The following is a 42,040-nucleotide window of genomic DNA, read 5'->3' on the forward strand; positions in this document are numbered from 1 at the left end:
AGGTTCGTAGTGAGGACTTCAGTCCTATGAGGTTCGTAGTGAGGACTTCAGTCCTATAAAATAGGTTCGTAGTGAGGACTTCAGTCCTATGAGGTTCGTAGTGAGGACTTCAGTCCTATAAAATAGGTTCGTAGTGAGGACTTCAGTCCTATAAAATAGGTTCGTAGTGAGGACTTCAGTCCTATAAAATAGATTCGTAGTGAGGACTTCAGTCGTTTCTCGGTAGACTTTAAGTCAATCAGGACTAAAGTCCTTACTACGAACCTCATAGGACTAAAGTCCTTACTACGAACCTCATAGGACTAAAGTCCTTACTACGAACTTTTTTTATATGTCTCCCCCACTTTTAAAGCGAGAATTGGGTGTTTTCGGTGCAACTCTCATGGGTTTGGGCTCGATTGTGGGTACGGGAGTATTTGTAAGTATCGGGATTGCGACGGAAATTGCGGGGCCGGGAGTGATTTTGGCTGTGGCTGTTGCTGCTTTAGTTGCTATTTGCAACGGCCTTAACAGCGCTCAGTTGGCGGCGAATCATCCTGTAAGCGGCGGTACTTATGAATATGGTTACAAATATCTCAATCCTTGGCTGGGTTTTACAGCCGGCTGGATGTTTCTTGTAGCTAAAACTGCTTCTGCTGCTACTGCTGCTTTGGGTTTTGCGGGGTATTTTTTAAGTGCAGTGGGTGTAGCCGATCGCACTTATCTCATCCTAACGGCATTAATCGCCCTCGCGACCCTAACTTTAATTGTCTTGACCGGCATCAGGCGATCGCAAATTGCCAATACAGTCATAGTATCGGTTACACTCTTATCTCTGACTGTGTTTATTGCTGCGGGTTTGCCAGAGGTAAGGTGGGAAATCCCCAGTTTACAGAATGATAGCTCGATCGGCTCCATCCTCCACGCCACCGCCCTGATGTTTGTCGCCTACACCGGTTACGGCCGCATCGCCACCATGAGCGAAGAAGTGCAGGAACCGAGAAAAACCATTCCCAAAGCCATAATTTTCACTTTGGTGCTGACAATGGTGCTTTACGTGGCGGTAGCAACTGTTGTTGCAGGCGCGGGGGGAGCCGATAAATTGTCCTTGCAAACAGGCGGCACGGCTGCACCCTTGGAAGTCATCGCCCGCAGTTTTCCAATTCCCGGAGTTTCGCAACTGCTAGCCGTCGGTGCCATTACTGCCATGCTGGGAGTGTTGCTGAACTTAATTTTAGGCTTGTCGCGCGTGTGGCTGGCGATGGGGCGACGGTTGGATATGCCGAGAGTCTTGGCGCGTCTCAATCCTGCGGGGACAACTCCCTATGTGGCTGTCGTGGTTGTCGAAATTACGATCGCACTTTTAATCCTCATCTTTGATGTCAAAACCACTTGGTCGTTTAGTGCTTTTAGCGTTTTGATCTACTACGCTATTACCAACGCAGCCGCCCTGCAACTTTCCCCCGCCGAAAGGCTTTACCCGCAATGGTTGGCTTGGGTGGGCTTGGCTTCGTGTTTGTTTCTGGCTTTCTGGGTGGAGACGCAAATTTGGCTGACAGGGTTGGGGTTAATTGGCGCCGGTTTAATTTGGCGGGCGATCGTCCGACTGCCGGCGAGAAAGTAACATTATGATAGATTGAGACACCATCCCGCATTGTAGAGGGCCATGCCCGATCGAACTCCCTTGTCAGCGACTCAAGAATCAGTCGCCTTCAGCGCCATCAGTCGCTATATCGCTCAAACACTAATATCCATTCAGGAACAACATCCCGAATGGATAGCTGAAAAATACAGGAAAACCCCCTGGGGTAAACCTGATTTTCAGTCAATTTTGATTGGAAAATTGACAAAAAGTTTCAGAGTAGCCAGGGATACAGATTCCCTGCTGCTGACTGCCAAAAAATATCTCCAAATTCTGCTGGTTCCAGAATTCATTAAATCACCTCAATTCAGCAAATTCTTTGCCAAAATTCAGCAGCTAGCCGCACCCCACACAGCACCAGTCCCATCACAAAACTCAATTTCCCCAAAACCTCCAACTCCCACCGCCCACCAAACAAATTCGCTTCCTGTCGGCATTGCTATCTTGCTGCTAGATGTCGAAAACTTGCAACTCAACATCGAAACCGAAAAATTCCTAGAAGGAATTTCTCACTATCCCATCCAAATCAAAGTAGCCTTTGCCAACTGGCGCAGCATGGGCAAAAAAGATGCCGAATTTCACCAGCGCGGCTATCAACTGATTCACGTCCCCCCCGGGAAAGACAGCGCCGACTTGAAAATGGCAACAGTAGGCGCCTCAATTTTCGTACATTATCCCACAGCCAAGGAGATTTTTGTCTGTTCGTCCGATCGCGCCCTCACCCACCTCAGCAACACACTGCAAGCCCACGGATTAACCGTCTTTCAAGTCCGCAAGCAAATAGATAAAATCATAGTTTTAAACAGCAAAACCGGACAAGTGGAAACCCATTCCCTCGTAACAGTACCGGAAATTACACCCGTAGAACAATTAGTTATTCAGCTCAAAGAACTAATTAAAAAAGAGCAACAACGCACCTCAACTCAGTGGATAAAAATTTCTACAATTTCAGCTTTATTTAGGGAAAATTACGGTTTAGTCCTCAATCAAGTTATTGCCACTCATTTGCTCGGCACTAAAACCAGGGATATCTTTATCAAATATCCCACCGAGTTTGTCGTCCACAAACCCTCAGAAACCTCTCAAAGTTATGTCACTCTTTTTGAAGTCAAATTGTCGCCCCCACCCCCAATACTTAGCAAAGAAAATCTAAATAACCACCAGGCACCACCTGCGAAATTGACAGATATTAATTCTCTGGAAGACTTAGAAAGCGCCCTTGTCAAAATAGTTAGCGACTTAACCGACAACTCGCCTCATAATTCTGTATTTCTTTCCAATGTTGGCAGCGAATTTCACAAACAATACGGCAAACAAATTACCCAAATAATTAAAGAGTTTAATCTGGGTAGAAAGTTTCCTAAATTTTTGCAATCCTGCACTTCTCTCCAGCTCAAAAAAGTAGAAAAAGGCTGGCAAGTTTCCCTAAATTAATTATCAAATAGCAATTATGAAATTGGGAATGGGGAATGGGGCATGGGGCATGGGGCATGGGGCATGGGGCATGGGGCATGGGGCATGGGGCATGGGTAATGGGTAATGGGGAATGGGGCATGGGGCATGGGGCATGGGGCATGGGGCATGGGGCATGGGGCATGGGGCATGGGGGATCGGGCATTGGTGCTTTTTTTCGATTAGCTCTTAGTTTTCATATCTTGCCCATTACCAATTCCCAATTACCAATTCCCAATTCCCAATTCCCAATTCCCAATTCCCAATTACCAATTCCCAATTCCCAATTCCCAATTACCAATTACCAATTACCAATTACCAATTACCAATTACCAATTACCAATTCCCAATTCCCAATTCCCCATTCCCCATGCCCCATGCCCCATTCCCAATTCCCAATTACCAATTCCCAATTCCCAATTCCCAATTCCCAATTACCAATTACCAATTACCAATTACCAATTACCAATTACCAATTCCCAATTCCCCATTCCCCATTCCCCATGCCCCATGCCCCATTCCCCATTCCCAATTCCCAATTACCAATTACCAATTCTCAATTCCCTGTTTGATCCATGCCCCATTCCCCATGCCCCATGCCCCATTCCCCATTCCCAATTAAGAGCAACTTGAGTTATCATACAATCGGGACGTAAAGAAATGTAAAGGGATATGCAGGACAAAGTTGTGGTTGTGGTGGGTGCGACTGGCGGCATCGGTTCAGCAGTAGCCCGGAAACTCGCCGACGCGGGTGCGACGCTAGTGCTCGCCGCCAGAGACAGCACTAAATTAGACGCTTTAGCAAGCGAACTTTCGACAACAGAGGTACTGTGCGTACCGACAGACATCACCGATTTGGCGCAAGTCGAGACGCTGATGCAAAAAGCTGCGGGGCATTTCGGACAAATTGATGCCCTCGTAAACGCCGCCGGTGCGGGAATTCTCAAGCAGTGGAACAAGTTAGAACCCGCTGATTTAGATGCGATGCTTGACTTGAACTTGAAAGGCAGTTTTTACACCTCTCAAGCCGCCGCGAATGTGATGAAAGACCGCAAATCCGGCCACATCTGCAATGTCATCGGGATTTTGGGGAAGCATTCGATGGCGATGGGAACCGCTTACTGCGCTTCAAAGTTTGGGGTAGTTGGTTTCAGCAAGTGCATGGCAGATGAGCTGCGACGCTACGGCATTAAATTTACGCTATTCTATTTTGGCGGGGTGGATTCTCCGTTTTGGGATAATGTGAGTTTAAAGGTAGACAGGTCAAAAATGCTTAGTACAGAAACTGCTGCAAATGCGATTATGTTTGCTCTTTCTTCTGACCCGCAAGCTGTGCCACTAGAAATTAATATTCAGCCCGAAAGTCATTTGTTCTTTTAGTAGTTTGTAGGTGCGCATTGCGCACCGATTGAGTCCATCCTAAGAGCAGGTCAACCATTTTTTGAACCCAGAACTGTTAGCGAAGGCCTCACCACAAAACTCCAGTCATCCCAGACACGTATCCACTCAATAAATCGGGGTAGAGTACCGTGTTCGGAACGAATTTGCGATGTTTGATGCTCGTCAGTGAGAGATTTCCCCCAATTTATTGAGCGGATACCCAGACACCGCGTTTCTTTTAAGTGCTGATGTATTTCTGCCTTCAGAGGGAGCTAGGATATTCGATTTTTGGGTTATTATTAAGCGAATAGACAAAAAACTAATGAAAAATCTCCATTCCTCAGTCTCTCCCTTGCAGTTTAGGCCTGAAAATCAACCGATTTTCAATTTTTCACGTTCCATTTTCAATTATTGATTATGGAGTTCGATCGCATTCAGTTTCACGTTGAAAATGCTAAAGTATCCCGCGACTGGTTTATCAGCCACTTAGGCTTTCAATCAATAGCAGGTTATGCCAACAGCCACACTCGGACTGAAATAGTCAGCAGCGGAAATGTATGTTTTGTTTTATCTTCGCCCTTGACGCCCGCTAGTCCCGCTGCTAGTTGGTTGAAGTGCCATCCTCCCGGGATTGCCGATGTGGGTTTCCGGGTAAAAAATATCGAATTAGCGGTAGCTAGAGCGGCTGGGGCAGGGGCTAAAATCCTGGAACCGATTCAAGAATACCTCACAGGAGGAGGCGGTTTTAAACGGGCAAAAATCGCTGGTTGGGGAGATTTAAGCCACACCCTGGTTGAGCGCATTGGCGATAATTCACTGCTACTGACTTATCGTAAGCCGCCACTGTTTACTCTCATAGATCATGTAGTTTTAAATGTTGAATCGGGCGATTTGTCAAGTGCTGTTAGTTGGTATCAAAAAATATTCGGTTTTCAACCGCAGCAAAATTTTGATATTCAAACTGAGAAGTCGGCTTTGCGCAGCCAAGTTATGGTGCACGCTGAGGGTGGGGTGCAGTTTCCGATTAATGAACCGGCATCGGCTAATTCTCAAGTTCAAGAGTTTTTGAGTGTAAATCGGGGGCCGGGAATTCAGCACATGGCTTTGCAAACTGCTGATATTGTGGCGGTTGTTGCAGAATTGCGATCGCGCGGTTTGCCTTTTTTGCCTGTTCCTCCAACATATTACTCCCAATTGCAGCAGCGGCAAAACTATTTGCCCGCAGATTGGCAAGCCATTGCAGCTTCGGAAGTTTTGGCAGATTGGCAAGCAGATACTCCCGCTGCGATGCTGCTGCAAATCTTTACCCAGCCGATTTTTGCCGAACCGACTTTCTTTTTCGAGATTATTGAGCGCCGAGTTACTTTTGTTAACGGCAAACAGGTGCAAGCTGGGGGTTTTGGGGCTGGGAATTTTCGGGCTTTGTTTGAGGCAATTGAACGGGAACAAATGAAGCGGGGAAGTTTGATTGATGGTTGATATTTCTGGTTTTTAGGTCATGTATGCCTGTCAAGCAGCATTGTGATATCAGTCCATCCGTAAGCAATTTCTGTGAGTATAACTCCTGCTTTATTTGTTTGCTGTTCGTCTATTTTTTTGCCTCCTAAAAATTCATAAAAATTGCAGGCTGAATTGTCGCCAAGCACCCAAACTAGCATTGAATTCAAACTTGATTCTGCCAATTTTGTAGCAACTTTTCTGACAAGTTCCCGTCCGATTCCTTGACGCTGATATTCCTCCAAAATATAGATGGCAAATAATTCTCCTTGATAAATATATTTGCCCGTGCGCTCGCCACCGCCCGCAGCAAAACCTACAATTTGTCCCGAGTCATTCTCAGCAACGCAGACAAAATTCCCAGAAATTTTGACATTAGCCAAAATTTCTTGCCAATTGCTTTCTCGTTTTTGATATGACAATTGCGCGAGGTAATCTGCCGGTATAATGTTTCGGTAAGCTGTCCGCCAAGTATCTACATTAACCCGTGCAATTGCAGGTGCATCAGCGATTTTAGCTTCTCTCACAATCATCAAAAAATACTCCTTTCCCGCCCTGAAATTCTATGTTATAGTCGGCGCAAACAATGCGATCGCGCCCTTCTAGTTTAGCTCGATACAGCGCGCGATCGGCCTCTCCAATTAATCCCTCTATCGATCAACCAGTAGCAGGCACAGCAGTAGTGATTCCGATACTGAGAGTCACAAACTGACTGATCTGGGAAGCAGCGTGAAAAATTGCAACAGCTTTCAAATCGATGCGAATTGATTCAGCTACCCGCATTGCTCCCTTAGTATCAGTCTGCGACAAAATTACCGCAAATTCTTCGCCACCGTAGCGGGCAGATAAATCGCCTCCCCGCCTAGCATTTTTATCTAAAATTTTAGCCACTTTTTTTAAACATTCGTCGCCTCCTTGATGCCCGTAACGATCGTTGTAAAGTTTGAAAAAATCGATATCCAGCAAAATCAAAGACACTGGCTGTTTCTCTCTAGCCATCCGCTGCCATTCCGATTTCAATGTTTTGTCAAAACAGCGGCGGTTAGCAATCTGAGTCAAACCGTCCACAGATGCGAGTTGCTGCAATGCCTGGTTAGCAGCTTCTAACTCTAATTTAGCTTGTTCTAAGGCTAAATTTTGCTGAGCCAATTTTTCACTTTGCTGTTTTTCCTGTTCGTATAACATTCTGATGGAAGCTTCAGCTTCTTGCAATTCTTGCTCCGCATATTTACGCTTGACAAATTGCCCTAATTGAGAACCGACAGCAGCCATAATCTGAAGCAAATCTTCATCCGGCGGCAGTTCTTCCCGGGAAAAAAAAGTCATTACTCCCGCCATTTTACCGCTAGCGTGAATGGGGAAACCGAATCCCGATCGCACTCCCGCTTGCGATGCTAAGCCCGATCGCACAAAATCGCGATCGGCCACAATATCAGTAATCCACTGCCCGCAACCGCTCCGCCAAACAGATCCCGGCAAACCCGCACCCGGAGCAAAAGTAATCTGCTGGTCGTTTTCGACAAACTCCCTCACTTCAGAAGCGATCGACCAAACTCCCACCCGCCGCAAACATGGAGTTTCCTCGCTCTGCTGTCCGAGCGACAGGGACAAAAGCGGCAGGTTTTCGCATTCTTTTTCCGCACCAAATCTAGTTTTTTTCTCCCCCTCTGCGGGCGTCCAAAGTTCGCCAATATCCCACCCAAAACTTTCGCAAATAGCTTGCAAAATTTTCGGAGTTGCGCTCTCTAAAGAACTTGATTCTGACAGGATATGAGTCACAGCATACTGTGCTTGTTGGCGATTTTTTATGCGTTGTTGCTCGGTAATATCTCTGCCGATATAAACAAAATCTTGTATGGCATCGCTGTCTGCATACTTGCTTTTTATGCTTGTCTCGAAAGTAGAGCAGGAAAACGCGAGAATCAGCTTTAAACCTATTTTCGTTTGGCAAACTACTTTTACTTGACGCCAAAATTCGCTTTTCAGTGCAGGATCTGGCAGGCTGACTTGTCGCAGCAATTCCTCGTTAGTCGTAATCAGGGAGATGGATTTGCCCATTAATTCTGATTCGGTATATCCCAATAATTTCTCAGCAGCTTGATTGACTTTTTTGATTTTTCCAGAGGTGGCTGTTACTAACAAAATATCGCCTAGGGAGTTAATTATTTTGTCAATATAATCGTTAGCTGCTGCTAAGTAATCGACTTTAATACTGTTTTCGTTTGCTGCCTGAACTATGTTTTGCTGAGCTGCAATGCTATCTGTCACATCTTCGCATAAAATCATCAATCTCTCTGCATTTGCTGGTTCTGTAAAACCAAAAATGTACAAATTGAGATACAAATAAGACCCGTCTTTGAGAACTCTGGTGATTGATTTTAAATGAAATTCTTGCTCTCGTTGTTCAATAATATCTTCAAGGATTCCTTCAATTCCGATCAGTTCGGGAAAACTATCGCGCACATCTTTACCTTTGCCTACTTCCTGGGGAATGTCGGCAAAATCTTGCACGTTCAAAGATATTTCTTGAATCTTAAGTTTCCGATCGACTACGAGGTATTCAAGCCTGCGTAAGGATAACAGCTTATAAAGAAGAATATTAATACTTCTCGGGCTGCTCTCTAAACTTAATTTTGGCAGCATCTCGTTCTTGTAGAGCATCACACTCAATGGTTAGCAGGTAAAATTAGTTGTTGTTTGACTGCTATTTATCATGGGAATTTCATACTTGCGGATGCCAGCAACTGTTACCGCTGGCTAATTTATCTACACAATAAATTTTGGATTCTCCAAGCATTTTTTTCCCTGTTTTAAAAATGGCAAAATATTAATTTTTCCCACTTTTTTGGTGCGCAATCGCAGTCAAAATCAGCCTCTCTTGAGGCTTTGATTTATTAACAATACGTAGGGTTTGGCAGTATTTGTGCAGCACATTTTAAATTGTAGATTCCCTGATATTGGTGACAACCGCTCAAGTTGAGGATGGGCACAGTTTAATTTAACTGTTGCCTTTAATTAGCACCATTCCTATAGACCTTACCTCCCTAGGGGATTTGTGTCAAGTTTCGTAAAGAAGCTCTTACCTTTAAGTGATATAATATCGAACAATTTGTATAAAATCTTAAAAATACTCTGCTCAATGCTGAGACTTATCACCGACTTTGACGGCCCGATCGTGGATGTGTCCGATCGCTATTACCGAGTTTACCAGCAGTGTCTGGCCGAGACTCAGCGTGAGGGCCAAGCAGTCCACGAACTCCCAAAAGCCGAGTTTTGGGACATGAAGCGGGCGCGGGTTCCCGAAACCGAAATCGGCATCCTCTCAGGATTAGACGCAGCCCAAGCCGTCGAATTTGCCCAGAAACGGCGTCAAACCGTCCACACTCTCCCCTACCTGATGTACGATAAACCGGCTCAGGGCGCGGTGGAAACGCTCGAAAAAGTGCAGCGCGCTGGAGTAGACTTAGTGGTGATGACCATGCGCCGCGTCAGGGAACTAGACGAAGCCTTCAACCGCTGCAATTTAGGGCATTTTTTCCCAGACAACCGCCGCTATTGCCTCCCCAACGATTACGTCAAAACCGGGGATGTCAAAGATAAGCCGTTGCTGATGGAAAAAGCTCTGGCTGAACTGCCACCGGCTTCTGACCTTTGGATGGTGGGGGATACCGAGGCGGATATTATAGCAGCTAAAACGCACGGTGTCAAGGTAATTGGTGTTTTGTGCGGAATTCGCGATCGCACTCAACTAGAACTGCACCAACCAGATTTAATTGCTAACAATTTGAGTGAAGCAGTTGAGATTATTTTAGGTGGCAAGAATTAGTCCTGCCGTCCTGCCGTCATTGGTCCTGCCGTCATTGGTCATTAGTTATAAGAAGTAATCGGCGAGCGGAAAACGAACGAGACTTTAGCGCGCTCGATGTAAGCAAAACGGGCGGTTTTAACCGCCGTGAATCTTTCTTACTTCTTAACTTAAGATTTAACCAAGACAAAATACCTTAAAATATAAACAAGGAGGTGACGGAAATTGCTGACAAACTACATCTATAAGTTGCGCCCCAATCAAACACAGGCATTTAAGATGTCTGCTTGGGTAGATATGTTAAGGGGTCACTACAACTGGTGTCTAAACGACAGAATCACCCAATAACTTCAGCAGTTTGTTCAAGGAAATTACTGTGACATCAGAATCAAAAGTGAAGCTTGTCCTTTAACCAGTTTTGTTAGCAGGGGTCGAGCAACTGGCAATCCTTGGAAAGATTCTAAGTTTGACTTTGAAGGTAAAGCTAAAAATCCTCGCCGAAGTGCTGGCGACATTCAAATTACTGCATTGCCAGAACTGAAAACAGCTAGACCCTGCTATAACAGTATAGATTCAACACTTCTGGTCTAAAGGATTATGTAGAAGATGCAGTTGCTAAGTCAGACTCTATTTTATATATAATTGCTCATTCAGTGCTGTGGCATTGTGCTAATCAGTTGAGTTATACAGAATTTTATGACGCTTGTTGCGTTCAACCATCCTGTACAGACTTAGAGGTACTTGAAAACATCTCTGTTGCTAACTCTTCTACTGCTCAACTCCTCAACCTTGTTGAGCAATCATCACCGATCGACCCTGCGACAATGTAAAACGCATTTCTCCTAACCATCCGAACCCGATCGATGCAGTTTTGAAATGGCTGAATCGATCGATCTTGGAGGCTTGAATTTTGATTTTGGCAGAAGGCGATCGCTTTTTCACCAACTCAGGCGCGATCGCACTCACAGCCGCACATCTAACTCGCTCGAAACATTTCTTCATCTTTCTCTTATACCATTTTTCTAAATATCCGACAGAGATCGAGGACGATAAGACACTGTAATTATCCTCTTTCCCTGTTTGCCAAAGGCAGAAGGCCGACAATAGAGTGGATTGTATTCTATCTAATAACATAGGGGTTTTGCCAACGCTATATTAATTGTAATTACTTAATTTTTGATACCATCGCACAGATGGCGATCGCTCTCTTCCAAATCTCCATTCGTGCGTAAATAATCCCGTACCCAATCGCAACCGTAGCCGATAACGCGATCGACAGATTTCACCTGTTGCAAGTTCCATAAAATTACCTTACCGTCCTCGCCACCAGAGGCGAGGAACTTGCCATCGGGACTAAAAGCCACATCCCAAATGCCCCCAGCATGGGCTTTGAGGGTTGTCAGCACAACCGGCAGCTTGCCTGTTTCTAGTTTCCAGAGTTTAACTACCCCATCGGCGCTGCCGGAAGCCAGCAGTTGCCCGTCGGAACTAAACGCCATGGACAGGACTCCATCGCTATGACCGACGGTTGTCAGCAGCGTCCCGTCAGGTCGCCAGAGTTTCACGGTTTTGTCATCGCTGGCGCTGGCTAGCATTTGTCCGTCGGCACTAAACACCGCCGACCTCACTATTGCTTTATGCCCTTTTAAGGTTTTGAGTAATTCACCGTTCTTTTTCCAGAGTTTGACTGTGGTGTCGCCACTAGAGGAAGCAATAATCTGACCGTCGGGGCTAAAACTGACCACCCAGAGTCCGCCTTGATGTCCCCGCAACCTAGAAAGCAGAACCGGGGTTTTCCCTTCCACGTTCCACAGTCCTATAGTGCCATCGGCACTGCCAGAGGCCAGCAGCTTGCCATCAGGACTAAAATTGACTTTTCTGGCTGCACCTTCGTGTCCTTTGAGGGTTGCCAGCAATTCTCCCTGCGGTGTCCAAAGTTTGATTTTGGCATCCGCACTGGCAGTAGCTAACCGCTTGCCATCCGGACTAAAAGCAACTCCGATAACAACGCCATCATGCTTGAGGGTGCGTGGGGATAAGGACTGACCCCCATCGCCAACCTGCCAGAGTTTAACGGTTCGATCGACGCTGGCGGAAGCAAGAGTCTTGCTGTCAGGACTAAAAGAGAGTCCATACACAAATGCTTTATGCCCATTGAGGGGTTTAAGTAGGGAGTTGTTGGGTTTCCAGAGTTTAACTTTGTTGTCTGTACCCAGGGAAGCAAGGGTTTTGCCATCCGGACTGAAGTTTACACTCGCAACCATCCCGCTGTGTCCGGCAAAAGTGCGTAGGAGTTCTACCCGATCCCAAGTCCTGCCATTTCGCTGCCAAAGCTTGACAGTCTTATCATCCGATCCTGATGCCAACTGCGTACCGTCGGGACTAAAAGCGACTCCTATAACCATACCGCTATGTCCTGTGAGGGTTGTCAGCAGTCGGGGGACTTTCCCAGACAATTGCCAAAGTTTAATTGTGCCATCCATTGAAGCAGTAGCAATGGTATCTCCAACAAAACTAACGGCAACGCCAGTTGCTACAATTTCGTGTGCCTTGACGCTAGCTAGCATTTGACCGTTAACTTGCCAAATATTCAGCATTCCCTTGGCACTAGCGACAACGATTTTCTGACTGTCTGGAGTAAACGCAACTTGGGAAGTCATCACTGTATCAGCGCTGAAGGTGAAGAGCGGGGTGCCGTTTTTGCTCCACAGCCGCGCCGTTCCATCTTCACTGGTAGAAGCGATGAATTCACCATTAGGGCTAATCGCAACACCTCCCACGTTGGCTTGATGACCCTTTAAAGTGTGGAGTAAGGTGCCGTCTTTTTTCCACACTTTTACAGTGCGATCGCCACTAGCAGAAACGACGATCTGACCGTCCTGGCTGATGGCTACCATTCCCACAAAAGCCTGATGCCCTTGGAGCATTTTCAGCAGCCTACCGTCTTTTGACCACAGGTTGACGGTATTTTCCTTGCCCGTCGCCACGATCGTCTCGCCATCCGGGCTAAAAGTAACGCCCAGATTGCCAGCGGCAGGTTTTGAGAGGCGATTGTATTCATCTGCTCCCAAAATTGCTTGCTGGAGGGCTAATTCAACCTTGCTTTGAGCATCGGGATCTACTTCATTTAATGACAGCAGTTTTTTTCTGGATCGCAGTGCTTCTATCAACGCATCTAACCGATTGTTGGAGGCAAATAGCCCCCCTGAAGAAGATACTAGCGCTCGAATTTCGTTGCTCCTGGCTTGCTGTTCGCTCGCACGTGCTTGACGATACTGCCAGAAAGCGCTGATTCCCGATCCAATGGCGATCGCTAATGCCGATGAAAGTGCGGCGATAAATAGTTTTTGCAGTTTGGCAGCTTGTTTTTCTTGAGCGAGTCTGCGTTCAACTTCATGGAGTTTTTCTGCTTCTAGGGCGAGTTGGGTTTCTTGGCGATCGCGCTCTTCGCTATAAGCTAAAAACTGATAGTCCAAATCGCTCAAACTTTTGCCTTGCGCCCATTCTCGGCCATCTTTTAAGGCTTGCCCGCGCAACAATCGGGAAAAATCTGTTTGTTTGGAAGCAATCCCAGCATCAAATGTTTGGGAATAAGGACGCAGCGAGCTTAATTGTTTCTCTACCCATTCGAGGTTAAATACTTCTTGATAAATCCGGTTTTTAACTTTTAAGTATCCCTGATTTTTTTCTACTAATCCAGATAGGATTAGTTCAGTTTGTTCGCTGCTGTCATCGGTTGCGATCCCCCTGTTCCCATTCTTAAGGGGGGTTCTGAGTCTTGTTCCCCGGGGGTTAGGGGGGGTCAGAAGTTCCTGGTGTTCCCTTTAAAAAAGGTGGTTCTGTCTCTTGTCTCCCCCCTTGATCAGGGGGGGTTAGGGGGGGTGCAGATCGCAAGATTTGCTGGTAAATACCGAGCAATCTGCCCGCGCGTTGTTCGTTGTGCAGGAGGCGATCGCGGATGGTTTTCAAATGCTCTGGTTCGTCCTGAGATTGCCAGTTGTGGATGATGCGATCGCGCACTAGATTTTCCAGCCAAAATGCTTCGGTTCCGGGGGGAATTGTCAGTTCAAATGAGTTTTCTTTTGTGCCAACAATATTTACTACGAGAGCGCACACTTTTTGCGTTAGAAACGGCTGTCCGGCAGTCCAAGCTAAAATTTATTTCAAAATTGCTTGGGAATTATTGAGGTTTTTTTCTAATCCTTTCAATAACGGGTGTGCTTCCGACAATTCAAAGCCGTGTAGTTCTATGGCTTTGCCAATATTAAACGGGGTGCGAGTGCGATCGGCAATTAAATCTGAGGGCGTAGCGACTCCAAAAATCGCAAATGTAATGCGTTGGTATTCGGGATTTATTGCTCTTTGATTGTAGCAGAATCTCACCCAGGCAAAGAAATCGTCTACAGGAAAATCCAAGCTGAGAATGCTGTCGATTTCATCAATAAATATCACCAGTCTTTCTGTAGGAAATTGCCGGAGCAATAATTCTTCAATAAACCAAGATAATCTCTGAAGTAAAGAAACTTCTTCTCCCTCGCGCCACCAGGATTTTAAGTTGAATTTTCCTAACAAATCCAACCCCAGCCATAGTTGAGAAGCAACTCCTTTATACCACTGAGCTGGGGTAATATTTTCGCTGCCGATGCTGGTCAAATCGAGGCTGGTACAGATAAATCCTTCTTGTTGCAGCCGCAGTGATGTTCTCACTAAAAGCGAAGATTTGCCCATTTGGCGGGAATTGAGGACGTAACAAAACTCTCCAGATTTTAACGATCCATATAGCTGTAAATCAGCTTGTCGATCTACATAACTGGGAGCATCTGTTGCCAGACTTCCTCCTACTTGGTAGGCGTAATTTACCATTTCAGATTGTCAATTTTAGATGGTGAACTTAAAGGTGCAAAAAAGTGACGCGATTGCGCTCAGCTCTTTTCGATTGTTGAACTGCCTTATTTGCTGCCGCCAAAAGTGAGGCTACATTATTTTGAGCGTCCGGTATTGTGCTAGAAACTCCCAAACTGACCGTGACAAAGTTACTTGGAAGACCACCGACGTTAGGAGGATTAAAGTTAATTTTTTCAGCTTTCAGGAAGGCTCTGATTTGTTCGGCAATTTGGATGGCTTCTGTCCCATCGGTTTGAGGCAAAATAATCGCAAATTCGTCTCCGCCATAACGAGCTGCAAAATCAGCAGGACGCTTCACCATCCGACGAATTACCTGAGCTACTTTTTGCAAGCAATCATCTCCAGCTTGATGTCCGTAAGCCTTGTTGTAAATTTTGAAAAAATCAATATCGCACAAAATCAGAGATAGGGAAGTTTCCCGATCGGCCATCCGGTTCCATTCCGCTTGCAGGTAATTATCAAAAGAGTCACGATTGGCAAGTTGGGTAATTTTGTCTAGATTTGCTAAAGCTTGGAGCTTTTGATTTTCTTGTTCCAACTGCTGGAGGCGAGAACGGATTAAATGATTTGGTGCTAAATTTGACGCAAAATAGATACGATAAAGTTCGCAGGAGACAGTACAGCTATTTCCCTCCAAATTTACCAGCCCCAGACTCTCTAAGTGATAAGCTGATATTGGGTCTAAGCAAACACTATCTTCTGAGTCCACCACTTGTTTGAATGCTGCTGCCAATTCTGGTCGCGATTGCAGTGTTTCCCACAGACTCCGCAGATGGTTGCTATAAATTCCAGTTTGAGTCGGAGCTGGTTGTAATAATTGTTCTAGCTTCATCGATCGAGCAGTGAGATGATACAAAGCTAGATGCACCAAATAAGGCTTTCCCCCTACCATTTTTATTAATTCAAGGGTGCTGGAGTCACTCAAATTAAGTCCGTGCCGCCTTGCCAAATCCTGCACCTGTTCTGGGACAAATTCTGGTAATTTGAGCGCTAGACCGACATTAAACGGCGATTGATTGATATTTAACGAGATCTAGACTTCTGTAGAATGGAGCGCCACTAAGCGGAGTTTTTGCCAAGTTAGATCTTGTTTGGCTTGTTCGTGCCAAAATCGCAGAAGCGGCAAAAAATCTTGGGCAATCTTGGGATGTTCAAATACCAGATTCACTTCGTTGAGGACTAAAAGCAGGGGCCTGTCGATTTGTGCTAGCAAATAACCTTTAAAATAAACAGAACAGCTTGTCTTGCTGCCCATATCTTCATCCCAATAATCATCTAGATTTGGTTCCAGGTTGAGCTGGCGGGCTATGTTGGCACAAAACCAGCGTAAAAATTTTTCTAAACTGATAAAAATTGCTGCGTCGGCTTCTTGAAAATCTACCGTCACTGTATGGTATCCCCAATCAGTAGCCTGAGCAATTATGCGCAGCATTAAGGAACTTTTTCCCATCTTTCTCGGCGCTTTAATTCGGACGAGACCGCCCGGTTTGCCAATCTCTGCACAAGCACGAGTTTCAATAGGAGGACGATCGATATAAAAGTGGGAATCGATCGAGATGGGAGCGCCGGGAAATTGTGGGGCTTCTGTAGCTTGAAGTACATTTTTTGAGGAATGCGGGGAAACTGCCATAGCCTATATCAACTAATTTTCTTAAGTTTACCGCAGTTTCATTTGACGGGATGACACAGCCTCGGAAACTTTGATGGTAAAGGGATTGAAGCCACTGAATCTCGAAAAAGATCGCCCGTTACTGACAGGTCAATTGACTGATAGATCGTCTCAGATCGCCCACCAGATCGAAGGGCAATTTTTTGGGCATGAATTAAGATGCTAAAATAGCATTTATTATCCGTTTTTAGCATTCATTATTATCCGTTTCGAGATTTCCTTGTGGTTGGCGATCGCCCTCGCTCGTCAAGGGGGGTGCGATCTCCGTTATCTCAACACTACATATAGTGTGTCTGCGTCCAGGACTGAATACACAAAATCATTTCTAGAGCGCCAATTAACTTACGAATAAAGTTTAAATGCTAAAGATTCCACTCAAATGTTGCAATCTCTCATTAACTGACATATTGTATCAATTCCATCGGGGGATTTTTTGTGGGGCGGGCGGGTTTATTTAACCGTAAGGATTCAGGTAAAAAATAGTTCCTCAGAGAGCAGAAAAATATGCTAATGCAGTTAGATGAGCGAAAATTAAGACCGATCGGCAGCACTAAAATTAGAAATAATTGACCAGTTGAACCGTAAGGAGCTGGTCAAAATTGTGCTAACCCAACATAAGCTAATTGAAAAATTATAACTTGACCTCGAAAAACTCCAAGAGAGACAGCCCACCAATAGTAAAACATCATCGAAACCCCCCTTTGAGCGATCTCATACAGAAATCAGAGACAGAAAAAGTTGACAACTCAAAACAGTCAAAGTCCCAAGCAAAACGCAAAGCAGAAGGACAGCCGGGACATATCGGCAAAACCCGAAAAGGATTTGGGCGAGTAGATAGATATCAAATCAGCACTCCAGACAATGAGCGAGCATTGTGGTAGCTCCCGAATTAAGCGATCCGAATCGCAGCTCGCAATTTAGATATTATCTCGGGGAACTCTCTGAATGCGGGCGTGCTCGCGGGTTTGAATTTGGGGGGCGCCGTACCCGGAAGCCTCAGCATCAACGCTTCTGACCTGAATACAACCCCAAAGTTGTTGGCGATCGTACTAAAGTAATAGGATGCGATTTGGGAATTACCAAACTGGTTCACCTTTCTGATGGCTGCCAAATTGATCGTCCCAAGTTTTCGACAAACAAAAAGGCTAAGCGGACTCTGAAAATTAGACAGAAACGGGTTAGCCACAAAGTCAAAGGCAGTAAAAACCGCAAAAAAGCGGCGTTATTAGTGGGACGTTTCCACCAGAAGATTAGCAATAAACGACAGGATCACCAATGGAAAACCGCCAACAAAATCGCGTCTCGCAATGTCGATGCAATTGCTGTAGAGAATTTAAATATCCATGGGTTGATGCGCCGATCCCCGGCAAAAATAAATCAAAAAACTGGGAGATTCCTTAAGAATGGACAATCCAGAAAAAAAGGGTTAAACCGTGCCATCTAGTCATGCAGGCTGGGGATCTCTGGGATTGAAGATTGAGTATCTGGCTGCGAAGCAAGGAAAAATCGCAATAAAAGTCAATCGCAAACACTCTAGCACGCTCATGTAGAAATTGTGGACACATTGATAAATCTAACAGAGATGGAGAGAAATTCATCTGTGTTGAATGTGGCTATTACGAACACGCTGATATTGGCGCTGCAAAAACTATCAGAGACAGAGCATTGAAAATGGTACGTGCGGACTGTGCGGAACCGAGTGCTAGACACTCAAACGCCCAGAAGATATCACCACGCTCTTTAGGGAGCAAACGTGGTGAGTCTGGGAACCTGAGAAATCAGGATATTAAGGTTGCAAAATCTTAAGAATCGAGCGTGTCTTTAGACCTGAGAGTGTCAATAGTTGTTGACTAATGACTAATGACTTCTGACTAATGACTGTTGACCAATGACTATCGCAGAAAACTGCTGACCAGCCACAGAATTAAAAACGTAAACAAAGCGATAAATTTCTCTGTTGTGATAAATGCCGTACTGAGCAAAGGGCCCAAAAGACCTCCCAGCACCAAGCCTATAACTAAGCCAGCCACAGTCAGCAGCACAGCCCGACCAAATTTTTGTTCCTTGCGATTAACAAAATAAAGACAAGAGCCGACCCCAAGAGCCAGAGTCAACTGTAGTAAAGAATCATTAGCCGCCGGATAAATACTCAGTCCGCCTAAGCCGACATAAACTCCAGCCGGCCACAAAATGTCCGATCGACTAGGAGTATCGATCAGCCGCTGCAACCAAGCTGGGCCCCCCGACGGAGGAGACGGAGCAAAGCTGGCGGGTGCGGGAGTCAGCCGCTCGGGAAAGCGGATGCGTTCGGGCACTTTAATTTTACCTTCCTGTCGCTGCCGCAGCCGATCCATGAGGATCGCGTCATAAGCAACTTCGATCGATTCCAAACGTTTCTTGTCGCCGCTGTACTGCTCGGCTAGACGGGTGCGGGCCTCTTGCACTTCATCAAAGGAAGCATCTTCATCGACTTCAAGCAGTTGATAGGGAGTTGGCTCACTCATGGTAATAACCCGCTGAAGACTCTCGTTATAGTGCCATCTTAACAAGAGAGGAAAGCGGGGCGGGGCTTCAGGCCGCTTTCCCAAAAGTTTTGCTGCTAGTTTTTAGTGCTTTAAGACAGGAACGAGCAAACCTTACCAGGGTAGAAGGTAGAAGGCATTCGGCATTCCGAAATAAAAATTGATCAATCCAAAGATGATTTTTATTTAGATTGTTATTTTTAGAGCAGACCATCTAAAATTTTACCTTGTGCCGAATGCCCTCAGCAGGAACTTGTCTTGCAGGCGCTTACAATTCCTGACCACTGGATTTTTTTTAGTCGATCGCGGCGGTAGGAAAAAAAGCGAGCAGAGTCAGAATAAGTACAGAAAGGAGCGATCGCCACTTGAGAAGAATTAATTCCCAACTGCTGCAATTGCAGAGCATTGCAGAGGCGAACATCCAACCGTACTTTTCCCGGTTCTGGATCTGTCAACACAGGCGTTTGGGGTAGTTGGTGTAAAAATTCCAGAATGCCGTCGGCTGTTGCACTAACGTCACTCTTAGGAGCAATCGTGGCTCCCAATTGGGCTGCCACTTCCACAGATACCTGGTAAACATCTCCAGCGATCGCCGGCCCCATAGCAATCTTCAGATTTTCTAGTTGACTGCCGACGGCCAAAAGTTGAGCGATCGCCTCTGGTAATATCTTAGCAGCAGTCCCGCGCCAACCCGCGTGAACTGCCGCGACGAGTCCCGTACCGCTGTCAGCAATCAGCACCGGCACGCAGTCTGCCGAGCCAACCCACAGCGCCTCCAAATCCCGTTCGGCTACCAAACCATCAGCCTCAGCATAGGTTGGGGCTGCGGTTTCTGGGTCAGGAGCCACCACCGGGGGCAACTGACTGGTTTTGAGTACCACATTGCCATGTACCTGTTGGAGACGGTAAACCGGAGATCCAGGTGCGAGAACTTCCGTCAGATCGATCGGGCCGCGCGGCGAGAAATCGCGAGTAAAAAAGCCGTGAGACCACCGTTCGAGCAAGCTGCAAGTCAGATAGGGCAAGCCTTCGGAACTCTGCCACTTCCAACTGCTCCCCTCAGGTTGTCCGGCGCATTCAGAGTCAGGAAAATTTGTCAAGCGATCGCCAGCTACAGTCATCAAACCCATCCATCCCCAAGCGAATCATTTGCCTTCTATTCTAAGCAATCAAAAATTTTGTCAACTAAGTTTAAATGGACTAGAACTTACGCAAGCGTGGTCATCACCTTGGTTTTTTACGATCGTCCTTCGTCGCAGCCCGCAAATTAGGTAAAAACCCGGTTTCTTTGGTCCCAAATGCGTCCAGGACTGTGGACGATCGGCTTTAATCAAAAAATCGCGATGAAGGAGGCGGTTAACTGCGGTGGACGCGGCCGAAATTTTGCATGACCCCAGAGATGGGGGGAGGGGGAGATGGGGGGAGGGGGAGATGGGGGGGAGGATTTGACTGTTTGGGGAATAGTTCATTGAAATATACAATTTAAATGCAGTACAGCTTAATTAACAGACACGAACGCCAAAGCGCTATCATCATTGTGGCCGTCACAGACTGCTGGGCTGCGTGCGATCGGGAGCGGAAAAACCAGGGTATCGATCGCCAATCGACGCAGCAGCATTCGAGCTGGTTCGACGCGAAAAAAAAATTGCCTCAAGCCCGGTAAAATCAGTTAAGTCTGTAATAAAGATCAGGATTGCCATACATTCGATCCAGACCCCGCCAAAAAACAGATACTTGCTTTCCGACTCCTGTCGCCAGCAGCCCAAAACTTTAGACGCTAGTTCCTGCTCCCAGATTCAAAGCTGCGAGTAAATCTAAAATCTAAAATCTCAAATCGACCGATCTCCTTGCGTCCCCTGTTGAGTTGGGAAAAAAAAATCGTGAAACCAGTTCCAGACAAGCAAATAACAGCCCATTTGAACAGCAAACAGCAAAAAAATCACCCTACAGGCGCCCGGACTCGATCGCGTCTTTTGTCCGAGCGCTCACTGCTGGTGGGACTAGGTTGCCTTGCCAGTCTGGGACTGCTGAGCAAAGGCATAGTTTGGGCCCAAACCGAAACTCCGCCAGCAGAACAAGCCGTCCCCGGCGCAGCAGACCTCCAGCCACTATTTGAAGCACCTCTGGCGCCCCCGGAGCCCGCAGTCAGCGAAGTGCAGCCCGAACCAGATCCTGCACCCCAGGCAGAAGTTCCGCTGCCGGAGCCTGTGTTGGCAGAACCGCCCAGAGCGCCAGATTACGTCACCGAAGCACCTCCGACCGAATATTATCTGCCCGAACCCGCGCTGATTCCCCTGCCAGAAGCGACGGCCCAGGAGCCACCTTTTGAAGCACCAGTTAACCCAGCCCACGCTGCCGCCGACGACACAGACTACAGCGTTGGCGCTACCAGCGATTACGAAGCGCCGACAACAATCGAGTTTGCAGAGCGATCGACCGGCTGCGAAGGTTCCCTATCATCAGGACAAGGAGTGGGCGGTTTGTGCGCACCTCCTGCTGTTTCCGAGCCGGTGACAGCAGAAGCAGCCCCTCCCAGCTACAGTCCAGAAACTCCGATCGCCGAAGAACCCAACTACAGCCCGGAAACTCCGATCGCAGAAGAGCCCAACTACAGCCCAGAAACTCCGATCGCAGGCAACTCCTATATTGCACCCCCTCCTCCTCGTCGAAATCTGTCAGAAAGCCTTCCCGGGAATGTTCCGAGGAGCATTCCGGGCAATGTTCGGGGAACTGTCGCCGGAAATAATAGCGGGAATCCTGTCAGTCAAGTAGGTCAAGCCGTTCAACAAATAGGCAACCAGCTTTGGGGGCAGGGAAGCCCGCCGGAATCTGCTTACACGCCCCCGGCATACTCAGCAGACACTGGATACTCAGCAGACACTGGATACTCAGCAGACACTGGATACTCAGCAGACACTGGATACTCCGTTAACGCTGCATCCTACGGCGGCGGCCCTCCCGAACCCAGTATGGGACTCGGGCCGGTGCAAGTCGGTGCGATTAGTGTCAGCAGTGGCAGCAATACAGGTTTTGCTTACTACAATCTCACGCCGCGTCCCCCAGGCTTGCCCGGAAATGGCAACACCAGCCTGCTGTTTCCGCTATCGATTGCTGCGGAAATTACCTCGCCCTTTGGGTGGCGGACTCATCCGGTTATGGGCTACGGCAGGTTTCACACCGGAACTGACTTGGGGGCCCCGATGGGAACGCCCGTACTGGCAGCTTATGCCGGTCAAGTGGCGATCGCCGATTGGTTGGGCGGCTACGGTTTGACGGTGGTTCTCAACCACAACAAACAGTCTCAAGAAACTCTCTACGGACACCTTTCGGAACTGTTTGTCAAACCCGGAGAGTGGGTGAAACAGGGAGATACGATCGGGCGCGTCGGGAGTACGGGAATGTCTACAGGGCCTCACCTCCACTTCGAGGTTCGGCAAATGACAGACCAGGGTTGGGTGGCGATCGACCCCGGTGCTCAGCTAGAATTTGCGGTAGCAAAAATGATCGGCACTTTGGAAACCGCCAAAATACCCCAAATGCCGAAAATCGTGGAAACACAAAGTGCTAGGGGACTCAAGGATTTGGAAAACGATCTGCCCCAGCTTCCACCTCTGCCGTTGGGAATGGACATCGAAGTTCACAACCTCCAGCCGCCATTCCCGGAACTGTTAAAAGCTGACACTTCTGCGCCGAAGGATAAGCAAGCCTCCAAACCCAAAATTCAGAAGCAAGCTAGCAGATAGGTTTTTTATAAGGCAATACGCTTGAGTTAACACTGTTTCTTGCCCGGAGATCCCCTCGCATCCCCCTGGTTGTAGGGGGACTTCGCTCGAGTTCTTGTTCCCCCCTTTTTAAGGGGGGTTAGGGGGGATCAGCCTTAACCCAAGCGTATTGTTTTATAAGGACTAAAGTCCTCACTACAAACCTATTTGATTGTTTGTAGTGAGGACTTTAGTCCTCTCCCGAGAGCGCTCTAAGTAGCGCGTCCACTTTTTGCGTAGTAAGTCCCGATCCGATTGATTTCTCGTTACCAGCAAGAGCCTGGTAGCGAGGAAAAACCCATAAGAATTGGTAAATTGTAGCTTATGCTAATAGCGCAGCATTTGTGGGAATTAATTTTATTTCTGATGATTGTAGTGGGCCCGATTCCCCTAAACTTGTCTCTGGCCTTCGAGAATCAGAAGGAAAACAGTAACTATTCATTTCCCCATTTTCTCCTCGTACTTGTGACGGGATGGAGCATTGCACAAGTTTGTATCGGCTTGATTTTAGGAAGTATCGATCGCCTAAATCTTTCTGCGGTCATTATAGCAGAAATTCTGATTTGTGCGATCGGCTCAATCCTGATTTATGCCAAAAACCACAGAACTTTTACCTTCTCACAATCCCAGATTCCCCAACTCAAGCAACCTCTCGGCAAATCCGAACTCCTAATCATTGGTGTCACCGCATTTGCAGGATTTGTGCTGTGGGAAACGCTAGCAACCAAACCCACAACCAATTATGACTCATTGTGGTTTCACCTGCCTGTAATTGCCAGATGGTATCAAACCCATTCATTGACATTACTAGATGCCGCCGGAAATTGGATCTTTGAACAAGAGCAAGCCAAAATATATCCCTACAATTGGCACATCTTGTCTGCTTTGTGCGTGTTCCCCTTCCGAGAAGACTTTCTCACAGCTTTTCCCCAGTTAATTGCCTGGATACTTGAGGGAATTGCCGTCTATCTATTGAGCGTAAAATTTGGAGCCAGCCGATTTAACAGCATGGCAGCAGCATCTTTAGTATTAACAGTACCGATGATGCTCAACCAAGTTAACACCATTCACCCAGACTTACCGCTAGCTGCCATATTTACCGTCGGTTTGTATCTAGGTTTATCCTATCACAGCAGCCGATCGCAATCTGAACTCTCCCTATTCTTGGCAGCCGCAGGAATGCTAGCCGGAATAAAAATCACCGGAATAGTCTATGCAGCCTCGCTTGTAGGAGGATTAGCAATATTAGAAATTAAAAGATTTGCCCTTAATAAAAATTATACACCAGCTAATTTTAGAATTCGCCAAATCAAACCAGTCTTGCTGTGCGGCATACTTTGTTGCTTGCTTTTAGGAGGTTTTTGGTATGCGAGAAACTTGCTGCACATCAATTATCCTGTCGGCGATTCCCGCGATATTAAAGTTCCCTTAGATCCTGTTCCCTTACCCTCTCCCGTACCGCAGCCAAAACCTCCCGTAGCGTCGCCAAAACCTAGGCCACCGTCGCCAAAACCGACCATCACGCCATCGCCAAAACCTCCCGTAGCGTCGCCAAAACCTACGCTACCGCCGCCATCGCCAAAACCTCCCGTACAGCAGCCAACACCTACCATACCTGCGCCCCCAGCTTCGCCACTTTTGAAGATTTGGCAAAGCACTTTAGCAGCTCAATTTAATCCCAGCAATATTTCCCATTGGCAAACACTCGGCTTGCAAATCCTCATTAGATTGCAACTGCCATTTCTGGCGATCGCACTTCAGGTATTAGCAGCACCTCTGGCTTTGCTCCAAGGTAAAACCAGAACAATCAATCAAAATAATATCATTTTAACTGTAGTTCTCGCCAGCACCGGAATTCTGTATCTAATTACACCTTACACCTCCGGGACTGCCGGAGACTCGATCGGTCAACTCAGCCCTTTATTAGGTTTTAATCTCAGATACGGATTTCCCTTTTTAAGCTTGCTAGGCATTGCAGCCGCAGCGACAGCAACTCGGCTCAAAACTCGCAAGCAAGTGATTGTGGCAGTTGTTTTAATTAGCAGTATTTCCGGCATTGTTAGCAACACAATTTTCGACCTCATTAAAAATGCTTCTTTTACCGGAAAGAGTATCGTTTGGGGAAGCTGGTTGATTGACAGGTTTAAATCTAATTTCGCAGAAGCCATCAATCTGGTGATGAAAATATTAGCTCCCAGTTTGCGATATTTAGGAATATATCCCTTAATTTATATGGGACTACTGCTGCTGGCTGTGATTCTGTTTAAACGCAATCCTAGTTTTATCGGCTTGAAAAATATATTCGCCCGCCTGAAAAAGTCGAGTTACATAATGATAATTTGTGCCTGCATAGCATTGATGGTAAGTGCTAGTTGGGTGGCGAGGGAAAAGCGAGATGTTGCTCGCGCCGAACTGTATCGCGGCATTTACGAGTATATTGATAAAAATACAGTACCAGATGAAAGAATCGGCTTCTTTTTAAGTTCCCGCAGCTACCTGTTTTACGGGAGAAATTTGGACAGACAAGTTTTATATGTGCCGTTTAGAGCCGATCGACTTCCGGCATGGATTGACAACCTCCACAAAAATAAAATTAGGATGGTAGGATTCGGGCCCCTGACTGAGACAGACGCAGCTACCAGAAAAACTTTATCTTGGCTGACAAGTGCCGAGGGCCCGCTGCAACCAGTTTTCGGCAAAGATTTGAATACTGAGTCGGTGCTGTATCGCTTAAAAATTTAAACTATATAAGTTATCATGAACCAAGCTAAAACTCTATTTTCAATTATAGTTCCGACTTACAATCGCCCCGAAAAATTAGCGCAGTGTCTTCAGTCTTTTGTGGAACTAGAATATCCGCGCGATAAGTTTCAAGTAATTGTCGTCAATGACAGCACTGAAATATCTGTAGAGAGTACCATTTCCCCTTTTCAAAATGGGTTAAATCTCACACTTCTGACACAACCAAACTCGGGCCCCGCAACGGCGCGAAATACTGGAGCTTTTGCAGCCGCAGGCAAATTTTTAGTGTTTACAGACGATGACTGCACTGTGGCGGCAGATTGGCTGCAAAATCTGGAAAAGCGATTTGTGGAAACACCAGAGTGCTTAATAGGGGGTCGAACTGTCAACGCGCTGCCGGATAACATCTATTCTACTGCTAGTCAGCAACTAATCGATTATCTTTACAGTTACTACAATGCTATTGGCGATCGCGCACAATTTTTCACTTCTAACAATTTTGCCCTTCCCGCTGAGGCTTTCGAGAAAATCGGCGGGTTTGACACGAGTTTTCCGCTGGCGGCTGGAGAAGATAGGGAATTTTGCTTTCGCTGGCTCAATTTGGGAGGCCGCGCGGTTTATGCTCCCGAAGTGACAGTCTATCATTCCCACGCACTAACTCTGCGCAAATTTTGGCGGCAGCAATTCAATTACGGTAGAGGTGCTTTTTTGTTTGGTGAAATTATCTCGAAAAGTGGGGCTAAGGGGAAACGGCAACATCCGTCATTTTATCTGAATTTGCTAACTTATCCATTTTCCCAGGGATCGGGTATTCAAAAGCTATTAATTGCTGCTTTGTTTTTGGTTTCTCAGGCGGGAATTGCGGCGGGGTTGTTTTGGGATAAAAATGTTTTTGTTGAGAAAGAGTTTGTTGATAGGGGGCGTCAGTTTTAATAGTTATGTTGATTTTATATTTGAGATTTTAGTTTGTAGGGTGTGTCAGCTTTGAGCAGTCAACGATTGATTGCATAATTTGTGGCTGACGCACCCGAGAAGTACGAACTATCGTGTCAGGTGCGTCGCTACTAGAAAAGTTTGTAGGGTGCGTCAGTTTGTAGGGTGCGTCAGCTTTGAGCAGTCAACGATTGATTGCATAATTCGTGGCTGACGCACCAGAGAAGTACGAACTATCGTCTCGGGTGCGTCGCTACTCGAAAGTCGCTTGAATGCCAGGGATTTATCGCAGGCGACACACCCTACAAATATTGTTCGTCTCGGGTGCGTCGCTACTCGAAAAGTCGCTTGAATGTCAGGGATTTATCCCAGGCGACACACCCTACAAATATTGTTCGTGTCAGGTGCGTCGCTACTCGAAAAGTCGCTTGAATGTCAGGGATTTATCCCAGGCGACACACCCTACAAATATTATTGTTTAGGAAGGCGCGCATTGTGTAAGGTGCGTCGCCATGAGATACTCCCATTGAATGCGAGGGATCGATCGCAGGCGACATACCCTACAAATATTGTTGTTTCCGAAGGCGCGCGATGTGCGCCCGAAGATTACACAAATCCGTGTTCTGCTAAGAATTCAGGTGTAATTGTTCCTAAACTGTTGATGGCGGGGGTTTCTTCCCAGGGTTCGGGATGCTGTTTTGAGCCGCTGCGGAGAAATTTGGCTACATATTTGCCGAGTATATCTGCTTCTAAATTAACTAAACTTCCCGGCTGTAAATAGCTGAGGTTTGTCTCGGAAAAACTGTGGGGAATTACGGCTACTTCAAACCAATTTCCGTCAGCATCGCAATCTGCTACGGTGAGGCTGATGCCGTTGACGGCGATGCTGCCCTTGGAAACGATGTATGGTGCGATTTGACGCTGCCATGCTGCATTGGCTGTTGGTGGGGCTGTAAACCTCATCTCCCAAGCGTTGGCGGTTTGGGTGGATGTCGCTAAAGTGCCGATCGCATCTACGTGCCCCGTCACAAAATGTCCGCCCAATTTGCTACCGGCGCGCAGGGAACTTTCTAGGTTTACCCAAGCATCGGGAAATGCTCCCAAAGTAGTGCGGCGCAGGGTTTCCGGGGAAGCGATGGCGACAAAACCTTGGGGTAGAACTTCTACTACCGTCAAACAAACTCCATCTACTGCTACGCTGTCGCCAATGGCTAAATCTTGTAAAATCTGGTAGGAGTTGCTTGAGGTGCAGGAAATTTGGAAGTAATCGTTGCCTAGCGACTTCAGCTTTCCGAGAGATTGAATTAGTCCTGTAAACATAGTTATTTTTTCGTAGTCGATCGCTTACTTACATCAAACCACAGTCAGAAACCAGACGCAGGAGCTTTTGCCGTCCCCTCTAACCCTTTTGTCAATCGAAAATCGAAAATCGAAAATCGACAATACCCGATCGGTTGCAGATTCAGGCGCAGATCGAGTCATACTGGATTTAGGCGATCTTTATGTCCAAGTTTTCTACCGGAAATTTTGGGGTTAGGGCCTTGTTACTTCGACTCCGCTCAGCACATCGCCTTTTAGGACGACTTTAATTAGTCCTACTAAAGCCTTGACGTTTTGTAGAACCTTTGCAATCATGTAGCGAGGAGGTAAGCAGGTGTTGAATTTAACATTCGAGTACAAATTAAAACCAACAACAGCGCAAGTGGCAATTTTTGAAGATTGGCTTGAACTTTGCCGTCGCGTGTATAATTATGCATTGTCAGAGCGCAAAGATTGGTTCAAGTCTCGTAGCTGTCAAATTAACGCTTGCTCTATTCGCTCTGAGTATATTATCCCGGCCGACAAACTTAGACCAACATACGCGACGCAGTGTAAGGGACTAACTGCATACAGAAAAACCAGCACGTCACTGCAACAAATTAATGCTCAAGTATTACAACAAATATTGCGCCGACTTGAGAAAGCATTTGTTAGTATGTGGGAGCAAAATCATGGGTTCCCTCGGTTAAAAAAAAAGGGAGCAATGAGGTCATTTGTATTTCCCCAAATGGGAGTGATGCCTGTTGTAAGTAACTGTATTAAATTACCTGTAATTGGTTGGGTAAGGTTCCGTCTATCTCGCCCAATTCCAGATGGCGGAATTGTCAAACAGGCGCGTGTAGTTAGGCGTGTATCGGGCTGGTATGTAATGCTAACCGTTCAATGGGATGTCTCTATTCCGGATATTATTCCTCACGGGAATCCAGTCGGAATAGATGTCGGATTAAGTAATTTTATTGCAACTTCTAACGGGCTTTTAATCAAGCGTCATAGGTTTTTTCATGATGCAGAACGCAAGCTTAAATTGCTGCAAAAACGTGTCAGTAGAAAGCGTATAGGCTCAAATAATTGGAAAAAAGCTCATGAAAAAGTAGCATTGCTGCACGAGTACGTGGCTAACTGCCGTAAAGACTGGCATCGCAAGCTATCACATCAGATATGCGATGATGCAGGAATGGTGTTTGTCGAAGATTTAAATCTGATAGGATTGTCGAGAGGAATGCTGGGCAAGCATTGTTTAGATGCTAGTTTTGGTCAATTTCTCAACATTTTGGAGCAAGCCTGCTTTAAGCGCGGGGTTTATTTCCAGAAAGTAGACGCTAGGAAAACCAGTCAAATTTGTCCGAATTGCGGTACAGAAACAGGTAAAAAAGAACTATCAGAACGCACTCATAATTGCTCAAATTGCGGATATACAACTGACAGAGATGTTGCCGCCGCACAAATAGTTCTCCAACGAGGACTTGCAGCCGTAGGGTATACGGTCAAGATGCTTGCTGAGGGTAAATTCATTGGAATCCCTGCGAAGCAAGAATCCCCACGCCTTTAGGCTGGGGAGTGTCAACGCCTTGCAGTGTCTTAATTCTATGAGGCCGATCGAATGATTGAAATGAAAGTCGCTGGAATTGCCTTAGATGCAGCCACGCGCAGCCCTATTGTCCTATTGAGAGACGCTACTGAGCGCCGCGCTTTGCCTATTTATATCGGTCAGGAGCAGGCAAAGGCTATTATTAGCGCTTTAGAAGGCCACAAGCCTCCTCGACCTTTAACTCACGATTTGATGGTCAATTTCCTAGAGGCCTGGAGCCTAACCTTGGAGCGGATAGTGATTCACTCGCTGCAAGATAACACGTTCTATGCCGTGCTGATTGTCCGTCAGGGTGAAGTGAAAAAAGAGATCGATGCCCGTCCCAGCGACGCGATCGCCCTAGCCCTGCGCACGAATAGCCCCATCTGGGTGATGGAAGAAGTCGTCGCCGATGCTTCCATACCGGTCGATCGAGATGCTGATGAGGCCGAACGCCGGGCCTTTCGGGAATTTATCTCAAACCTCCGTCCAGAGGATTTGATCAAGAGAAGTGGCTTGGGCCAGGGCGAAACTTCCTAACATTTATGCGCTATCGACGGTTTGGCAAAACGGAGTTGTACCTGTCCGTATTTTCCTTGGGAACCATGCGCTATTTGGCTTCTGAGGAAATTGCCTGTCAGACTGTACAACAGGCCCTGTCTCAGGGAATCAATCACCTGGAAACGGCTGCGGGTTACGGTTGCAGCGAGGAATATCTCGGTGCGGCCCTCGAAGCTGGTTTGTCTGTCGCTCGATCGCGCTTCCACGTCACCACGAAAATCTCCCCAACGGACGATGCTGCTGCAATGGAACGCTGCATTGACTCATCTCTCAAACGCCTGAATTTAGACTATATCGATTGTCTGGCAATTCACGGTTTGAATACTTGGGAACATTTGGCTTGGGTGCGATCGCCCACAGGCTGCATGGAATCTGTACGCAAAGCCTTGGCTGATGGCAGAATTCGGCACGTCGGTTTTTCCACTCACGGGCCTGTGGATCTGATTTTGGCTGCTATAAATACAGATTTATTTGAATTTGTCAATCTGCATTATTACTATTTTTTTCAGCGCAACGCCCCGGCAATTGAACTCGCCAAAGACAAAGATATGGGCGTTTTTATCATTTCCCCGGCAGACAAAGGAGGGCAACTCTACACGCCCCCGGAAACTCTGGCACAATTGTGCTCGCCTTTCTCGCCTTTAGAGTTGAACTATCGGTTTTTACTGAGCGATACTAGAATTGGGACTTTGAGTGTGGGGGCTGCAAATGCGACAGAATTAGAGCAACCTCTGAAATATGCCGATCGCGACTTTCCCCTCACCAACGCCGAAATCGCTGCGTTTGTGAGGCTAGAATCGGTGATTGCCGATCGTTTGAAAACCGACAAATGCAGCCAGTGCTATGCTTGTTTGCCTTGCCCGGAAAATATCAACATTCCGGAAGTATTGCGGCTGCGCAATCTTGCCGTCGGGTGCGACATGACTGACTTTGGCAAATACCGCTATGCGATGTTTGAAAATGCCGGACATTGGTTTCCAGGCAGCAAAGGCAACCGCTGCACCGATTGCGGCGAATGTTTACCGAGGTGTCCCGAAGAGTTGGACATCCCAACTTTGCTCAAAGATACTCACCAGCGACTGGGCGGCAAAGCGGGGAGGCGGCTGTGGGATTGAAACCAAGCTGAAGCAGCCAAAAGGGCTACCCGTGCCTATCTACGCGCTCCAATAATTACGTTAAACTTTTTCTAAGTGAATTTACTCGGTAGTCGATCGAAAAACTACCTAGCTTCGGGACTGTCTGCTGAAGCATCTCACGAGAGAGTAAAAAGCGTTTTTTAGGAGTCCTCACGAGATTCTCGCTTGCCTATATATTTCTGGCTGGGAGCAAGATTCTCGAACTCGCGTGTGAAAGCTCTCTCGTGAGATGCTCCCCTGTCTGCTCTCAACAAACTTTAAATAGCAGCCAGTAGCATAGGTGAAAACAACTAAATAACAAATCTGGTTGCACAGCCAGAAACTCGATTTCTCTGAAAATACCCCACTCATTTTCTTGCTTTGTTGGCCCCGGTGAGAGCAAATAATTTGTGATGAGTGATTAACACAACTCAATCTAAAATCTCAAATCTCAACTTGATAATTCCAGATTAATTTATCGCCAGTCATCTACCACCGATTCAGCATCTACTACTATGGCTCAAACTCAGTTAAACGACAGCCAGCCAAATTGTCCGCAGCCAAATAAAGTTGCGACTTCCGAAAGAAGATTGAAAGCAGCTTTCAGGCCGTGTACCTACAACTTATCTCTTACCAGAAAACAGCTAATTGGACTGCTGGCTTTACAAACAATCTTGCCAGTGGGACTTGCGGGAGCAGCACTTTGGCTAACACCGGCAGTGGGAAGCAGCGAACTGCAAAATCAAGCTAAATCTGAACTGAGCCTGAGCGAAAGTAACTACAATATCCAACTCGATCGCGCTGCCGATCGTTTGCAAAACTCTTCTGACAGCAAAACGATCGCCAAAATAGCCTCAGATTACAACAGCGGTAATAATATATCAAAGTTGCGAAAATCTGTCAATGAAATTCTGGAAAATCAAGTCAAAACAGGGGAAATAGACAGTGCTGCCTTAGTTGGAAAAAACGGGCAGATTGTGGTTAGTGTCAACCCCAACCACACGGAAAAAAGTTTTAACATAAAAAAAATAGTCCATCGAGTATTCGCTGCCCAACAGCCAATAACCGCCAGCAAAATTATTGCTAAATCAGAATTTTCCAAACAATTGGGATCTTTAGAGCCATTCCCGGGCGACGGCAGCTTCCTCGTCCGCTACACAGCAATTCCCGTAAAAGATCCAAAAACTCAGACAGCGATCGCAGTGTTAGTGTTAGGAAAAATTTTCAGCCAAACGCCGGCAGTTGCTAGCAGCGAAACCGTCAATTTACAAGGCGGCGGATATCGCGCTATCTACGCACCGCAAGGTGAGGGCAAATTTGTATTGGCAAGTTCGCAAACATTGACAAAAAACCAACAGTTGCCCGACTTGCTGGCAGACAAATCGCTGCTGAAATCTGCACTCGCCGCCGACGGCAAACCAGTCGTCGCACAGGTACAAATAGGCAGTCAAACTCATGCAGTAGCTGCCCAATCCCTGCCCAATTTAGCCGGGAAACCCGCAGCAATTTTAGTGAATGGTATCCCCAAAACCTCCCAAACCTGGTGGGTAAACAATTGGCTGCTGGGACTGTCTGCGGCTGCGGTTGCCGCCGCCCACCTCGCTTTGGCAGTTGCAGCCACCCGCCGGAATGCCAAACTCCCTAACTCAGATTTATCAACAGCAGACGGGAATTGGGCATCTAATTCCACCGCCTTCGCGCAGCAGCAATCCGGGAAGTGCGTAAGCGTTGCCAACGAAGAGGATCGCACGAATGACAATTTATCGGAAAATTTGAATTTGGGCGAACTCCCCGGTTTATTCCCGAAACAACGGAATTTAGACAGTCAATTAGCGATGGATTTTGAGTATGGAAATTGTGCGGGCGATCGCGCGCCAATCACAAATCCCGAAATCTCGCTAACTGTCCCAACCCTAGAATTGGCTGCCAACTCAGGCTCAAACCACCCACAGCCGACAAATACAGAACCAGCAAAAAGCTCGATCGCCTTAAATCAAGTCCAGGAAGCTTGGCAAGACTTAAATCGCTTCCACTTGCAATTGCAGCAAGAAATACTCGAACGCCAAAATGCTCAAACAGCCCTCCGCCAGAGTGAAGCACTGCTACAAGCGATTTTAGACAACTCCACAGCCATGATTCACATCAAAGATGTTGAGGGAAAATACCTGCTCACAAACAGCCATTTTGACAATTTGTTCCATAGGGCAAAAGAACAAATAACTGGTAAAACCGACGGCGATATTTTTCCCGAAGACAAAGCAGCAGCCTTGCGAGAAAACGACCTGAAAGTTATCGAAACCTGCTCGCCTCTAAGCATCGAAGAAGTCATCCCTCAAGACGACGGCCCGCACACTTATATTTCTCTGAAATTTCCCCTCTGCAACTGTGAAGGTACAGCTTATGCAGTCGGTACAATTTCTACAGATGTGAGCGATCGCAAACTTGCCGAGATCACCCTAGAAAAAGCTAAAGCAGAACTAGAAATAGAAGTCGAACACCGCACCCTATTTCTCAAACAAGCCAACGAACTCTTGCAGTTTGAACTGGCGGCTAGAGCTCGCGGCGCCATCACCGTCAGACAAATGACGGCTCAGGTAGCCCGACACGCCAGAACACTTGACGGCATTCTGGGCGCTTCCCTCGACCTAATTTTTCTAGTCGATCGATTCGGAAAATACACTTACGTCAGCCGCACCGCCGCTCAAGCCTGCGGCATGAACCCCAGAGAAATGATTAGCAAAACCTGGCGGGAATTAGACTGGTCGCCAAAAATTGTACAGCGGGTTGAGGACGAGTGCAGCGCCGTATTTGCCACAGCCGAGCCCAAGAAAGGCGAAGTAATCATCCCTACCGCAAGCTGGGGAACCCGCGACTACGAATACATTCTCAGCCCGGTGTGTGCGACAGACGGCAGCGTGGAAGCGGTGGTGGCCACGCTCAGGGATATCACCGAGCGCAAAAACGCCGAGGAAGCGTGGCAGTTGGCCACAGAAGCGGCAGAACTCGCCAACCGCGCCAAGAGTGCTTTTCTGGCAAACATGAGCCACGAGTTGCGCACTCCCCTAAACGCAATTATCGGCTACAGCGATATGTTGGTGGAAGATGCCGAAGAGTTGGGCAACTTAGAGGTAGTCTCGGATTTAGGGAAAATTCGCACTGCTGGGAAACACTTGCTGCAACTGATTGACGACATTCTGGACATTTCCAAAATTGAAGCTGACAAGATGGAGATTTATCTCGAAAGCTTCGATGTTGGCGGCTTAATCGAGGAGGTGGCGACAACTATCAAACCGCTAATGGATAAAAACACCAATACCTTGCAAGTATTGAGTGCCAAGAATATCGGTGCCATGCACGGCGATTTGATGAAAGTACGGCAGATCGTGCTGAATTTGCTGAGCAATGCTGCTAAGTTTTCGGCGAATGGGGCGATCGTACTTACTGTCGAAAGAATTACCAGCGAAGAATTAAAAAATAAATATCAACCGCGAGTTGTGCAAATGTTGATTTTGGATTCGGAATATTTAGTTTTTAGAGTGACGGACACAGGCATCGGCATGACAAAAGAGCAGCAAGAGCGACTGTTCCAACCTTTCACTCAAGCAGACAATTCAACAACTCGCAAGTACGGCGGCACTGGTTTGGGATTGACTATCAGCCAGCGTTTTTGTCAGATGATGGGCGGCGATATTGAAGTTACCAGCCAGTTAGATTGTGGTTCTACTTTTACGGCTTTTCTGCCTGCTTCGTTGTTTAAGCGATCGGAATTTCAATAATTTTATAGGTTCGATCGTTCGGACTTCAGTCCGCAAAAAATCCCAAGGACTAAAGTCCGAACGATCAAACCGATTTTACAGGTTCGATCGTTCGGACTTCAGTCCGCAAAAAATCCCAAGTTCGATCGTTCGGACTTCAGTCCGCAAAAAATTTCAGAGGACTAAAGTCCTCACTACAAACCGATTTTACAGGTTCGTAGTGAGGATTTCAGTCCGCAAAAAATCCCAGAGGACTAAAGTCCGAACGATCGAACCGATTTTAACAGGTTCCCAGGCAAAGCGCCTGGGAACCTAAATCTAGAGGCTCTGCCTCGCTTGGAAACATGGAGGCAGAGCCTCCGGATCTGCGTTACTAGGCTCCAGCCTAGTAACGAGTAAACCGCCCACTCTTCTTCTGAGAAGCGTATTGCAATATAGAGGTTTTGTGTAAGTCCCGATCGCCAATCTAAAATAATATGATGAATCACCACAAATTTAGCCACAAAAATCAAGTTTTCCGGCGCAGACCTAGCATTTTGACAAAAAGTTTATTTTTGTTCCTAATTGCCAGTTCTACCTGCATCACAACCTTGCTCTGGGGACAATCTGTGGCCTTCTCCCAACAGCCAGTCTGCCCGAGTGGAGACCCTGCCAATTTTCCATCGCCACCGCTTTCGCAAACCGAAAAGAGCACGCCGAGTCTGTGGCTAGCTCAAAAACAGTTTGGCGGCAAATTGCTCGATCGCTGGTTTGTCGATCGCAGCAACACATGGGTTATCGTCATCGTCAACCGCCAACTGTGGAGTTTGCTGGATTATATGGAGCGCTATCAGTTTGTCAACCGCTTCGGTACTGCTTCCAGCGAGTACGGTTACAACCTGCAAGTTTGCAACCGTCAGGGGACGGCTTTGGCGGTTTATGCGTGTAAGGGCGATCGGCAAAGCTGTAAAATAGACTTAGAATCTCTGTCAAATCCCGGTCTCCGAGGCAAAATCAAAGGATTTTAGTAGGGTGCCCCGGCCGCGAGTTATTTTCAGGATCATCGATAAATCAAGAGCTGACGCACCTTACATTTAAGCTAATAAAATGTGGCTTCTTATTCCCTAAAAAAATAATGAAAACAACCCTTGAGCTTCCTGCTGAATTAGAACCTTTTCGCCAAGAAATTGAAAGTTCAGAACAGCCTGTTATTAAAATCACTTACGAACGAAAGGCTACTGATTTCTGGTCAAGCAAATTTGGCGGAGTGCCTTACTTGCCGCAAGGTTACGAGTTTCCCAAAGATAGTGAGGGAAAATATATGCACCTTTTGGCACAACTCAATTTTGAGGAAATCTTTTCCCAAGTGCCATATTTAGCGCCTTTTCCCAAACAAGGAATTTTGCAGTTTTATATTAGTAACAATCCTGATAGTTATGGGATGGATCTAGAGAAGTTGGACAATCAAAAAAAATTCAAAGTATTGTATTTTTTAGAACTTGACATAAATAATTGTCAAGCAGATTTTGCTTTTTTGTTAGATATCAATGAGAACTCTTCAACTTTAAACAATCAAAAATTTAGTGCATTGCAATTTGTTGACGAAAAGAGTTGTCCAACAGATAATCCTTTGAGTGAGCATATTTTTGAACATTATTATTCACCTTTAAAGCACCAAGATGTGAATAATACTCAAGAATGTTTGGCTTTACAGTTTAGTCTTGACAATGAGTGGGTTTGCCCAGAAGACTATCAATTGAATAATATTTTTGACGAACAAAAACTTAAACAATTATTTGAGGTAATGAATGCAGATAATTACAAATTATTTGATTGGTATTATGCTAATTTATACGAGATTCACCATAAAATAGGGGGATACGGCTACTTTACGCAAACTGACCCTCGTGAGTACAGTCCGCAATACCAAGACCATAAAGTTGTACTTTTACACATGATTAGTGATGATGAATTTTGTTGGGGTGATGGTGGAGTAGGCAATTTTTTGATTCGCGCTGAGGATTTGGAAAAATTAGATTTTTCTCAGGTGATTTATAATTACGATTGTTCTTAAAATCAAAAGACCAATACTTCCCAGTAGTAGGGTGCGTCAGTTAGAGTGATTTTTTGAAGTGTTGAGAATTTAAGAGCTGACGCACCTGACAGCTACAACTAAGGTGCGTCAGTTTTGATGATTTAGGAATTACCGCGGGGGCCAGAAACCGGGTTTTTTACGAAAATCCTTCGCTGTAGTCCGCAGTAACGGTAAAAACCCGGTTTCTTTGTCAGGAGTGCGTCAGTTTTGATGATTTTATCGGCGTTTGTGGGTTGGTGACTGACGCACCCTACGGTGAAAGGTGCGTCAGTTTTGATGATTTTATCGGCGCTTGTGGGTTGGTGACTGACGCACCCTACAGCTACAACAAAGGTGCGTCAGTTTTGATGATTTTATCGGCGCTTGTGGGTTGGTGACTGACGCACCCTACATTTTAACTGTGCACTACTTGCCGAATTTCTTGCCAGAGCGATCGATATTGGGCAATCCCCGCCTCCCCGAAAGGCAGCAGAAAGTCGCTAGCAGCAAGAATCTTAGCATCCGGTAACAACACAGAATTACTGCGCACATCGGCCGGCAAATCCTCCGGTTTCATCCCGACAATTATCGGCGAACTAGCCTTAGCCAGCAAAGATAATTGAGGCGCAATCTGAGGCTGCAAGCAAAAATTAATCCATTTTTCCCCTAACGAAACTGGCTTTCCTGATGCTGGCTGTACCCACAAATCCGTCCAAAGTGCAGTTCCCGAAGCAGGAATTACTACAGCTATATCGCTTTGAGTTTGCAACAGCGGCAGTACGTCGCCCGAGGAACCTACGGCCAACCAAGTATCGCCTAAAATTAACGGTTGCAAGTAAGAATCGGAACTGTAAAGCTTAGCTTGCGCGTGCAGGTTGGCGAGTTCTTTTTTGAGGTTGGGAACTTTATCTAATTGCTGGGTATTGTAAGATTTTCCGAGTTTTTTTAATGTTAAACCGATAACTTCTCTCGCACTATCCGGTAGCGAAATTCGATCGCGCAATTCGGCCTTCCACAAGTCACTCCAATCTGTCGGAGTCCACCCCAAAGCCTTAAATTTGTCAATTCGATAGGCAATTACCGTACTTCCCCAGCGGTAAGGTGCAGCCCAAACTTTACCTTTAGGGTCTAATTGACCGTCAGCGTTGCGTCTGACGAGTTTTTGCCATCTTTCGGGCAATTTCGACCAATTAGTAAATTTAGCAGGATCGATCGGCTGAATCAATTTTTGCCGAATTGCCAAAGTCAGCCAATAATCTCCCAACATCACCAAGTCAGCTTGATTTTTGGCGAACGGTGTCCGTTTCCACTCCTGCAAAATGGCAAATAATTCTTTTAATTGGGCTTCTTGCGTTACCTGCAAAAGCGGAGACGGTTGTACATCGCGGCTAAATTTGCTTACCAGTTGCGCCGGAATACCGTTTTTGAGCGATCGAATTTTGAGAGTGGGTTTCGAGTCGCACCCTGCCGCCAATTGACTTAAAGTTAGGGTGGCCGCCCCCAATAGCAAAGACCTTCGTTTCACCTGTGAATCCGCTTTTCTAATTATTGACCGATGTTTTGTGTTCTGCGGCCCGGCAAATAATTGTTTGTCGAGTCCGGTAGTTGGCGCCGAATTGTCTTATTTCTTTTTCAAACACAAAGCCATTGTACTCGGTTCTGGTGCGATCGGAGTCTGTTTTGCTGTCATTCTACCTTCTGCGTTGTCGATCGAGCTTGCGGATGCCGACAACGGGTCAACTTAACGCCTGATTTTTCTGCGAAAAGTTCCTTTTAGCCTGTTTCGCCTGTCTTTGCGGGCGATCGCCTGTATCTGTGTTACATTTTTTAATATAACGCCATAGCGATCGGGCTGCACTCTGCCATTAGATGACGCTTTTTCCACAACCGAAGTGAAAAAATCCTTTTAAATCCGCGACAGCTTAATAACTCAAAAACCCGGTTTCTGCGTCCAAAACTCTGTAAAATCTCAAATCGAAAAATGGAAAATCGACTGCAAAGTCAATATAACAGGACGCTGGGCGCTCCTACTCTCAGAAACTAGGTTTTTTAACTCTTATTCAAGCTGATCGGGAAGTATGAGGCTTAAAGAACCAGGTTTCTGCGTCCAGACATATCTCAAATCGAAAAATGGAAAATCTCCCATGCGAAAATCGACAAGAGTCCCTAAATCTACCGTCAGGATTGGGAACACAACAATTACCTCAAAAATTAAATAATTTAGTGATAAATCCCAGTTATGTAAAGATTTCTCTTATATGTAAAGATATAAGTTACTATCCCGAGGATGATTGTATGGAAGCGCTCCGCCAGCAAGTTACAGTATTGACCCAACAAGTCGATGCCCTGTACAAACTCATAGAAAACCTCAATGAAAAGTTATTGGAGTCCGCTAAGGAGACGAAGCTGGCCCAGCAGCACATAAACGACCGTTCTGGAACGGTAGAGAATCACAAAACCTCGCCCTATCAAAGCTACAGCCGTCTCGACGGGCTGCTAGAACACAAGGACATACTGTTAGATGACAGCTACTTCGACAAGAATTCTCAAAGCCTGGAAAAAGAGCTGAGCGCAGAACTTCAAATCCAGCGCCTCACAGCTCAGCTAACAGCGGCTTATAATCGAATTGCGGCCTTAGAAGAACAGTTGCTCGCCAAAAGAATGCACTCTCAACAGGTAGGCGGCTCTAATTAAATATTGCTCCCGGCGATCGGGCATTAATCAAGAAAAAAAATACAAGTTGCGTTGATTTCGGCTCGTCTACTTATACAGTCATTCCAGAGAGTTTTTTGGTCTCGCGCAATTAGCAGTAGGAATACTGCATCAAAGCGAGATATTGTGTTGAAGATTGTGTAAATTTGCCAGCAGAAATGCTACAGAAAATGATATAATTATTCAGCCCAAACGAAGCTAGTTGAGCAGCACAACCAGGTTCGCAGCTCGATCGCACATCTGAATTTTTCAAATTTAATTCCTCACATTCCGGGACGCACAGAAAACGAAAAACCCGGTTTTAATGTTCACTTTCGCACCGCGAGGCTAAGGCTTCAACAGCTTGCAGGAGTTGAGTTGGAGTCCAATTTGCTGTCAAGCCGCTGGCGATCGCACACGCACCCGCACCGACACCCTCCTTAACATACCCGCGATCGTAAGCTTGCAGTTGCGGGTAACGAGAACCCGCAAAACTTAGCTGTGCAGCCAACAGAGGCACAGTGCCGATATCTGACGCGAGTCCTACGGTGTCCCCTGTAGGGTCTTCGGCCACCCAGCGCGTAGTCCCCACCGCGACTTGTTCGGGACGCCATAACAGAGCATATTCGCGGGCGATCGCTTGCATCAAAGCGTATACTGCCAGCATTTGCGTGCCGCCAGCCAGAAGCACCCCGCAAGTCCGACTCGCGGCGATCGCCATTCCCGCCACCGCTATTTGCATCGGATCGCCCACCGCCGCCACCAATTCCAGGGGAGTGCTGTTTTGTCCGCCAATTTCCCACTCAGCATTATTGAGTCCCGCTGTCACCGCAGCCAATTTTTGAGTATGATTGCAGGTAGGGTGAGAACTATTAACCTTGCCCGCTGCTGCAATTCCCAAACCCATTAACACGCCCAAAGCAGTAGTCGTGCCACCAACTACGCACTCCCCTAAAATTAAATAACTGCCATTAGTTTGGGCGGCCAATTTAGCTCCCCAAATTAACCCTTGTTCCAGCAAATGTTTGACTGTTTCGAGTTCTAAAGCATTCCCAGAAGTAAGACACTTTGCCGCAGTACCGCCCAAATCAATTGCAGGTACCGGAGGCGGCAGCGGTAAACCTGCATTAAACAGGTAAAGGGGAATTTCCAAAGCTTCGACTACAGCGCGAGATATCAGTACCGGCGAGGCTCCGGCTTCTAAGGGCGGCAAGGGATACTGCGGCGACGCTTGGGGGCCGTTATACAAAAATTCTGCATCGGCCAAACAAGTAAATTGTCGATCGCGCGGGGTTGCTCCTGCTGCTGAAATCCCTGGAATTAAGCCAGTAGCCGTGAATCCTAACACGCACGCAAATATCGGTTTTTGTCCCCGATGGCGATCGAGCCACCGCTGGCCCTGTTCAATTTCTGTATAAATACCAATCATAAATTAGTCATTAGTCAGTAGTCAGTAGTCATTAGTCATTAGTCATTAGTCATTAGTCATTAGTCATTAGTCAGTAGTCATTAGTCATTAGTCATTAGTCATTAGTCAGTAGTCATTAGTCAGTAGTCATTAGTCATTAGTCATTAGTCATTAGTCATTAGATATCTGCAATAATTATTGTGGAACAGGCATCCTGCCTGTTCAAGACTTGCTTTTCAGGAGAGGTCTATTAGTCATTAGTTATTAGTCATTAGTTATTTAGTAGCAATTAGCAATTAGCAATGCCCGATGCCCCATGCCCCATGCCCAATTCTCGATGCCCGATGCCCCATGCCCCATGCCCCATGCCCGATGCCCCATGCCCAATAATTACTCTTCATAATCTATTAAAACTTGCACCCAGCGCGGTGGCCGCGGAATCGGATTTCCCAAACGATCGAGCAGCAACAAAGCTACTAAATGCACTACAAATAAATAGACAATATTGTTAACCAAAATCATCCCAGCGGCGATCGCCCCAATTGTACTCAAACTTGGCACGCTCAGCCAGCCCAGCTTCACAAACACCCATTCCACAATCTCTGTTACCTGGGCTGTTACATAAACCCAGAGATCTTGACCCACCAAAGCCGACAGCAGCCAAAACTTAAAAAAGAAGCCGACAGCACCAATTACCGCGCCCACACTAATAGAGACAGACCAACTTGCTTTGCGCCGCCAAAGTCCTCCCAGCGCAACTCCCATAACTCCAAAAGGAATCACGTATAAAATGCTCCGCGTCGGGCCCATGAGTACCGACAGCAGCAAACCAGAAACCAAAGCTGACATCCAAGCAGCTCTGTTGCCCCAGCGCAGGTAAACTAGGGCAATGGGCACCGGGAAAAAAACGCGCAGCAAAGGCCCCAGCGGAAAGTAATAATTGATCAGCCAAATCAAGCTAGCGGTACTTGCCAAAAATGCCGTTTCTACGAGCCTCAAAGGCGCTTCCCCAGCGGCGGGCGTTCCCGGATCTGGATTTGGGCGATCGCCCGCCATTGTTGAAACAGCAGCGGTTTGCTGTTCGTTATTGGTACTGGGTGAACTCCCCGAATTAGACGCGGCATCTGCTGACACAAAATCACTCATCCGATTTTAGATTTTAGATTTTAGATTTTAAATTTTAGGGGACTTGCGCGCTATGCGGGTGATTCCCGATTCCCGATTCCCGATTCCCGATTCCCGATTCCCGATTCCCGATTCCCGATTCCCGATTCCCGATTCCC

Annotated in this window: 38 protein-coding genes and 1 pseudogene; 24 read left to right on the forward strand and 15 right to left on the reverse strand. The window is 46.6% G+C overall.

Annotation, left to right across the window (positions count from 1 at the left end):
• Positions 1-331: 331 nt before the first annotated feature.
• From QUB64_RS20665 to hppD, 5 genes are all read left to right on the forward strand, one after another.
• The gene (locus QUB64_RS20665) at positions 332-1,603 is read left to right on the forward strand and encodes an APC family permease (protein ID WP_333274162.1); all 1,272 of its coding nucleotides are present in this window, start codon (positions 332-334) and stop codon (positions 1,601-1,603) included.
• A gap of 42 nt (positions 1,604-1,645) precedes the next feature.
• Positions 1,646-3,055 carry an NYN domain-containing protein gene (locus QUB64_RS20670; RefSeq protein ID WP_333274159.1) on the forward strand — a complete coding sequence of 470 codons (1,410 nt, stop codon included), beginning with the start codon at positions 1,646-1,648 and terminating at the stop codon, positions 3,053-3,055.
• A 35-nt stretch (positions 3,056-3,090) separates the two neighbouring features.
• Positions 3,091-3,645 carry a hypothetical protein gene (locus QUB64_RS20675; protein ID WP_333274157.1) on the forward strand — a complete coding sequence of 185 codons (555 nt, stop codon included), beginning with the start codon at positions 3,091-3,093 and terminating at the stop codon, positions 3,643-3,645.
• A gap of 100 nt (positions 3,646-3,745) precedes the next feature.
• Complete coding sequence (locus QUB64_RS20680; protein ID WP_333274154.1) at positions 3,746-4,453, forward strand: SDR family oxidoreductase; 708 nt, start codon at positions 3,746-3,748, stop codon at positions 4,451-4,453.
• 417 nt (positions 4,454-4,870) lie between these two features.
• The gene (gene hppD, locus QUB64_RS20685) at positions 4,871-5,932 is read left to right on the forward strand and encodes a 4-hydroxyphenylpyruvate dioxygenase (protein ID WP_333274151.1); all 1,062 of its coding nucleotides are present in this window, start codon (positions 4,871-4,873) and stop codon (positions 5,930-5,932) included.
• A 17-nt stretch (positions 5,933-5,949) separates the two neighbouring features.
• Here the strand turns inward: hppD and QUB64_RS20690 are convergent, their stop codons facing one another.
• Complete coding sequence (locus QUB64_RS20690; protein WP_333274148.1) at positions 5,950-6,483, reverse strand: GNAT family N-acetyltransferase; 534 nt, start codon at positions 6,481-6,483, stop codon at positions 5,950-5,952.
• A gap of 124 nt (positions 6,484-6,607) precedes the next feature.
• Positions 6,608-8,593, reverse strand: a complete 1,986-nt coding sequence (locus QUB64_RS20695; RefSeq protein ID WP_333274144.1) for a diguanylate cyclase domain-containing protein — start codon at positions 8,591-8,593, stop codon at positions 6,608-6,610.
• A gap of 496 nt (positions 8,594-9,089) precedes the next feature.
• On the opposite strand from QUB64_RS20695, the gene QUB64_RS20700 reads away from it, so the two are divergent.
• The 3 genes from QUB64_RS20700 to QUB64_RS33020 all read left to right on the forward strand — a co-directional run bounded on the left by QUB64_RS20700 (position 9,090) and on the right by QUB64_RS33020 (position 10,585).
• Complete coding sequence (locus tag QUB64_RS20700; RefSeq protein ID WP_333274141.1) at positions 9,090-9,776, forward strand: HAD family hydrolase; 687 nt, start codon at positions 9,090-9,092, stop codon at positions 9,774-9,776.
• A gap of 204 nt (positions 9,777-9,980) precedes the next feature.
• Positions 9,981-10,103 carry a helix-turn-helix domain-containing protein gene (locus tag QUB64_RS20705; RefSeq protein WP_333274138.1) on the forward strand — a complete coding sequence of 41 codons (123 nt, stop codon included), beginning with the start codon at positions 9,981-9,983 and terminating at the stop codon, positions 10,101-10,103.
• 293 nt (positions 10,104-10,396) lie between these two features.
• Entirely contained in the window at positions 10,397-10,585 is a 189-nt protein-coding gene (locus QUB64_RS33020) for a hypothetical protein (protein WP_442921687.1), read from the forward strand.
• Here the strand turns inward: QUB64_RS33020 and QUB64_RS20710 are convergent.
• The 6 genes and pseudogenes from QUB64_RS20710 to QUB64_RS20725 all read right to left on the reverse strand — a co-directional run.
• Positions 10,539-10,757 carry a hypothetical protein gene (locus QUB64_RS20710; RefSeq protein WP_333274135.1) on the reverse strand — a complete coding sequence of 73 codons (219 nt, stop codon included), beginning with the start codon at positions 10,755-10,757 and terminating at the stop codon, positions 10,539-10,541. The genes QUB64_RS33020 and QUB64_RS20710 overlap by 47 nt on opposite strands.
• A gap of 167 nt (positions 10,758-10,924) precedes the next feature.
• Positions 10,925-13,294 (reverse strand): WD40 repeat domain-containing protein, encoded by a 2,370-nt coding sequence (locus QUB64_RS33025; protein ID WP_442921683.1) that lies wholly within the window; start codon positions 13,292-13,294, stop codon positions 10,925-10,927.
• A gap of 253 nt (positions 13,295-13,547) precedes the next feature.
• Positions 13,548-13,871 (reverse strand): hypothetical protein, encoded by a 324-nt coding sequence (locus QUB64_RS33030; RefSeq protein WP_442921684.1) that lies wholly within the window; start codon positions 13,869-13,871, stop codon positions 13,548-13,550.
• 42 nt (positions 13,872-13,913) lie between these two features.
• Positions 13,914-14,618 (reverse strand): AAA-like domain-containing protein, encoded by a 705-nt coding sequence (locus QUB64_RS33035; RefSeq protein ID WP_442921685.1) that lies wholly within the window; start codon positions 14,616-14,618, stop codon positions 13,914-13,916.
• Positions 14,619-14,646: 28 nt separating this feature from the next.
• Positions 14,647-15,198 carry a GGDEF domain-containing protein gene (locus tag QUB64_RS20720; RefSeq protein WP_333274299.1) on the reverse strand — a complete coding sequence of 184 codons (552 nt, stop codon included), beginning with the start codon at positions 15,196-15,198 and terminating at the stop codon, positions 14,647-14,649.
• Positions 15,199-15,255: 57 nt separating this feature from the next.
• A pseudogene (locus tag QUB64_RS20725) lies at positions 15,256-16,290 on the reverse strand (AAA-like domain-containing protein); the annotation flags it as partial.
• A 740-nt stretch (positions 16,291-17,030) separates the two neighbouring features.
• On the opposite strand from QUB64_RS20725, the gene QUB64_RS20730 reads away from it, so the two are divergent.
• The 3 genes from QUB64_RS20730 to QUB64_RS33040 all read left to right on the forward strand — a co-directional run bounded on the left by QUB64_RS20730 (position 17,031) and on the right by QUB64_RS33040 (position 18,135).
• A complete protein-coding gene (locus QUB64_RS20730; RefSeq protein WP_333274133.1) occupies positions 17,031-17,210 on the forward strand; it encodes a hypothetical protein in 180 nt (59 codons plus the stop codon).
• 188 nt (positions 17,211-17,398) lie between these two features.
• Complete coding sequence (locus QUB64_RS20735) at positions 17,399-17,773, forward strand: transposase (protein WP_333274131.1); 375 nt, start codon at positions 17,399-17,401, stop codon at positions 17,771-17,773.
• Positions 17,774-17,892: 119 nt separating this feature from the next.
• Complete coding sequence (locus QUB64_RS33040; RefSeq protein ID WP_442921688.1) at positions 17,893-18,135, forward strand: hypothetical protein; 243 nt, start codon at positions 17,893-17,895, stop codon at positions 18,133-18,135.
• A gap of 86 nt (positions 18,136-18,221) precedes the next feature.
• Here QUB64_RS33040 and QUB64_RS20740 read toward each other — a convergent pair whose 3' ends face one another.
• Positions 18,222-18,833, reverse strand: a complete 612-nt coding sequence (locus tag QUB64_RS20740) for a CPP1-like family protein (protein ID WP_332949650.1) — start codon at positions 18,831-18,833, stop codon at positions 18,222-18,224.
• Between the two features lie 260 nt (positions 18,834-19,093).
• Entirely contained in the window at positions 19,094-19,972 is an 879-nt protein-coding gene (pgeF, locus tag QUB64_RS20745; protein ID WP_333274298.1) for a peptidoglycan editing factor PgeF, read from the reverse strand.
• Positions 19,973-20,337: 365 nt separating this feature from the next.
• On the opposite strand from pgeF, the gene QUB64_RS20750 reads away from it, so the two are divergent.
• The 4 genes from QUB64_RS20750 (at position 20,338) to QUB64_RS20765 (ending at position 26,287) form a co-directional block, all read left to right on the forward strand.
• On the forward strand, positions 20,338-20,514 hold the full coding sequence (locus tag QUB64_RS20750) for a hypothetical protein (RefSeq protein ID WP_333274128.1): 177 nt from the start codon (positions 20,338-20,340) through the stop codon (positions 20,512-20,514).
• 217 nt (positions 20,515-20,731) lie between these two features.
• Positions 20,732-22,594: a M23 family metallopeptidase gene (locus QUB64_RS20755; protein ID WP_333274126.1), complete on the forward strand. Its 1,863-nt coding sequence runs from the start codon at positions 20,732-20,734 to the stop codon at positions 22,592-22,594.
• Between the two features lie 342 nt (positions 22,595-22,936).
• Complete coding sequence (locus tag QUB64_RS20760; RefSeq protein WP_333274123.1) at positions 22,937-25,354, forward strand: hypothetical protein; 2,418 nt, start codon at positions 22,937-22,939, stop codon at positions 25,352-25,354.
• 15 nt (positions 25,355-25,369) lie between these two features.
• Entirely contained in the window at positions 25,370-26,287 is a 918-nt protein-coding gene (locus QUB64_RS20765) for a glycosyltransferase (protein WP_333274121.1), read from the forward strand.
• A 606-nt stretch (positions 26,288-26,893) separates the two neighbouring features.
• Here the strand turns inward: QUB64_RS20765 and ribE are convergent.
• Positions 26,894-27,607, reverse strand: coding sequence for a riboflavin synthase (gene ribE, locus QUB64_RS20770; protein WP_333274119.1), 714 nt, complete (start codon positions 27,605-27,607; stop codon positions 26,894-26,896).
• Between the two features lie 334 nt (positions 27,608-27,941).
• Between ribE and QUB64_RS20775 the strand changes: the two genes are divergently transcribed.
• From QUB64_RS20775 to QUB64_RS20805, 7 genes are all read left to right on the forward strand, one after another.
• Entirely contained in the window at positions 27,942-29,156 is a 1,215-nt protein-coding gene (locus QUB64_RS20775) for an RNA-guided endonuclease InsQ/TnpB family protein (RefSeq protein ID WP_333274116.1), read from the forward strand.
• Positions 29,157-29,207: 51 nt separating this feature from the next.
• The gene (locus tag QUB64_RS20780; protein WP_333274113.1) at positions 29,208-29,714 is read left to right on the forward strand and encodes a bifunctional nuclease family protein; all 507 of its coding nucleotides are present in this window, start codon (positions 29,208-29,210) and stop codon (positions 29,712-29,714) included.
• Between the two features lie 5 nt (positions 29,715-29,719).
• Positions 29,720-30,850 (forward strand): aldo/keto reductase, encoded by a 1,131-nt coding sequence (locus tag QUB64_RS20785; RefSeq protein ID WP_333274110.1) that lies wholly within the window; start codon positions 29,720-29,722, stop codon positions 30,848-30,850.
• 515 nt (positions 30,851-31,365) lie between these two features.
• Positions 31,366-34,626 (forward strand): PAS domain-containing sensor histidine kinase, encoded by a 3,261-nt coding sequence (locus QUB64_RS20790; protein ID WP_333274108.1) that lies wholly within the window; start codon positions 31,366-31,368, stop codon positions 34,624-34,626.
• Positions 34,627-35,081: 455 nt separating this feature from the next.
• Positions 35,082-35,612, forward strand: coding sequence for a hypothetical protein (locus tag QUB64_RS20795; RefSeq protein WP_333274105.1), 531 nt, complete (start codon positions 35,082-35,084; stop codon positions 35,610-35,612).
• 107 nt (positions 35,613-35,719) lie between these two features.
• A complete protein-coding gene (locus tag QUB64_RS20800; protein WP_333274103.1) occupies positions 35,720-36,658 on the forward strand; it encodes a YwqG family protein in 939 nt (312 codons plus the stop codon).
• A 257-nt stretch (positions 36,659-36,915) separates the two neighbouring features.
• On the forward strand, positions 36,916-37,056 hold the full coding sequence (locus tag QUB64_RS20805; protein ID WP_333343358.1) for a hypothetical protein: 141 nt from the start codon (positions 36,916-36,918) through the stop codon (positions 37,054-37,056).
• Positions 37,057-37,073: 17 nt separating this feature from the next.
• Here QUB64_RS20805 and QUB64_RS20810 read toward each other — a convergent pair whose 3' ends face one another.
• Positions 37,074-38,183, reverse strand: coding sequence for an extracellular solute-binding protein (locus QUB64_RS20810; protein WP_333274097.1), 1,110 nt, complete (start codon positions 38,181-38,183; stop codon positions 37,074-37,076).
• Positions 38,184-38,247: 64 nt separating this feature from the next.
• On the opposite strand from QUB64_RS20810, the gene QUB64_RS20815 reads away from it, so the two are divergent.
• Entirely contained in the window at positions 38,248-38,403 is a 156-nt protein-coding gene (locus QUB64_RS20815; protein ID WP_333274094.1) for a hypothetical protein, read from the forward strand.
• A 385-nt stretch (positions 38,404-38,788) separates the two neighbouring features.
• Positions 38,789-39,352, forward strand: coding sequence for a hypothetical protein (locus QUB64_RS20820; protein ID WP_333274091.1), 564 nt, complete (start codon positions 38,789-38,791; stop codon positions 39,350-39,352).
• A gap of 109 nt (positions 39,353-39,461) precedes the next feature.
• On the opposite strand, the gene QUB64_RS20825 is transcribed toward QUB64_RS20820, so the two are convergent.
• From QUB64_RS20825 to QUB64_RS20835, 3 genes are all read right to left on the reverse strand, one after another.
• Positions 39,462-39,623, reverse strand: a complete 162-nt coding sequence (locus QUB64_RS20825) for a hypothetical protein (protein WP_333274088.1) — start codon at positions 39,621-39,623, stop codon at positions 39,462-39,464.
• Positions 39,624-39,671: 48 nt separating this feature from the next.
• Positions 39,672-40,778 carry a nicotinate mononucleotide-dependent phosphoribosyltransferase CobT gene (gene cobT / locus QUB64_RS20830; protein ID WP_333274085.1) on the reverse strand — a complete coding sequence of 369 codons (1,107 nt, stop codon included), beginning with the start codon at positions 40,776-40,778 and terminating at the stop codon, positions 39,672-39,674.
• A gap of 369 nt (positions 40,779-41,147) precedes the next feature.
• Entirely contained in the window at positions 41,148-41,903 is a 756-nt protein-coding gene (locus QUB64_RS20835) for a DUF2232 domain-containing protein (protein WP_333274082.1), read from the reverse strand.
• Between the last annotated feature and the right edge of the window lie 137 nt (positions 41,904-42,040).

This window comes from Microcoleus sp. Aus8_D2, from assembly GCF_036702665.1.
GTDB lineage: Bacteria > Cyanobacteriota > Cyanobacteriia > Cyanobacteriales > Microcoleaceae > Microcoleus.

Excerpts from the sequence above, each read along its gene's own strand:
- QUB64_RS20665 (WP_333274162.1), top strand. The coding sequence starts at position 332 with ATGTCTCCCCCACTTTTAAAGCGAGAATTGGGTGTTTTCGGTGCAACT.
- QUB64_RS20670 (WP_333274159.1), top strand. The coding sequence starts at position 1,646 with ATGCCCGATCGAACTCCCTTGTCAGCGACTCAAGAATCAGTCGCCTTC.
- QUB64_RS20675 (WP_333274157.1), top strand. The coding sequence starts at position 3,091 with ATGGGGCATGGGGCATGGGGCATGGGGCATGGGGCATGGGGCATGGGG.
- QUB64_RS20680 (WP_333274154.1), top strand. The coding sequence starts at position 3,746 with ATGCAGGACAAAGTTGTGGTTGTGGTGGGTGCGACTGGCGGCATCGGT.
- hppD (WP_333274151.1), top strand. The coding sequence starts at position 4,871 with ATGGAGTTCGATCGCATTCAGTTTCACGTTGAAAATGCTAAAGTATCC.
- QUB64_RS20690 (WP_333274148.1), bottom strand. The coding sequence starts at position 6,483 with ATGATTGTGAGAGAAGCTAAAATCGCTGATGCACCTGCAATTGCACGG.
- QUB64_RS20695 (WP_333274144.1), bottom strand. The coding sequence starts at position 8,593 with ATGCTGCCAAAATTAAGTTTAGAGAGCAGCCCGAGAAGTATTAATATT.
- QUB64_RS20700 (WP_333274141.1), top strand. The coding sequence starts at position 9,090 with ATGCTGAGACTTATCACCGACTTTGACGGCCCGATCGTGGATGTGTCC.
- QUB64_RS20710 (WP_333274135.1), bottom strand. The coding sequence starts at position 10,757 with ATGAAGAAATGTTTCGAGCGAGTTAGATGTGCGGCTGTGAGTGCGATC.
- QUB64_RS33035 (WP_442921685.1), bottom strand. The coding sequence starts at position 14,618 with ATGGTAAATTACGCCTACCAAGTAGGAGGAAGTCTGGCAACAGATGCT.
- QUB64_RS20740 (WP_332949650.1), bottom strand. The coding sequence starts at position 18,833 with ATGAGTGAGCCAACTCCCTATCAACTGCTTGAAGTCGATGAAGATGCT.
- pgeF (WP_333274298.1), bottom strand. The coding sequence starts at position 19,972 with ATGACTGTAGCTGGCGATCGCTTGACAAATTTTCCTGACTCTGAATGC.
- QUB64_RS20750 (WP_333274128.1), top strand. The coding sequence starts at position 20,338 with ATGCAGTACAGCTTAATTAACAGACACGAACGCCAAAGCGCTATCATC.
- QUB64_RS20760 (WP_333274123.1), top strand. The coding sequence starts at position 22,937 with ATGCTAATAGCGCAGCATTTGTGGGAATTAATTTTATTTCTGATGATT.
- QUB64_RS20765 (WP_333274121.1), top strand. The coding sequence starts at position 25,370 with ATGAACCAAGCTAAAACTCTATTTTCAATTATAGTTCCGACTTACAAT.
- ribE (WP_333274119.1), bottom strand. The coding sequence starts at position 27,607 with ATGTTTACAGGACTAATTCAATCTCTCGGAAAGCTGAAGTCGCTAGGC.
- QUB64_RS20780 (WP_333274113.1), top strand. The coding sequence starts at position 29,208 with ATGATTGAAATGAAAGTCGCTGGAATTGCCTTAGATGCAGCCACGCGC.
- QUB64_RS20785 (WP_333274110.1), top strand. The coding sequence starts at position 29,720 with ATGCGCTATCGACGGTTTGGCAAAACGGAGTTGTACCTGTCCGTATTT.
- QUB64_RS20790 (WP_333274108.1), top strand. The coding sequence starts at position 31,366 with ATGGCTCAAACTCAGTTAAACGACAGCCAGCCAAATTGTCCGCAGCCA.
- QUB64_RS20795 (WP_333274105.1), top strand. The coding sequence starts at position 35,082 with ATGATGAATCACCACAAATTTAGCCACAAAAATCAAGTTTTCCGGCGC.
- QUB64_RS20800 (WP_333274103.1), top strand. The coding sequence starts at position 35,720 with ATGAAAACAACCCTTGAGCTTCCTGCTGAATTAGAACCTTTTCGCCAA.
- QUB64_RS20820 (WP_333274091.1), top strand. The coding sequence starts at position 38,789 with ATGGAAAATCTCCCATGCGAAAATCGACAAGAGTCCCTAAATCTACCG.
- cobT (WP_333274085.1), bottom strand. The coding sequence starts at position 40,778 with ATGATTGGTATTTATACAGAAATTGAACAGGGCCAGCGGTGGCTCGAT.
- QUB64_RS20835 (WP_333274082.1), bottom strand. The coding sequence starts at position 41,903 with ATGAGTGATTTTGTGTCAGCAGATGCCGCGTCTAATTCGGGGAGTTCA.